Consider the following 57,671-nt stretch of genomic DNA (forward strand, 5'->3'; position numbering starts at 1 on the left):
GATTAGATCAACCACAGTTCCTTTGGTCAGATTGTCTACGGCAATAGATGTTCCTTTGTTAATTCGAATATACTGAACATGCATGGGATGATCTCCTTCACCCTTCAGATAGAGACCTATTTTAGGAGCTCCCACAAGTTCTACAGAACCAATGATGTTCCACATCATACCATCATCCGACCAATACGCCGTGTAATAGTTGTAATCTCGAATCAAACGTATCCACGGGTAGGTCTTTAACAAAGGCGTAGGCAAAGACATATCCAGAAACTCTTCAATCTCCATGTAATTATGTTCGTCTACCAAAACAATAATCCCACCATAACATCCCTCCGTATCGGGATGATAATTGTTTTTCACATCCATGACGAATTGCTTCATATCTGTCAGAGGCTTATAGAACATATACAGTGGATCTGGACCATGATTGAGCACCAGGCTGCCACTACCCGCTTCATAGCGAGTAGTATCGTTAGGGAGTACTTCCCATTTGGAATCCAGGCTGGCGGTTGCGAACGCATCCTCATATATCCTGCCTGACTCTTTTAATCTTGCAACACCCATACTGCTCCTCCTTTCTTTACGTGAATAACCAGATGCGTTTACCGATTACACACATCTTAGGCCGTGCTTTCCATACTTCCAGCAGGCATTTAATAAGCGCTTCAACACACTTGTCTCCTCCACCGCCTTCGCAGTAAGGAATGACATAGACGTCATCACAGATCCAGTTGGTCAGTTCCATCCAGTCCAGATTAGCGTATTCGTAACTACGCGTACCCACTTCCTGAAGCGAGGTGAACACCCATTTGAATTCATGTTTGCCCTTGGGCACTGGATGTGAAAAGGTATAGTATCCACCCTCTTGAGTGAATGTTTTGATCAGCTCATCGTCAATGAAAAAATCCAGCTGACAATCAAACGGCTCTGGTACCCACACCCATCGTTCGTAGGCTTTGAAGTCATGCACCCGGAAGGTGGTCAGATATCGTTTTCCTGTCCAGTCGCTGATCTGCCCCTTCTGATCTGTTGTAATCTCCACCTTATACTTGCTATAAGGCTTGGGAGCCAGATCATTCAGTTCGAAGCCACGGAAACCATCTCCGTAATACTTTTCATCCCATAACACTTTTCCGTCCTCACGGGTAATTTTCACGCGCATATTACTGTTATCGCAGCCGCCCATCCAGATCGGTTTGTTATTCCAAACTTCAAAGTGAGTCACCTCAGCCCAGGATGGATCAACTTTAATAATGTCATCAATATTAAGTTTACCTCCCCAGATCATGGCGCCATCTCCAGGACAATCTTGTACAAAACGAACTTGAACTTCATACTTCCGCTTCTCATCTGAGGTATTTTCAACTTCAATTGTAACCAATGTGTCATCTTGATTCGTCAGATCTCGGGAATGAAGAAATTTCCCTTCTTCGAAGGTTTCAATAACGATTTTCGTCCCAGAACACGCTCTGCTGTTATTTTTATATAGACGAATAACATCTAGCCAAGCATGACTCCCACCATCTGGTGTTGTAGTGTCTGGTGGATTCGATGGATCCTTGCCTGGGTGAGGGGAATTGCCTTCAGGGAACATGTTTCCACTTGCATCAATACAGTAGTTAGGCCATCTCTCGGAAAAACTACCTTCACTTAATGTAAATCCACCTGCATCAAGACCTGTCGCGTTGGTTGAGGTTTTATCTTTAATAAGTGTGTAAACCACTTTATATTTGTGCCCGGGTATTAATGAGGGAGGGCTGTTAATGAAATCGCTAACTTTTTGACCATTTTCAACGGATACTTTAATAGGATTAAATTTGTTTTTTTCGTCTGTTAAATCAAACCACTGCACATTCACATAAGTTGATCGATCCACCAAGACTGGATTTAGCAGTTTATTTTGATTCACACCATCAGGATCATCCGTGCGAACCACAAGATCTTTGATGGCTGCATAATAGTAATTACCTTCTTTTCCTCTTTCACGCCCATTATAAGTATCAGTAAGACCTATAATTAATGTATATTTTCCAGGTTTCTCAACTGTAATTGGAATAGAAAACTTTTCTGCTTTTTTCCATTTTGTTTCATCAATACTTTTGCTATTATATCCTTTTTGATCTCCAAAATTATCGTTACAATCAAGAATTGTTACCGCTTGACTTGCTTTATCTTTAGGATAATAAGCAACCCTAAGTCGCCCGGCTTGAATTGAATCTTGTAACAGGTAACACAAATATTTAAATTTAATATCAAATGATTCAACACAATAGAATTCAAAAGTTATCTTCTTGGTATCTGAGCCAAATAAACTATATTCAGGACTTTGAGGGTTGTTTCCAGAAACATCCAATGAGTAATAGTCCACTGTACCATTTGATTTGTTAATAGTTTCAGCACGATCATATTGAGCACTCTTATTATTTAGTTCTCTTTTCACAAAGACTCTTCTCTTTGTTACTGGATAGACTGTCAACAATTCAGAGTAATTGAAACTTCCAATCTTAGGGGCAGTAAACGTACGAACAATTGTCGAATTTTGCTTAGTAACACCCAATGCGTACGCTTGACCAGAGGATGAGTAAACTTCACCTCTATTGGTTGCATCAAACTTAGCAGCACGTGGCGAATGCCCTCCATATGATTTTTGCGCGTACTGGATGTTATTCGTTTTTGAATCTCCTGTATAACACTTCACTCCATATGGATCTTTCGTTGTATCGCCTTGCTGATCAGTTCCCGTACCTGGTCCAGTGGAATCTTCCACCCCCCCATCTCCGTTACCTGGTGTATATTTTTTACCGTCACGGTATCTCCATCGGAATTGATGATTCCCCGAAGGTAGAGGATACATACAATTGGTCCCTTCTCTGTCATTCGACTGACTGCCTGTCCATACAGAGACACCATCAATTTGTAGTTCCAATTTTTCTCCCGGATCAAATTGCCCTCCGTATTGCCAACAGATGTAACCAGAATTATCTAAATGAGCTTCAAAATCACATATAAAATCCTGATCATGCCCCTGTGCCCACATAACCCCATCACCGTTTACAATTTTTTTCCACACCCAGTTTCCAGAGAATCTTAATGCTTCATGATACTTGCCTTCCTCATTAAACAATTCTTCAAAAACGTTAAAATCTCTTGTTACCCCTTTGTCTGGATCGTATGACGAGTCCATCGCTGGATAGATACGCATATGCTCTTGAATGCTAAACTTAGCTCCAGGATTTAACTCTGCATTATATCTAATTGTATCACCAGATTTTTCTGTTCTAGCTCCTGCATCTGTTACATCCCATCCACGAGTCACATCAACATACGAGCCTAGATCAGTTACAGTTCGATATGTATTCCCAGTATTGTTCCCGTACGTGAATAATTTTTCTATGTTATCGATGAAAGGCTGCTCAGTGTAATAATCTCGAATATAGAATTGGATAATATTTAAACCTTCCTCTAGCGGAATTCGTATCTGCTCCCCCTGGCTATGCATCGTTGAATAGTATTCAAGCATGCCATTTACAGTCACCTCGAACGATTCCGTAGCTCGTAATTGATGAGAATAACTAAACAAAAACCAACCCTCATCTTGCAAGTTCACTTCGGTTTGAGCAATCATATCCCCTTCTATAGGTTCATCCAGTCTTAATACATTCCCTGATCTTACCCATGGCGGACTGCCCGACATCTGCCACTGATAACTCCCAATCCCTTGACCATGAAGCGATGGTTCCCAATAATCAATCTCGTACGTTGGACATATAACTTCAACTACACCTCTTAAATCTACAGTCGTCTCAGGACCTGCTATAATTTCGTATTCAATCTTGGCTTGATTAGCTGTTGTTTCTGAATATTCCTCATTGATATTCCACTCTACACCGTGTAAAGATTGAGCATGGCTACCATGCCTGCTTTCTCCATGCTGAGTTCTGGATTCAAAAATGTCATCAAAAAACAATTCATAATCTATAGTTGGATATGATTCTTTATCTACTCCCATGAAGTAAGCAAAAGAAACTGTACCGTCACATTCATTATCCAAATCCATTTTCATCGTTTTACTTCGATCTTCATCTGTAATGAACTGAGCTTGAAAATGGGCTTGTGCAATGCTTTTTGAAGACTTTACATACCAATCACTATCACTTCCCTCCCCATCCAGATCAATATCCAAAGGAGCAGGCGGCTTGCGTGTATCCACAATCTCAACGACCTCAACATCCTTGATATAAATGCCATTGTTCTGCCACACTTCAGGTCTCATTTTACGAATTAACCAGTCGAACTTGTACATCTGTCCTGGCTGCAACGTAAATGCAGCTTCCTGCCATCCGCTATTCTCGCTCCATTCACCTCCGACTTGCTGCCCATTAATATAGAACAGCATGCCATTACCGCGCTTGGCACTAGCCAGGTACTTGAACCTGATCTGTCCATAACGCTTCACACGCCAGTTAAACGTAATTTTGGATGAGTTGCCAATCTCCAGAAGTCCTAGGTCCAGTTTCAAGATCATCTCTGAACCAGATTGTTCATTTCGGCCTACGGAGTGGACAGCTGCCCATTCCTGATCCTCCGTTGAGGACACATATCTGAAGAAATCAGGGAATTTATTCGAGAATGGGACGTCTTTTTTCATCGAAAAGAGCGGAATCTCATATACGGTTGCATCAAAATGATTGAAGTAATTCCCACTAAAATGATGGTAGTAGGGTGCCGGACAGATCGGCAATGACACACCATGATGACTACCGCCAGGCTTCTGGGCGTTTTCAAGAATTTTGTAAATACAGTCTTTCACCATTTGCAGAACTCTCTGATATTGTGTTTTATCTGGAGGCTGCTGCTGTTCTACCCACCATTCAATCCTGCGGTACATATTCCACAGTGCTTCACGGCATCGCACACTCGCATACCAGGACTTATCCTTCAGATATTGCTCAATGATCTGATCAATACTGTTCTCCAGTGCATCCAATTGAACCGTCTGCCATCGTCCGATCTGACCGTACCCTGGATCACCCAGAATAGGATTATTTTCTTCGCCGTGCCGGTCCGTTTCACTCCTCGGTGCATTGGGACTCTGCGGTAAATACGCAGGGTTATTGGGGTTGCTGTAACTCTCGTCCGCAATCTTCGCTCTCATATTCGCGAACAATACACCTTTCTGTGATTTGGAGAACAAACCAAATGTATGACCCATACCAATCACCTCCCATTCTCTCTATACGACAAAAAGAGCACCGAGTTAATCGGTGCCCGTCAGATCATATTGCAATTTCGAATCTGTGTAGATCTGGATCTTATTTTGCATTACTGATACGGACAATGTATACCATTTATCCTTCTCCCACTTGAAAGGTTGCATCGGGGAACCCACTGCAGTTGGATTGCCAGCAACGATTTTATATAGCTGCATCGGCGTTCTCATATCCAGACTGTTATCGCTGTCTCCTCCGTGAACCATAAACATCCAATAATTATGTTCATCGAAGTATTTGAAAATAATTCCTGCGCCATCCCCATCCGTACTTGTATCTACCTTGAAATCAATGGAGAATTTATACGTCTCAGCCAGGAAATTATTACGATACCATCCACTGATGTCCTTCGTATCTTCCTTGGAATAAAACTTTCCAAGCAATTGATCCCGATCCCAATCGCCTTGACCGAATTTAGTCCAATCATCGGACTGAGACAACTCCAACGCATCCATATCCTTGGAATACGGATAGTACACATTAAACGGATCATTCGGATCATAATCCTCCGGCACACCCAACCCGCCTTCCCAGTCTTCAGGATCCATTCCTCGATCCAGCAGATCTTCCGAATAATCGAAGATAAGCCCCTGCGCCATGGTGTCCATCATTGGAATGTAAGCCTCGGCGGATTCCCGTTCAGCCACCGGGTGATCCGTCAGTGTGAAGCTCTCACGTGGTTCCATCTTGGCTTCGTGATACAGTTCCATAAGATGAGCTGTTCTCTCGGGAAGGAACGCGTGCAACTGTTCCAGATACTCTGCTCTTTTCTCAGGTCTTTCAGCGAAAATAAAACCTGTGATGACTTGAGAACAGCGTTCTTCAAATGAAGCCATGAGAGAATCAGGATTTTCAATTTCAGATAATCTGGCGTTTGCTGTTCCAGTGGGTAATTCTCTTTCTATGCTGGATTCACGTTCCTCAGTTATCCCTTTAAAATCATCTTTACTAAGATAACCCGGGTCTATTAACTTGCTGCCAAAACTCTCCCCGTCATTAACAACGTAGCTTGTGTACGGAAGACTACTTCCGTAACTTAACTCGTCACCTGAGAATGCAAACCTCTGGAGTGTGGTCCCGTATATCCCATCAAAATGCTCACCGGCTCGCTCACCCCCAACGCCACTTTCCATTTCATGTGAATGACCATATCGATCCATTTTCCCCGCTGCGAATTGCTCCCAATCCAGAGTCGTGCTTCTTAACAATTTCATTCCAGAATCCAATTGGTGGTTATACGCGTCATAAGAACTTCTGGAGCTCATGAAAGAGTTATCCTCAATATGAACGTCTCTCGTTTTAAGGTAAGAATATTCGCTTTGGATCAGGTCTATCTGTTTATATTGGAAGCCAACAAGTTCCATGTCCAAAATAGATTCATTAAATTCCTTGTTTCCGTAGAACATGTCCTGATCCAACAATCCATTTCGCAGCTTCACTACATCATTGATCGTCTCATGAGTATGAGCCCATCTCTCAGCTTTTCCTCCAAAAAGGTTTTCATGCAAGAATGCTGATCGATCCTTTTTATTTAACTCAAGCGTTTGGATCAAATCAGCTTCTTTACCGTTTTTAAGCGCATGAATTTGCTCATCCATAGTGGAATCTTTGGCATTTTTCAGACCGTACATGTTCTCTTCCAAATATCCATGTTGCGGTTTGTCGGCGAGCAGATTCTCTTCCATATTGCCGTACTGGGGTTTGTCCGCTGAGAGTACAATCTCTGTTGTTCCATACTTCAAGTTTGTTCCACCAACAATCTCAACTGGAACATCACCGTATTTCAGATTTGTTCCGCCAACAATCTCTACAGGTATATCTCCATAACTGAGCCCCGTGCCACCCACGGATTCCACTGGAACATCTGCATATTTCAGATTTGTACCGCCTAGTGGTAGCGTGAGGTCAAGGTAACCATTTTGCGGTTTATCCGCTATAAGTTGTTCTTCAAGATTAGCAAGCTTTTCAATCGTGCTATCCGTTGTCTCATGAAGGTAAGCGTCATGAGTATGCTTGTAACCAAGGATCATGTCATGATCCAGTGCCGAATCCTTTGTACTCTTTATCGAATCATAGATCAGTTCGACCAATTCGGTATCTCTGAACCCTTTACCACCGTAGCAACCCTCATCATGCAATTCACTTAAGCTTAACTTGACAACTTCACTCTCAATCTCATGGACGGATGCCTCTTTCAGGATTCTTGTGGAATGGTTATCTTCAAGCATGAGAGATAATCTGTTCATGTTATTCGAAATGATTTCAACGTTGAATTGCCCTTTACGCATGATGGAATGAGCCGTCAGCATATCGTCAAGATTCGCATATTTCATTATAGCAGTGGCAAGGGATATCTCATCTTGAACCGATCCATCTCGATCTACCCTAATCGCTTCAGAAGCATTATTTATCAAAGTGGATTCCCAAGCTTGCCGCGTCCCTGCGTTAAACTCAATATTCATCGCACTTTCTCTTGCCCACATAGAACCAAGCGTATATCCAATCTCAGCTACTCCATTTCGATATTTCGCGCTACTTATTGAATAATCGTCGCTGAGCAGTGCTGATCTCCATTCCATAGTTGCCAGTGAGTAATCGATATCAGTAGCTGCCTGACGTGGTTCAATCATGCCAATCGAATAGCTCTCATTCAAATACAACTGTCTAATCTTGGCTGTGCCTATGGAGTATTCACCACTGATTAAACCTTCTCTTGTTGGATTAGTAGAAATAGGTTGTTGATCAAACGAGTATCCCTCGCGAGTCTTTGTCGTACCAATAGCATACTCGCTGTTCAGAAGCATCTGGCGCAAGTTCGTACCACCCATGGTGTATTCATCGTCCATCATTCCATAGCGATCACGGGAAACCCCGCCCATATTAAATTCGGTATGAATTACGCTTTCACGGTTCATATTGGAACTCACGACATCATGGTCAAGAACCATTCCGTCCCGTTTGTATTTTGCGCCTATGCCGTACTCATCAAAGGCTTGTCCTCTGCGTTCAACTTGACTTCCTTCATACGCTGGGTCATCCGGAAATAGTGCCCCTCCAGGATTCAGGTAACCTAATGAATCTTCAAACTCAATAATCGCCGGTCTTGCATTAAAATCTGCGCCGTAAATGACTTCCGTAATTTCGCCATGCTGATCTTCCTTTATTTTCACTCCCTCGAAAATATCTGTCTCTAGAGTAGAATTACGTCTGTTCAGTTCAGCCGATCTAGATTCATCTTCAAGTACTGCCATGCTCAATTCTCTGGATGCTTCTGCAAGTTCTGTCCCTATATCACCTGGCTGAGATTCCTTCGCACCTTCGAAATTAAAGGAAATGATGCCTGATCTGGTTGCTTCTTTGTCAGCTGTTAAGATCCCACAATTAACTAACGCATCTATCCGCTCTCTAACCCCAGCCAAAAACGGTTCATCAAAATAAACCGAAGCGTCTGCATTATTCACAGCTTCCATCATCATCTCCAGAATGACAGCCGGGCTGTTCTCCAAGATCTCCCCAACAATAAATTCCTCATCCAGATACCCTGGGTACGCTTTATTCCCCAACCATCCTCCACCAACCAATTTATCCAAGAGCTCATCCCGAATCATGCTTGGTCGACTACGATCTCGAATGGATTGCCGGAGCGTTTCCAGATGTAGCTTTTTACGTTCTCTATGTAACAAAAGTGGTTTCTCAGTCAGATGTATATGCTTCTGTTCATCGTTCTTTCCATACGAATTTAGCTTTTCGAGCATGGTAGAACGTAATAATTCTTTGTCAGCCAATTGATCCTCCGACTCAGGTAACCACAAATCATGAGCTAATGCTCTATCTGCCGTTATTGAACCAGCCGCATAGCTTTCAAAGGCAGTTTCTCTTGCTGCACCTTCCTCGCTGTTCGGGATGTACAGATTCCTTTTTTCTGTTTTTGCAGTATGGAAGTTATTCTCAATATAGCTGTCTAACTTGCTTTCTCTTTCACCGAGTGATTGCTTGTTGAGTATTTCAAGAGCCTCTGCTATCACTCGTTTGCCTAGCCTGCTCTCCCTCTCCATATACCCCGGAGCCTTACTAATCCTTCTGCTCTCCTGCAAATCTCTAAAAACAAAACCGTGCTCCCTACTTTCACGATAACCCCGCTCTGCATGACGGTCTACCTCACTATGAACCACATAAATCCGTCGCGCCTTAGGACGCTCATGCTCAATATACATTTTCTCCAAATAAACTCTTTGTCCCGTAGTCAGATCACCTATGACGTTCATATCTTCTGCTTGATCCCGAACAGCCCAAGGAAACTGCCTTTCCACATCCGTAATAGTTCCTATATCTCTGGATGCCAAAATGATACCGGATGCTGTAGTTGCCGGATGTTTGTCTATTATTCTGTGAGCTTGGAGCGGATGCCATAGGGTATTACTAGCACGAAAGACTAACGCATTACGATGTTGGTCACGGCTGCTTTGAATTAGATCATCATGAAAGTACAGTTGCTCGTTGACTTCTCGCGTACTTCTCATATCGGTATGCAGAGCTGTGGGGTACTGACGATCCTTCAGTTTGGCAAGTACACTCTCATGAGTAGTCAATTCATTCTCAATAACCCGCCTAGCCTGATTCAGTTGTGAAAGAAACATCTTCTCTTCAATGTCTCTGACTGCTTGAACAATTCTGCCAGTAGTCATTCCAGTAAAGGTTGTTTCTCGCATAGCTGTCCCTAGTGTTTGCATGAGTGTCAATTGGGATGTGTTAGAGATTCTTTGAGCTAAAGGCAATGTCCGATCAAAATGCATATACTTTATTTCCTGAAAGCGACGAATATAAGCAGTCGACATATCCGATAGAATGGATAACTGCTGATGATCATCTACCCTTTTCCCCATCATGGCAGCTTGTTCGGCAAATGTTTCTTTATGACCATCTCGTAAACCTAGCAGATCCCGATATAGAAATTCCACATCTTGTTTGCTTACCTTCCTGGATTGAAGACTGCTCTCCAGTTCTGTACTTCTGAAGTGGTCCTGAATGGCTTCTAGCAAAAAATCATTTTGTGTCCGGCGTCCAATGATTTTCTCCACTTTCTCGAAAACCTCTGCCACATCCATATCCGGTTTGTCGTTTCGAACAGCGTGTATCCATTGCTTAATTTCCAGTTCAGAGCTGCTATCTTGCTCTGCACTATCTGCATAATCCGCAATCATCCCAAATTCACTAACCCTGAAACTGATTTTTCCTGGCTCCAACTTATCCAGATTCTTCACAAAATTACGAGTTAGACCCAAATTACGGACAATCTTTAACTCTTTATCGTTATCTACGCGCCAGCCCTCTGACATATTTTCATGAATGAATGAATCCTTTAATCCTTCGGGCCTGTGGCCTTCGTCTTGATGATCCATTTCCAAAGCTTCAATTAACGCAGATCGCTCCATTTCGAACGAAAATTCCATGACATCGCCTTGCTTGGTAGCTGAGCTCGATCCTTCCATGGAACTTCGCAAAAGTCCTTCTTTATCCTGTTTAGCATCACTTAGGACAATAAATCGTTCTTCTCCTTCCAGATCCTTGCGAATCGCTTCCACAAGTTGATGATTAAATCCATGTGAGATGGATCTTGCCATGTAGAAATCAAGCATCAGGACACTTGGATACCGGCTGTAAGGCATATATATAAATCGATAATCCTCAGGCCTGCTTCCTGTAGTTCCGACTGTAAACAGGTAACCGTACTGAGTTGTCGTGTAATCTATAACGGTGAAATCAAACTTGTTGATTACTTGATTCACGTCACTGCCCCCTTCCAACTAAAAAAAGGGAACCCCTGAGTGGAGTCTCAGAAAGTTCCCTCTCACTGAATCTATACGACTCAGCTTTGATTCAGTTTAACTTACGCCGTATAACGGACTTCCTTCAGAATAGCCACACCCATGCGTTGGTTAGCAGACAGATTCATGAAATTCTGTGCTGTATCGGTATCGAAGTAACGATACACCTCTTGGTCCCAAGACTTGCCTTCCACATCAATAATTAACTCATCCAGATGAAGGATATTATGCTTCGTAACCGCGATGCAGTTATCAAATTGACCACGGTAGCCCTCATAAGGATGAACCACGTAGATCGGAGACAAGTGATATTTGGACGTCCATTTAGATGCCTGGAAGCCCTGTGGTTCCAGTTCCAAACCGGTATCACCCAATTCAGGATCTTGATAAGCTTTACCTTTTGGTGGAGCTTGCGTGATAAAGGAAGGATAGTGCTGCTGGAATTCAATACCTGATTTGGTTTTCAACATCTGAAGTGTGTTGTTACCTGCAGAGGTATATTGACCGTAGTAATACGTTCCTGTTGTGGCAATCTGAGCGATATCCGGTTCTTCAATTACCGCTCCCGCAGTCAGCATTACGTTTCCGTCTACATCATTCAGGTTGTATTTGAACGGTTTCAATGCACCTGCATACAGGAAGGATTTTTTGTAATCAAGGAAGTTTACTGCTGGGTCGGCAACGAGAACCATCGCCAAACGATTGTTCATGACATTCACATACATGTATACAGGTTTTTCTTTATTTCGATCCGTTGGTGTATAGTTTTCTAGTGCCCATTGGTAGAGTACCGGATGTCCTGTCAACTTGAATGTTGGACGAGTAGTTACTGGTAGTGTAGTTGGTTCGCTACCTTCGAATCCTTCAAGCAACTGCACAGTCAACGTACTGTGCTCCTCATAGGTTGGAACTGGTGCAACAACACGTGGTACCAGAGCATGATTGATAAAACTTACATAGAAATGCTTAGTAATCGGTGTTGCTTGTGTTCCAATGGTCATGGTTCCACGAAGAATCAGTTCCTGAATTCGGTCGCTACTGTCCTTTTCCTCGTAAAATACTTCCCACAGATTTTGTTCCTGAGACTCGCCTGCAGTGGATTCAAATGGGAAACTCTTAAACCCTGTTACTTCCTCTTTCAGTTTTGTCAACACGTCCTGTGAAGTAGTGATTGTTTCTACATATTTAAAATTTGCCATTATGTAATCCTCCTTATTTTATCTCTTTCAAAAATGCAATCGTAATTACATCTGGGGATGGGGAATGTTTGAATAGATTCAACGGACTCTTGATACTGAAAAACTTGTAAACTTCTGTCCACGTACCCAACGCAGGTTTGGAAGGATCTTTCAGAATTTCTGTATCTACGATTAATTCATCGCGATTGACCAGGTTATGGTCGTATATCGCAACTACACCGTCCATATAACCCCGATATCCTTCTGCCTGATGAACAAGGTAGATTGGACTCGCATGATACTTTCCTGTCCAGAGAGATTTCTGGAAGCCATCCGCATCTACAATCAATTTAGCAAGGCCCGGGGGAAGTTTACCCACAGAAGGATAGTTCGGAAGATGCGAAATAAATGCCGGGTAATAGCGCTGGAACAAGACATTACTGCGTGTCTTCAACATGGACATGGAGTCCATGCCATTTGAAGTGTACTCACCATATTTGGCATAGATATCCGGATTAAGATCCGTGAGAATATCATTTTTCGTATAACCTGTCATATCTGTTCGCAGATCACCCATACCTACAGTGACACCGAAGTTTCCTCCATGATCGTAATCATTGAACGGAACGATCTTGCCTATGTATCCAAAACTACGGTAATAGCTATGAATATTCGGTGAAGGATCACCTTCCAAAACAAGAACTACTCGATCATTATTTACCGATAAAGTGTAAGCTACCAGGTAATCCGGTCTGCGTTTTTTGTTAGGCAACCACGAGGTTGTAGAATGTCTGCCGTGGAAAAAGCGAGCAGCCGGGCTTACGATCTCTGTCTTGCCGTCATAATCCAGCTTCCACTTCGTGGACGGTGGGATGAAAGGTTTAATGGCTAAAGAATCATTCCATGTCAAATACATATAATGTGCCTTCAATTGGTCAATGACTGTAGGTGCCTTCCCAATCGTTATGGTTTCAGGATCACAGATCCCATCATACGTTTCGCGCTGGCTTCCTTGAGCAACTTTTCCCTCGAAGCCTTCTCCATAGTAGATGTTAATGTAGTTCCAGTCATGAGCTGGCTGCTCAAGCATGACATAATAATCACGAACTTGAATTCCTGCGGGAACTGTAGGCGTTGCTTTCACTACTGTCTGAGCTGTTACATTGTTCAGTACATCCGCTGTATAAAATAGTTCATCAAACTTGTAAAGTTGCTTTACAGGTTCATAAAAAGTATCAACAATGTTTGCCCATATCCAGTAGGGACTGTATCCATAGTCATTGACTTTTCTAGAAAAATTATATTGATATTTTCCTTTGGGGGCTAATTTGATCGCATATGCCCAATCCGTCGGCATTTCTGTGACTATTTCAAACTGATTCCATTCATTTGACGATTTAGTCGATCCATCGAGATTTCCAATTACCTGATTTACCAAGTATGCTCTATACCCGTCAGGAACTGAATCATCCACAACAACAGTCACCAAACAACCAGGAATATCTACGTACTTTGTTTCATTGGTTTGACCATCTTGGTAAGTGAATTGAACTACCTGAATTTTACGTCCTGTTCTATAGTTACCGTAAGTAATTCCTATGTTTGCTCTGCCCGGTTGGGCCATGCCTTCAATGGTGTCATCGAAATAGGTTTGCCTTACTTCCCAAAGACAGCCATTAGCATCCAAGGCAGAATCGCCCGAATGACTTTTTGCCTCGGTCCAATCCGGAATTTTGTAAACTTCGTACTGATTCCCGTCAGAATGGGCGTACATCCCAATAATACCCTTGTTATAGCTTTTGCTGTAGGTTACCCATTCAGCTCCATCAGATTCATAGACCTTCTCCCAGCGATTGGCGTCAATCCCGCCCTCTACTCTGGGAATATCAGCACCTACAATTTCATCGGCCAGCGTATTGATTAATTTTTGTGCTTCCGACTCTCCGTCAATATAAGCGGCAAAGTTCGTCTGCGGTTTTTGCAGTGCCATCGTCACCCTCCTTATCTCAAAAATTTGATGTTGTACCAGACCGACTTGGCTTCAGCCACCGCGTTAAAAAAGTCAAACGTGATGGTCGTTCCCGCTGGAATGGGGTAGACAATCCCGAAACTGTTCCCCATGGAAACCGACTCGGGAAGTTCCTTCGCATAAATGGTGCGGCACACCTTTTCCGTCCCGATCGTCAGTTCCCAGTAATCGCCGACACAGTAGTGGCTCGCAGCAAACGCAATGCTCAGAAACTCCGTGTCATACGCCAAGGTGAATGTATCCGACTTGGTGGTCTTCGCCGCCGGAATGTCCAACATCTGTCCCCGAATGAACGGGATCGTCTTTTTACTGAAGTGTGGGTACGGCAGCTCGCGCACTTTGTCGATGACGCCACCCGCGATGTAAGATACATTAAATGCCATGGAACCACCTCCTACATGTTATATACGACTTACGCTCGTTCCAGTTAAGCGTCCTTCGTCATCATAATTTAGAGCAATATTGTAAGTGAACATCGACTCTCCAGATGCATCATATGTACGGGCCGTCACCTGCGTTAGCCTAAAATACTTATAATAATCATAATCCGGGTGAGAGTAGCCCACCCCGGAAGGAAAGTCTTCCTCATCCTCTGAGCCAAACTTCATCCAGATCGAAACCTTCCATGCCGATTCATACAAGAGGTCTGCTCCAGTCACCCGGTCAGGGTCCTGCATGTGCTCCCGATATAATGTAACGGAGGGCTCACCTTCGAGAGGAGAAATATTCGAATTGGAGATACTGTTATATTTGCGAAGTTCCCGGTGGATGAGATCCAGCACGGGAAAAACAATATTTTCATTTACAATGCCGGCCATTACACCATCACGCCCTTTCTTGCCCACATCATATCAATAACCTGTAACATGCCCCGGTCGACCGAATAACTGGTTTTAATACTTTTAATCGTATATACAGCTCGTGTGGTGGTCGTTTTATCCGTCACAACGACATTGTCGAGCAGATCAAGCGCAGGGTTGGCAGGTATGGATACCTGTAGTGTACGACACATGCGTTTCATGTCAAAAAAAGCTCGTTCTGCCACCTGTCTTTTGGCTTCAACCGTCTTCGCCCAAGGAACGGCCAGCACCATGGTTCGGATCTCTCCTTTGAGTTCAAGCAAAATCTCTTTGTCTACAAAACTGCTCTGACTGCTATTTGAGTCGATAACAACGATGTGACTTCTTCCTCTGGACCAATCCGTAGATTTGGTAATGGAGATCAGATTGTCATTCTCGGAAAACTCTGCTGCGACCGGTTTGTCATAATTCAGGCGCTCCAATCGGTATGTACCATAACGGTCACAGTAGCTTCGATACGGAAGCTCCGATATAACCTCCTGAACGGCTTCCGTAACTTTGCCTGACCATTGCTCAAACGTCCTGCCATACTCCTCAATAAATGGATTAAGCCATCCGTTCGGTGTCAGCACTGTACTTGCGTCCTTAACTTCAAACTCACCTTCCTGACCCGGTACGGGAACAATGACCCTGCCCGTCTTTTGATTCACCTCAATCAGATAGGTCTCGTCAATCACATAGTCAGGATAAGAGCGATCCTCACTGGTTGCCCTCCAACCGACCATACCTGCATGTTTAACCAGATCCAGTACAACGGTTGATTTGACCCAAGCCGGCTTTTCAAATTCTACAGGCTGAGCGGGTGTTGGTGTAACTGTCGGAGTGGAGGTTGCTGTAATGGTCCAGCTTGCCGGGTCTGCGAGCATCTCCTGATAATAGGTCCATACCTTGTCCACCCAATTCTCCCGATCCTGACTCCAGGTCATGGGGGCAATGTCTCCACCATTATGGAAATAAAGTACATCTGCCTTGGAAGTCACTTTTTTCCCTCTCGAAGCCAGTGCCTTGGACATCCGTTCTGCTCCGCGCTTCATTTGCTCCTGAATACCTCCGTATTTCTCAGTACACGGTCCCTCACTAGGACAGCCGTATCCAAGAATAAAGCTGCCGTTCTCATCTTTACCCTTACCTTGTGTTCCGAGAACGGTCTCATGCCTGCATATCGCAAGCAAAAACTTATGATCAGGCACACCATACGCTGCAGCTTGGGCCTGTGCGGCCTGAATGATGGATGATGTCCGGTCCGTGCCAACTGCTGCAGGCGGCACCGGATCTGGCACATTATCAATCTCATCTACTTCTGGATAGGCTTTTTTCTCGGAAATGACTTTCTCGATAATACGCTTGTACATATCTCGAGCCGTGATCTCCAACGTGGAGCCTTCGCCATTGATGTCCACCTTATCAATCAGTCCCGTAAATACCCGCATCATGTGCTGACCATATCCCATATATATGCGTATCGGTGTGTTTTCACTCAGAACCCCGATATGGAATCCGTTTGCGAAATACGACCATGGAGACGGTACGCCCCCAAGCTCAGGAAAATGAGCAGGATTATAATCGGGGGAGAAGAATCCTCTCGGATTGGAGATCGTCAGCCGTGCTTCCCGGGCTTCAGAATCAAACTGATCATCAATTTCGGCACTAATGATATTGGGAAGAACCTGTGTGTCCATATAAACAAAAGACCCGACCTGAATAACATCCGTCTCGACCCTTTTATTATTGACAAAATCTGTGTAGCTGTTCGTTTGATAATATCCTTTAGATGGATCGAGCCCTTCTTCACTCTTTTGATTCTTCAACGGAGCAGGCAACAACTCTTGAATGCGAATATAATCAATGGCGAATTTTTTATACTTCTTACTTGAAGCAGGAACAGACCCGGTTGGGACAGTGGAGTTTTGTTTGCCCCCATACGTCACCTTAATCTTGATACTCTTGGCTTTTGCAGGGATCACAATATTATTCAATTCCGTCAGTTTGGTCAGATCATATGCCCCGTTGAATTTATTGACATAGGCATATGTTTTACCATCAATCACCACGACGAAAGAATCCCCTTCCGCTTCACTGAAATTAGTCCCCATTCCAATACTAAGCAACCCTTGTGTGGGCATACTCAGTTTCGTCACGTTAATTTCGAATTCAGCTACGGCAGCTTTGCCTTCAAACGTATACAGCAACTTGCCTCCTGAATCAAACATAGTCCAGCCCGATTCAATCTTGGCATAATCCGAAAATTTCAATCCGGTTGTATAAACGTCTTTCTCATGCCAGTTTCGCTTGTCGAACTTCTCATTCAGTTTAATCTCTCCGGGATATCCCTCGACCTGAACCGGCTTTACATCAGTAAATGTTGTTGTGGCATTTCCGTGCATTTTACGCTTTCCGCTCAGATATAATCGGGGATCGACTGCCTTACCTCCCTCTCCAGTCTTAGACGTTGGACTAACCCCTTCCCAAATTTCAAAATGTAGATGTCTTCCTCTGCCAGCGGCACGTTCAGCAGCTGAAACCTTGTGACCATTGGTGTACACTCCCCCTGTGTTACCTAGAGTACCAATCACTGCTCCCTGAGCCACTTGATCATCCACCGAACAGAGAATGTCTTTCAGATGAAAGTACTTGGTGAGTAAACCACTGGCATGCCTGATCGTTACGGCATTCCCCGCACCCTTTGTTTTATTGCGAGCTGTATGTACGACCTTACCAGCCCAAGCAGCCAAAATCGGGGTTCCGATCTCATCCCACAAATCGATGCCTCTATGGCTTCGAGACCCCCCATCTCTGGCTGAACCAAATTTATCTGTAACTGTAATGCTATCAATCGTTTTACCCTTGACAGGAAAAAAAATCTCCTGAGCATTCGCTTGAGTCGAACCATTATATGTACCATTGCTCGACTCATCCACCCAAACGGATTCTGTACTGATGATGGGTACCTGCTCGGTTACGATATGCCTGAACTCTTCTGTCCGTCCCGGGATAAAGGCCAGCCGATCTACTTCGACACGGATATTGGGAAGCGCTCCTTCCCCCAGCTTCAGACGCTGGGACAGCACATTCATAACCTCATCCGAAATTGGAATCATATTGTAATCTCCCCCTTACTTGAATCGCTCGATGGTCCATTTCATGAATCGGTCCAGGAAAGCTGCGGCTTCAGCCCGTGTCATAGCGGAATTTCCAAGGAACCATATCTCTTCTTCGTCTGTGCCATTTACAGGTCTCCCCATTTCCGTAACTACTGCCGCACCATCCATCTTTTTCTTGATAGGAATGCCATTAATGAGTGGATCATTGTTCGCAAATGTTTCGTCCTCCATTTCTGAGACGGCTATTTTCCAAAAGGCATCCTTGGACTGTTCTACCCGCTCACCTTTGGTTTGATAATAAATGGCTGAATCTTTGCCAACGTCTGCAAACCTCTCGCTCACATCTTTGAGATAATAGAACGTCACTTCGTCGCCTTCTGAAAAAGGTTGATTAAATACAACCGTGTGGTTGTCAATTTCCGAATAAGCGGGGGTTTCTGGGACGTTATCTTTTTTTTCGTCTTTAAATTTCACTGTGACTTTAAGTTTCTTTTTACCTGCCGGATAATTGCCGTTAAGTCTAAAGACCCGTTGACCTTGAAATGCCGTAATAGGCTGATTAATCTCCGTCGTTGGTGCTTTCATGTCCGTAAATCTGGCATAGAACACCTTGCGCAACTTGTTAATCAGATGAAAGGCTTCTCCCCGCTGTATAATGGCATTAGGAAAAAAACAATTGTTGTAGGCTGGTTTGAGGGTTGTTGCTTTGATATTTTCACTCATGAACTTGTTATTCTTCGTCCAATAATTGAACTTGCAGGTGACACCGTTCAGATTAAAAGGAAGAAACACCGAGCCCCCAGGGCTGACACAATATACATCCGTTCGGTAACCAATCGCCTTTGTTGCAATTTTGGTTACCGCCTCTGCGTCTCCCATGGTGTCTGCCCATACCTCGGAAGGAATACTGAGTCTGCGAAGCGGTTGGCCTGCTGCATATAAATATTCCTGATGATTACGACTGAATGGATCGTAGAAATAGGTCGTCGCTGCGCTAAGTACAGCTCTGGGCAGATCTCCAGTCCAGGACACCGGTGGCCTTTTCCAAGCACTGTCCAGCAACGGTTCACCATAACTACAGAAGGACACCACCTGTCCTGCTTTTACACCGGTATACAACTCCACATCGGTTAATCCCTTACTATTGGTTTCAGCCGTTTGGTAGATGGTTTGAACACCATCAATAAACACATACAGTGGATTGTCATCTGTTGGTTTAATCAGCACAGGCAGACTGAATGAGGTTTGCCCCGCTTGCCCCTTGATTTCTTCATATACAAAAGGTTTGCCTTCCTCAAACTTGTTGTAGTTGATCCCAGCCACAAAGACTTCACCATCATCCAAAACCATATTCGTGGCTTCCATAACATCGTTATAGAACCAGTCCCCTTCGTTTACATCAACCCATTTTCGTATGATAAACACCTCCTATCTTTAGAATAGACAGAAAAGAGAGTAGGTCACCCTACTCTCGAATTGTTCGTTCCAGCAGACGCTTGGTACGCATCAGAAAAGTAACAAACTCTGCTCTGGTTATAAAGTTTTCCGGTCTGAAATATAGAATGGGTGTGCCATCCAATTGGGTTACAACCGTCAATCCCAAATCAGCCAAGCGTTCAATGGAATCTCTTGCCCAGTGGTCTTTACCTTCTGTCGTCTGTAAATCCTGAAACTGTATCGCACTTTTTCGATCATATCCATCTTTTTTGATCAGGGTCATGGTCAATTCGACCTTGTACCCCTTCTGATCCTTATCCATCGTATCCTGATGGTAGAAAATTGGGTCAACTTTGATGGACTCTACAACACCAACATAGATATTGCCCTTCTCATCATAAAATTTGTGTGTCCAGCCTACGTACATGACGTAGTCGTGATAGGATTGCTTATCTTTAAACAGGATGTTAATGATCGCCTTGTACGAAGACACACCCATCTGATGAAAATGTGAGGGAGCATTAATCATTTTAATTTCCCTTACTTGCGGATTGGGCGAAGGTGAAGAGTACGGATCAATAATTCTTCCGTTTACTGGCTCGAACTTCATGCCTGTATCTACATATAGCTTTCTTTTATACCGGTCATTAACTAAGCCAAACGGATTTTGTTGAGTCATATCAGAGTTCCTCCTTATCTACTATATCTAGGGATATGATTCGTTCCCATTCCCGCACCAACATTGCTGGCCATATAGTTCACCATACCCGGGTTGTTCTGCCGCAGTGTCTTGTCCAACGTAGATGTCAGTCTCTCCACATCTTTTGTGCTGCCTGTCATATTGTCGATGTTCACATGAACCGTGACATCACCCGAACCAACCATCACACTTTTATGTGTATTGTTCGTAGTCATGAAATCAAAGTAATCCATGACTTTTAGACCTGCTGGAATGTTGAAAGTGGATATCGGTTTATCCATTTTTTTACTAATTTCAGCCAAATTTTTGGCTTGTTCTACACCCAATGACTGAATCTGTTTAAAAATATCCATATATTCATTGGACCCTGGTTTAAATACACCGCTACTCAGTAGATTCCTCCACTCTTGCTTGATCGAACTTATCTGTGAGTTCATTTCGGATGCACGGGATTTGTTCAATGCAATTAATTCGGGTGCATCTTCCTTACCCCCATTAGCTGCAAGGAGATCATACATTCGTTTATCATAATCCAACTCCGTCAATTCAAACTGATCATTCATCTTGCGTCTAAGCTCATCAATTTGGCTGTTTTTGACACCATTCAGTTCAAGTTCTGACTGGGCCTTTTGCTGTTTCTTCTCATTAATCTCCAGGCCCAGTTCATCTTTATCCTTACCTTCAGCCATCTTGTCGTACGTCTTCTGTAAACTTGCAATGGCCTTATCGAAGAACTTGATATTCTCTTGCAAATATTTCTCCATTAGCGCACGCATCTGACCCGAATCTTCGCGAACACCACTAATCAACAGACGGGATCGAGTGACTTGGTAATTGGTTTCGTTATCACTTGTCGATTTGTTAAACTGCCGATTAATCTTGGCGATCATTTCATCAATACCATTGCTTTGCGGCTGAGGCTTATACCCATTCGCCATGGCCCCTACTCCGCCGGCAGCAGGTATGTATTGCATTTGGGGTGGAATGTATTGTATCTGCGGTTGTTGTTGATTCTTATCCCCAGGTGGCTTGCCTGACTCTTTATCCATTTGAATCTGGGCCTCTTTTTTCTCTTGCTCGTAGTTATACTCTTTGGCCAGTTTCTTCTCAACTGCATCTCCGCCGTCTTCGCTCCATACCGCCTTAAATCCCTTCCAGTAGTCCCCGAACTTATTATTGGTGGCATTGTTACCAAATAGGCTGCTGATTCCTCCCTTAACAACTGCATCCATTCCAAGGTTAAGGCCTTTCCACACTTTACCTACAACTGAAGACTGCTCCATATCTTTAAAATCCTTGGCCAGTTCCTCTTTATTTGATGCACGAATACTTTGCTTCTCCGCTTCTGACTTACCCATATTACTCAGCGGATCAACAAGACCGGACACTACATCCACAGCAGTCATGGCAGCCCCAAGATAAGGAACGGCTTTTAGGGGTTTCAGTATCGTCTTACCCAACTTGCCGAGCTTTGCCCATTTCCCTGGAATGTCTCCGTTTTTCTTACGCTCGATCGTGATATCACGCTGGGTAAGGATATCTCCAGGGGTTCCGTCAGGTTTATCCGGTCCTCTGAGTACTTTTCCATCCTTGTCACGAATAGGTGCATGACCGTTGAAAAATGCTTTTTTACTACCGACTTCCTTCATATCTTCGAATCTCTGTTTAATCCCTCGTCGCTTGGGTTTGTCCTTCTTCTTCTTGTCTGAGCCAAAATCCATAACTTCCTCAATCTTTGATGTAGCCATATCCTTAATTGCATCATTGATGAGATCTTGATGTCTCTCTAGAAAGGGTTTGTTTGCTGAATCTTCCTTGTCATCCTTAACAGGGGATTCACCACTTCCTGCTCCTGGAACAACTAGCAATCCTCCTGGACCACTCATCATACTCGCGAGCTGAACTTGTTCAAGTTCCTTCAGTTTGGATATGTATGCTGTAGCATCAATCATGCCCTGTCTAAAAGACGCATTTAACTCATTGACTTCGGTTCTCAGTTTAGAGAGAACATCATTCAACAGCGTTGACTGTTTACGCAGCTTCTGGATCTCGGATTCGTAGCGCTGAACATCGGTGGAACCGTATGTAAACTCAGCATTAAGGAAGTACAACTTGTTTCGTAGTTCAACTGCATCCAGGTCCATGTCATCCATCGCCATCATCAAAACTCTAGATCGATGTTCAAGTTGCATTATGGCTTTACTCGTGTCATCCAGTTCTCGGCCTAGAAACTCAAGACTTCGCTTCGTCTTCGCAATCTGAATATCGAGTGAATGCATCTCTTCTCGCAACAGAAGGAGTTCTCGACTATACGTTTTGACTCGCTTCTCTGCTTCGTCACGTACTTCTGCATGAATGAAAGAAGCCCCTGTATCTCCATCTTGTATAGCCTGATTGTACATTTCTTGTTGATGACCTCGGTTAGTCTGAGCCTGAAGTACATCATCTTGCTTGGCCACAGCCCTGCTCTGAATCTCTGTTCTGCGATGATTCAGAGTCTGTAGACGACTCTGCTGTCTATCCATTTCCTGCGCTACACCAGCACGTTGCACATCCGTGACTCGAAGTCGCTCGGGAACATCACTTCCCGTGTTTCTGAGTTTCCCCGGTTCTGATGTTGTAGCAGCATATCGTTTCTCATCGCCTTCATTCATCACTTCACCGAACTTATCCCACGCAACCTGAACTCCGACTTCATCCATAATTCGGTTAAGCAATTCCATATGATCAACAATACCACCCGTACGATCTCCAATTAACCGCATAACTGCGATCAGATAATCGCCCAGCTCTGCAAATTCCTCTTTCAATCCTTGCATCGCCTCATGTGTTGCAATCTGAAATGCGATCTCGATCTCTCGTTGTCGGAATTGAGGGTTGTCTCTACTACCTGTGCGCTGATGGATTGACGCGTTTGCATCCGTAGCCTTCACTTGTTCAGCAAGAAGATCGAATCTAACCCGATTTGATGTAAAAGTCTGCTGCGGAATCATATCTCCTTTGTCCTGAACCGCCAATGCAGCCTTGCTAATCCAGTTGGGTAATGCGTCCTCTTGTGCAAGCGTTCCATGAGAGTTACTGGCGATTGGAAGAGTTTCACGCATCATATCCATCAAGTCCTGAATGCCAATATTCAATATCGTTGCAGCCCTGATCATCATGTCTGTGACTTGGGACAGATCCAAACTACTGCTTCCCGAGGCCGAAGTAACAGCTTCCAGACTTGTTGCCGTCTGTTCCACATCCGTATTGCTTACTGCATTCAGCTTGGCTACTTCTTCTGCAAACGCGACAGCTTCAGATGCTTGATCATAATTACGAGAACCAATACGATAGGCAAGACCTACATCTTCCTGGTCCATACCATGTTGCAGTGCAATTCGTTGCAGATTTTTGACCGTTCCGGTTTGTGTGTATTGCCCGCTGTCATTCGTTGACCCAGATGATCTAACCTCGATATTCTGGTCGGCCCGGCTCATCTGTTGACCCATCTGCTGCGACGAGTCAAGGGATTTCTTGAGCATTGTTGACGAATACCCCTTGGTTTCACCTGCTGAAATATATTTCATCGTATTCAACACGGAGTCTAACAACTCCTGTGATCCAGCTGCAGACACATTCTTCAATTCCCTGAACGCTCCACGATAAAAAAGCTCCAGATCGTTAGTCAGCGTTTCAATCATCTGCGACTGCATATCACTTCTGATCGTCTCCACACGTCTAACCAGCGTGCTAACACCTGATAGGTAGCTCCCATTCAGCGCTGCCTTTTGTCCAGTTAATTGATCTCTATCCGTTAATATTTCTTGTGTTAAGGAGTGTTTGTCTCCTTGTTCTTCTGTTTCAGTCAATAGAATCACCGCCTTTATGCATAAATCCCGTTCTACCTTCATTTAGGCAAAACGGGATATCTCTCTCTTATCCTCCGAGCGCTTGTGCAAGCATACCTATATCATCTTCTGATATCTCCGTGTAATCCTCGTCATTGAAGGTTCTTTTACGTCTGACGGTCCCATCTTCTTCGACTTCCTCGCCCCCACCGCCACCGAACATGCGAAGAGGTGCTGTCATAAGTTCAATCTCAAATTGAATATATTTCTCGGCTGACTTGCACAGCTCCGCAACCTGAGGGAGTGTGTACTCCCAAATCTCCCACTTGTTCAGCCCACAGTGTTTATGGAGGGTGAAGAAGATCTCTCCCCAGTGAACGGGTTCTTGTGTTTCCGTATCACGGATTTCGGTTCCCTCCAAAGACTCCCCCTCGGTGCGTTCTACTTTTTTAAACCATTGAGTCCAATGAGCATATCAATGACTTTACGAGCTGTGTTCAGATCGAGGTACTCATCCAGATATTCTCGATTGATGATATACTCACCATGCTCATCTTTGGTCACGATATGTGGATAGTTTTTGAATGCCATTGCCAATACATCAAATAAATCCTGCTGCCGCTTTTCGTCCAGTTCATCATTCTCCGTCGGGATGAAGTTAAGAATAATAGCATCGATATTCACCGTCTTCAGCAATTTCATCAGACGACGGGCATCCTTCAGGTTACACGGCGGAATACGATATTTCCGTCGATCCCGCAGCGTAATAATCTCATCATCTTCAAAGAATGCTCGCTCAGCTGCTTCCACTTCCTCTGGCGTCACTCGTTTGTTCTCCGGATCATCCTTGATTCGTTGTGCCGCTTCCTCATTCAGCTTTTCCGCAAGCTCACGCTCAGCTTTTTCTTGTTCTGTTTCCATGAATTTAAAGACCTCCCCAGGACATTCTCCCCCATATAATAAAAAAACCGGCAAGGCAAGGCGCTGTGAAGGGGAGGACACAGTGCCGTATGATACCTTGCCAGGAGCAATCAACCTTATTTAGATATTAGATCTTGCTTGGTGCACTGAAGCGTTTGATACTGCCAATTTTTCCGTCAGCACGTTCCGGATCAAGAATCTGCAAGGAGATGGCAGATGCAGAAGCGGCAGCACGCTGGGCATTGATGCTGAATGTTCCTTTTGCACGGCACATGTACAGTTCAGTTTCAACACCTGCATACGAACCATCTTTTTGCTGGAACGTACCATGATGAATGACAGAGATCGGGAATGGGACTTCATCAACCAACAGATCAACCATGTCTACAATCTGATCTCGCTTGTAGTTCAACACAATCTCTTTACCGATATGGACCGCATTCAGGATGACTACACCATTCACTTCGTCGTAGAAGAACTCATTCGGTTCCACGGCCGTTCCCTTTAAAGTGAGTTGTTTCAACAACGTGTTGGAATCCTTGAGACGAACCGTAATGTCACCGTTACTTCCATAGATATCACTCGCATGCTTCGGTTTGGCTTCAGCAAATCCTGAATTGGATACGCCAGCAGCCACTGTAGACTGCTCATTCAGTATCCATACATAAGACTTCACTTGCTCTTGTACCGTTGAACCCATCATCAGCTGGATCGCATCCAGATCGAATTTGGCATCTGTTGCCGACACTTCAATCGATTTGGACTTCACCAGTACATCAATGGCGAACAGACCGTCACCACCAAAGATATCCTCAAGCTCCACGTTAAGGTCAATTTTCAGATCTTGCAGGGTACCCAGGGTAACTACCTCAATTTCGCCCATCGGATCTTTTGGGAGGCGTTTAGCCATAAACGTACCTACACCTTTGATAATCATTTTTTTAGCCATTGAATAGTCCACTCCTTAGGATAATTATGTAATTTTAGCTACGGAGACTTGGCTTGAGCCGGGATCAGGTTAAAAGACGTGATGATCGGGAGATCCCTCGTTTAACCCGTCTGGCTGTTTGTCGTCTCTGCTTTTTATAGTGTAGAACGCTATCTTCATTCCCTAACGATAATGTAAACGAAATATATTGAATTACGAATTGCCCTGTCATCCTTGCAAAAGGAATAGCCCTATATCTAATCAAAGAAAAGACCCCTACATCAGAGGGGCCGTTCTGTTTGGCAAAGCATCTATAATTTGCGCTACCTGTTCTGCACGTTCTTTGATCTCAAATTCATCGGCAGTAACCAGATGAACATGCGAGCAATATTTGCCATGCTCATAGATTCTCTCGGGAGTAATAAAGACAACGTCAGCAACAGCTTCCATCTTGTGCTTGTGCTTCTCATATTGATCCGGATCCGTCAACGAATCAAATACGACCAGATTAGGATATGCTGTCTCGACCGAACTTGCCAGCCGACTATCGTTCACCCAGTAGATCACGCGATCTCCCTGAAACAGCGGACGGACATTCTGGCCCACACGGGCTACGACAAAGTTTGGAAGCTCCGGATGAGGATACTCCAAGGCATCTACCTGATAGAATTCATCACTGGAGTTGATATATATTACATTGTAGCCTACTTCCGCGAGTGCTTTTAACAGCCGCTGTGGTCGACGCCCGAATCGTTCACTATGGAAATCGATCGCAGGCAGATATACAATCGTTGTATTCGTGTTTGGGGTGTATGTCGTAACATTGAACTCCATCGCATCAATCTCTATTTTTGGAGGCTCCATTGGCGGAGTCGTCGAATGACTACCAAACATTCGTTTAAATATCTTTTTCATGATTTCTGCCTCCCATCACCTGATTAATCATCCTCACGGCATTCATTGCCCTGCCATCCCAGCTATTAGACTTAGCCACTTTTACTCGAGCAGCAATTCTGGAAGCACTATTCTCACGAATGGCTTTCTCCAACATTACTCCGCAATTATGCTGATTCATAAAGTAAGTTACATCGCTGTATTTATGAACAATTTCCTCCATACGCGTCGTTAACACAGGCTTGCCCGCAGATAAATATTCGTAATACTTGATTGGATCGCAGCCACGGATCATCTCTGTCAGCTTGAATGGCACGATACAGACGTCGAATTGAGCAATGTAGGCTGGAAGCACTTTATAATCTTTGTGCGGAAGACAAGTCACATAGGGATGCACAATATTTTTTTGATAAAGGGCATTGTTTCCTATCAAAACGACACGATAACCTTTATCTGCAATAGTGGTAATCAGCGAATAATCTACCCACGATGCCATTGCCCCATGGAAACCCACCACCTTCTGCCCATCATGAACTTCGGGGAAGTCCGCCGGTTTCGGCAGATCCGCTCGCGCTTTCTCAAAATGATGAACATCTGCCCCATTGGGGCACATAAAGATTGGTTTGCCGTCATGTTTATGGGCTTCATACATCACCTTGGCAGTTGTAGCGATCAGATCTGCACGGTCAAAACATTTCGGGATGTAGGATTTCCACACAGCAAACTCATCAGCTGAATTATCGAGGTAATCAAATACGGTAAAATCAAACTTCCGCCCATCCGAATAATTATACTGGCCTGGATTCGAGAACCAGAGTACCTTCTTCCCTTTGACCAAGTGATCGTAGTTCACGCCTTTTTGCACAAGGAACAGATCCTCATTTAACTTTTCAATCGGGCGGCTCTGCTTTTTATACGTTTCTTCATTGATAAAGATAGCCCGTACACCTGGAATATTGGAGAAGGCGGTCATCAATTGCTGAGGACGTTGGAACAAGAGGTTCCAGTCAAGTGCAGGCGGGTAGACGATGGTCATTTCCATACTTTCCAAACCCGGATTTTCTCGTTGTTTTCTACGAAGCAGCCAATTGAGCAATCAACTCCACTCCTTCCGCATAGGCATGAATGGGGCGCAACCGAGTATCTACATACAGTTCAAACCCCAATCCTCGTGCTTGCTCACAGAATGGTGCATCTTCACCTGTTGGATGAGAACCATATCGAACGCCTGCTTCGATCACTTCACGCTTAATCAAATATACGGCACCTGTCAGATCTACCGGAAACAAACCCGCTTTGAATTCAGGTATATGTTTTCCGCCAATCATGGCATTATGAGCCTTCAACTTTGGATGATTCCGTATAAGCATGGAACATACATCCTTGTCATTATCTATTAACTGCCGTAGGCTACCCTCGGGAATGATGATATCCGTATCGATTGAGAACAGATAATCACAGTTCGATTTTAGAAACTCATCCAGAAGCATATTTCTCAACAACGCCAGGTTGTGATAGGAATATTGTCCACGTATATGTCCATATGTTCTCCCCAGATTGTGAGTCAGATAAGGAATGTGGTGACGATCAAGGATATCCTTCGTCTGATCTTCACTATCATTCAGGATGTACATATACTGCTTCTGCACAGCTTGTTGCTCAAGTGATTGAAAGTGCCTTTCCATAATCCAAGCCCGATTTCGCACAGGACTACCTATATATACCTTTTTCACAGTCTATCCCCTCTCCCTTTTTTACATAGTCTAGACTGTTCCTTTATAACCTTCGCGCGTTGAACAAAATGTAGTGATTCTTCAAAAGAAGAGAGAGAACGAAGCATTTTTCCTATTCTAGTACAGAAGGAGTTGATGAATATGTATACCAAAGAAACCATTATTCACAGATGGAAAGAAGGTGATATGCATGCTGGGGAGTGTAGATTTAATCCGCAACTGGTTCCAATTGGCCTCTGATGGAGAAGCCCATGCTTCTGTTCGATTTGGGGATGCTTCCAACACCATTCTGGCTCACGACACCGTTCTGACTATGGATTTCATCAAGTCTCATTACGGCTGGCTGAACGATCCTACCTATTGTGGGATAACCTTACCCAATGCAAGTGCAAGAGAAATTATCGTACACTGCCTGCGAAAAGCGGACTACGTCGGACATCTGATCCAGACAGATCACTGGTATTTCAAACCGTTATTTGATATGTGCCTTGCCTATTACAATGTGGAACCCAAAGAGACCTTCTATGCTTTTGAGAATAATTACATCGCCCGATTCAAGTTATTCTATGAAACATTCAAGAACATGCCTATTCTGATCTGTGGGGCCAAAGCCGAACAATATCGAGAAGTTCTGGAGCGGAGATACGGGTGGACAAGCATCGTGGGAACGGTGGACTGTCCCTCATGGTCTCATGTGAGCACAGCTTCCAAGCAAATGGAACATATCTATCAACAGACACCGTGGAAGCTTGCTCTGGTATGTGCAGGTGCTCCCGGCAAGGTACTGGCTATTAAGGCCAAAGAACTGCATACCGTTGGTGTTGACTTAGGTTCCGGAGCAGATGTTGCCATTCAAGCCGACAACGAAAATCTGAACGCCTGGGATTACAACGGATTCCCTGATTATTGGGAAGGCAGACCCAAAAAATGACCCTATCCGGGTCTTTTTTATTGGATAAAACGGTGATTCCAATCCGATTTTATTGACTTAGTGGCTGTTGATAAATTAAACTATCTGCCTTATTATTGTTAAGATAACTCCTAATCTAACCTGGTTTAAACTTGCATGAAGAGGAGCTCTGCTAAGATATTCGAACCGTTGGAGGGAAATGTAATGGCGTACTCGCAGTCAAAGACTGAAATAGTAGCAACTCATTTAAGAACAAGATTTATGGAAGGTAATGTGGAAGGACATGAGATCGTTGTTGCCTTGATCAGTATGGTCAAAGCTGAAAAGATTAATCTAGATGAGGTTGCACCTATTCTCTCTACAGTCTTTTTTGAACAACCACAAGGTATTCTGTTGGCACTCGAAAAAGCTAGCACGCTGATTGATGATGAATTAATTGATTCCATTCTCCACGAAGTAAACAAAAAAGCTTAATCTTACATACAAGGGGAGAGCTTACCATCAGATTTTAATTACATCAACCCATTATTCTCTCCACACTTTTAGATTAAATAGATTAACTACTGAGAAATTGGGCTTTCTCGTTATTTTATGTCCTCCTCCGCTTATTCTAGTAGTATTACGAAGGAGGGGACACCGATCGAGACAGTGAATAAGGCCATTTTATTTTTAGCAGTTATTGAAACTTTACTTGAAGCGCTACACCATACTGAAGTAGATCAGACAGAACTTGTGGATTCGCTTGTTATGTTAGGTTTTGATCCCATTGAGATGTTGTACGAAACGAATACGATTAGATCTTTCCAAAAGATATGCAGGGCTTTTGCAGAACTCCATCTTACTGATGAGGCCCTAGACAAGTTCTCAAAAGAATAATTACATAAGCAGAACCTCACATTACATTCAACGTGGGGTTCTGCTTTTATTTATATTTATGAATTCTGAAGCCATTTTGATCAAATCAACTTAATCTTCTCCATCCTGCTTCGTATAGGTCATCTAGGGACCATGGACCTCTTCATCGCCCCTATTGACTCTGACTTAATATACGAAAGGATGGTTGTATGAGCTCACCCGCAACAACACATGTGATTAAAACAAATCAACTCGCGGTTATTGGAATCGTCGATGAATCCTCGATTCAGATCCAGTATGAACTTGAGTATCCTGATCATATCGTGATTATACAAGATTTTTATTTTCTGAAAGATCAAGCACACTTTAACTCATGGTTAATCGGCAGGCATCCTTAGCTCCTAATCCACATGGATCTCACGGTTAGGACTTTTTGCGTCTGCGCTCATCAATCAAGACCTTCAGTAACAGCAACTCTCCATACGTTAACTTCTTTTTGCGTACCTTCTCTACCCAGGCCCAATCATCGATTACTTTGTCGTTATAGGCATCTCCAATGTACTGATTAAGTTCATTCCAGGCCCATTGTGCGTAATCCAAAACGGTATTCATGTCATCATCCTCCGTGACTGCTATTGGTTGTAGTGGGTTTAATTTTGTATGTACTGCTTGCTTGAATCTTTCATATTCGCTTGGTTGTTTAATCCATGGGAGTGGGCATTCCTTCCATCCAACCACTTCTTTATGTGTAAAGAAGACAGGTGGGAAGCCTCGTTCCTTGATCAGGTATACCGCAAGATCTACAACGTTATTGAATGTATCTTCATGGATACTGCCATCCTTTTCTATGCACATCTCAATGCCCACTGTACTATTGTTCGGATATGTCCCAAGATTGGCTAGAGCTTCCTTCGTGTATGTTGCGCTCCCGCAATGGTAGGCCAATTCATCATCCGGCAGACTGTTATATATCGAAGTTCGATCTACCGAGTAATGTGCACTTGCATAGCGGCCTTTAACTGCTTTGTTGGAATCTTGCTGTGCCAAGCTCGCAAAGTATTTGCTAATATTCTTGGCGGGCGCTCCTGGAGAAGCTGTATAATGCATCACAATTCCACGTTTCCCTTTTAATTTCAATCCGACTCGGCTGTATTTATTAACCGGGATGTAATCTTTGGTGATTTGTATCATGACATCTTCCCCTCGTCTTCAACTTGATCTTCATTGCCTCGAAGCTTAAAGAGAGCTGAGGTGATAAACTTTGGTACAGGCAGGCCCAATTTCCCCAGGTTCTCCAATATACTGATTCCTTCTGTACCGATAATGAACATTAACATCGCATCTCTCATAAAATCATTGGAGTTGCCTGCAACCATATCCAGTTGATGTGCAATAATGACAAAAACAAATGTCAATGACTTACGAGCAAGCCCCCACCATCCAACCCTGCTGGATAACTCCTTCCTATACCATGCAGACATTACGCCTGTGATGTAATCCAGCCCCACAAAGATGGTCACTGCAATAAACAGGTGATCAATCCCTCCTACCAAATACACGACTGCCGATAGCAGCCAGCCAAACAAAACCATAAAAACGGTGTCTCTGTGCATTAACGTTCCCCTTCCATAACCTATTTCATGTCTAGGTTAGGCGGATCATAGACATAAGTCTCATGCAATACAAAAACCTTCAAAAAACCACTCACCATTCACCAAACAAACAGCAAAAATCCCTCACGCTTGGATGCGGGAGGGATCATGACCAACTTATTCAGCTATAGGTTGAAGGATCTGGTGTAACCGGTACATCTGTTGTATTCGTTGGTGTTGTATTACGTTGGAACATGCCTTGAATTCGATCAAGAACATACGGCGTAGAGTCAATGAGTTTCTCAAACAGATGTGTGGAGTTATCAAGTGGCACAATGTGTACCCCCTGTTTACCTACCACCAGGAACGCAATAGGACGTATGGATACACCGCCGCCGCTACCGCCACCAAATGGAGAAGCCACTTTTGCTGAACTGGCATGTTCAGTAGAAGTCCCCGTGGCACCACTTTTGCCATTACTTTCTCCATTGACGTGAAAATCACTACCACCGGCAGCAAATCCGAATCCCACCTTACTGATTGGCAGAATCACGGTACCATCCGGTGTTTCTACTGCATCGCCAACAATTGTATTGACATCCACCATGGCCTTGATATTCTCCATAGCGGTTTCCATTAAGCCTTGAATTGGATGATCTGACATTTTAATTCCCTCCAGTTTCAATGTAAGCTAGGTTTGATCTAACCATATCATCCCCAAACTTGAAGGGACTTATGTAAATAAGCAATTTAAGTACACTCCCTGAACTCCAACCTCATACTCCCAAAAACAGACCGACTAAGATGGACATCTACAGTGCTGTCCCACTAAGTTTTTTCTTTTGCTTTCGCTTCTCCTTACGCTTACGGCGTTGTTCTTGAAGAAGCTTGAGCCACATCTGCCATCCGCCTTCGACTTGGAGCACACGGGTTAGCAGTGTAAATCCAGCGATCAAAAGAGCTGTAATCCGAATCTTTACTCTGCAATCGAGCTCTGTTCTGAACTCCATTTCGTCTGACCACACCGGCATCACCTGAAGCACGGGTGTCTCATCGAACCGAATCTGATAGGTGAGAAAACCAACAATAATGGACTTGATACTCCACACCCAGCCCGTCAGCACCGCGGTGTATGCTGCATCGCCAACGCCAATGTGGGTAGACCAGGACAGTTGAGTCATATGCACATGCATGAGTGTTTGCTTGAGCCACAGCTTGAGTGCATCAGTCGCTCTTAGCATAACCTTTACATCTTTGGCCCACTTTTTGACTTTACGTTTGTTCACCCGCTCACTACCCTGGGCTTCCCCTCTGGAATGATTCATGGACTGTTCAGTTTTGACCAGAAAACCTTCCTTCATATTGCGAAAAACAATACTTGGGATCTCATAGTTAATCCGCACAATTCCATAAAGAACACGAACATTAATATTGGCGTAATCATCACTTTTATGCTTACTGAATGTAAAATGTACATGAACATTTGAGATGAGGACTGCGGCAATCAGCAATGCGAACAATAAACCGATTCCTCCAAGCCAAATCCACACAGGCCTTACCTCCAAGCCCTCAATTCTTTTCTCGTCTAGTATGGCACTCTGGATAGGAAAAAATTCACGTCTGACCTAAAAATCCCATTTCAGATTTATTTGGAACCGGTCCGTAACCTTTTATATAGACAAATTTGGACTTAAGATTAGTTACACTGGTCCTCCGATGACAGAATAACCTTCCGATTGCTGTTATCCCCAGATTTTTTTGATTCCCTTCTCTAAAGGGTAAATCCGGGGATAAGCGTATGCTTCCGATGCAGCTTTCTTTCAGAAAGCTTTTAGGCGAACACTCCGTTTCTTCAGATTATTTCTGTCCTCTCCGTTATGTGTAAAATCTTTAGTTCAATCTATCTAAAACAATGCACAAATAACCGACTCCACTGCTGGGTGTCGGTTATCATGAATTTGCAAATTAGAATGATGAATCCGTATTATCGTCTTCGTTGTCTATTTGACTCCCATCATCTGTCGGATCAGCGCTTTCCGGTTCCAATTGTTGCAAATCCAGTTTGTTGAACAACAGTTGTGTCTCTTCCTCCAGGTTTTCCGAATCTTCAAACAACCCTGGTTCCGGAAGGTCTTTGATTGAAGCTAGTCCGAAATAATCCAGAAATGACTTGGTCGTTCCGTACAAAATGGGGCGTCCAATTGCCTCCGCTCGTCCCACTTCAATGATTAGATCCTTATTCACAAGTGTATGAATAGCCCGCTCCGATTTTACACCGCGAATCTCCTCAATCTCAACCCGGGTAATCGGCTGCCTGTACGCCACGATGGCCAATGTCTCCAGAGCCGCCTGGGATAAGGAAGTCCGTGCTGGAGAGTACGCCAGTTTCTCAAAATACACAGCATGCTCAGGCAAGGTACCCAGCTGAACTACGCCAGCAATCTTGAGAATCTGTACACCTCGACCCTGCTGTGAAAATTCACGAATCATCTCCTCAATCGCGTCCGTTACAAGCTCCACTCGCTGGTCGACGATCTCGGCAATTTGTTTGATACTTAGACCCTCTTCTCCGGACAAAAACAGCAGGCCTTCAATAATCGATTTCAATTTCGGAAAATCCATGATTCTTTGTTTCCCCTCTCCACTCCATAACGATATCCTCAAACAACCGTTCCTGATAACAGACAATCTGCTTCATCTTCATCAGTTCCAGCACCGCCAGAAAAGTGACAACAATCTCATGGCGATAGATATGCTCATCCATCAATTTGGAGAATAACAGTCTGCCTCCCGGCCCCATACTTTCCAAAGCGCCGATGACATCCCGTATCCGGTCCTTAACCGAAATCTCATCCCGTTTGATACGGGTTACGGTTGTACGCTTCTCAGCCTTGCGTAGCGCCTTCTGAAATGCTGCAATCAGGTCAGAGGTATGTAATCCCTCAACCGGGTTCGAAGGAGCTTCTACAGGCATATAAGGGCGCAGATCCTCGGGCTCTTTGGAAAATATAAGGCTGCGTTCCCACTCACGTTCATGAAGATGTCGCGCAATTCCCTTGTACTTGCGATATTCTATCAGACGTGCAATGAGCTCTGCACGTGGATCATAATCTTCTTCTTCCATAAAATCATAATCCTCGAAGTCTTCAATTACCGGTGGTTTGGGCAGTAGAAGTTTGCTCTTGATCGACAGCAGTGTAGCAGCCATGACCAGAAATTCACTTGTAATATCCAGTTCCAGTTCCTGCATCGAATGCAGATACGCCATGTATTGATCGGTAATATCGCTGATGGGAATATCCTGGATATGAATTTCAGCCTTGTCAATCAGGTGAAGCAGCAGATCCAAAGGCCCTTCAAAAGTCTCCAGTTTGTATGTAACTACCGTCACTAGACGAATCCTCCCGCCAGAAAAATACAAAACCCTGCCAAGCCGTCCGAATTCGGTCTCCCGTCTTCGTCTGCGCATAGCAGGGCACTACTATTAAATAAGCACTATTTTAGCTGTTTCGTCAAGTTTGCCATCTCAATTGCCGCCGTAGCTGCATCCCAACCTTTGTTACCCGCCTTGGTTCCGGCACGTTCAATCGCTTGTTCAATATTTTCTGTCGTAACCAATCCGAAGATCGTAGGCACGCCAGTTTTCAGGTTAATTGCTGCTACCCCTTTAGCCATCTCGTTGCACACATAATCGTAATGTGTAGTTGATCCACGGATAACGGTTCCCAGGGTAATCACTGCATCATACTTGCCGCTCTCTGCCATTTTCTGCGCAATCAAAGGGATTTCGAACGCTCCTGGAACCCAGGCTACATCCACTTCATCATCCTGCACACCGTGACGTTTGAATGCATCGAGCGCTGCGCTAAGCAATTTACTGGTGATAAATTCGTTGAAACGTCCAACGACAACTCCATATCTGGATCCTTCTGATACTAAATGTCCTTCGAAAAATTGTGGCATTCAAGTCATCTCCCTAACGGTATAATGTAATGTAAGTAACGGAAATTCCTAAGTAATCAATTCCATAAATTACATGGTGAACGTTGATCATCTAAAACGCATTTACTGTTCGTTCTGCTCGATATCATCAAACTTGAGAAGATGCCCCAGCTTGGCTTGCTTCGTATGAAGATACACCGTATTGTCCTCGTTCTCTTTCATTTGGATCGCAACACGCTCTACGACTTCAAGTCCATATCCTTCAAGACCTTTAATTTTACGAGGATTATTGGTTAGCAGTCTGATCTGACGAACCCCAAGGTCTTTCAGAATTTGGGCGCCAATTCCATAATCACGCAAGTCGGCAGCAAATCCCAGCTTCAGGTTTGCATCCACCGTATCCAGACCTTCCTCTTGCAGCTTGTAGGCTTTGAGTTTGTTGATGAGTCCAATGCCTCGACCTTCCTGTCTCATGTAAAGCAGTACGCCGTTGCCTTCTTCATTGATCTGTTTGAGTGCCGCATCAAACTGAGGACCACAGTCACAACGATGGGAATGGAATACATCGCCTGTCAGACATTCAGAGTGTACCCGCACAAGTACAGGTTTGGAACCATCAATCTCACCTTTAACCAGAGCCACATGTTCCTTGTTGTCTACAGCATTTGTATAGGCCACTGCTTGAAACTCGCCAAAGTCTGTTGGCATACGTACAGCCACTTCACGTTGAACCAGCTGTTCTTTTTCATTACGGTAACGAATCATGTCCTGAATACTGATCAGCTTCAGATCATGTTTGCGGGCAATCTCCTGCAGATCCGGAAGTCTGGCCATTGTGCCATCTTCCTTAATCACTTCACAGATAACGCCTGCGGGATACGAACCACACATAATGGCCAAATCTACTGCCGCTTCTGTGTGGCCCGCACGACGAAGTACACCGCCGTCTTTTGCAATCAGCGGGAACATGTGACCAGGCTTACGGAAGTCTCCGGCTTTCGCCTCAGGATCGATCAGACCTTTCACAGTAATAGAGCGTTCATGTGCCGAGATACCGGTTGTGGTATCTTTGTGGTCCACAGAGACCGTGAAAGCAGTTCCGTGGAAATCCGTATTTTGTTGAACCATTGGTTTCAAGTTAAGTTCATCCGCACGTTGTTGTGTAATCGGAACACAGACCAGACCTCTACCTTCAGTAATCATGAAATTAATGACTTCAGGTGTCGCCTTTTCAGCCAAAGCGATAAAATCGCCTTCATTCTCCCGATCTTCATCATCCACAACAATGACGGGTTTGCCACGCATGAGATCATATATGGCTGCTTCTATCGTGTCCAAAATGGATTGTTCTGACATTGTCCCACCTCCAGTTTATTTCTTTCTCTATTTATGCAAATCCGTGATTGGCGAGAAAATCTTCACTGATACTGCGCGGCTTGCCAGCACCCGTCTCTCGATGTCCTCTCCCATACTGGAGCAGATGATCCACATATTTGCCCAAAATATCGCATTCGATATTAATGGTATCCCCTGTCTTTTTCACATTTAGTACAGTTTCACCAATGGTATGCGGGATAATGGAAACCGTGAATGCGGTATCCGATGTATGGACAACGGTCAAGCTAATGCCATCCAGTGTAACCGATCCTTTGGGGATCAGGTATTTGAACAACTGGTGATCATCCGGCTTGATCTCAAACACAATCGCATTCTGATCACGTGTTATACTGCCAATCACTCCAGTACCATCGACATGGCCCTGAACGATATGTCCGCCAAAACGGCCACCGGATTGCATGGCCCGCTCCAGATTAACTTTACTGCCGGATTGCAGCTGACTGAGATTGGTATGGCGATACGTTTCAGGCATGACATCGGCGGTAAAGCCGCCACCTTCCAACGTTGTCGCAGTTAAACATACTCCGTTCACTGCTACACTATCACCTATCTTCAGATCGTCCATGATGGCGGAAGCTCCGATATTCAGGACCATCGCTTCGCCTTTCCGACCAATACGCCGGATCTGACCAACTTCTTCCACCAAACCGGTAAACATGCTGCCGCCTCCCTTGTTTAATTTATTTATTCAGGCCACACCGGAATACCGCCAATGCTGATATTATCTCCAACTTGTTCGATCTCCAACTGATTCAATTGAATTGCCTGATTCATACGTTCCACACCCTCGAAGCGGAAACTGCCAGGTGTATCATAACCGCCTACAATCTTAGGAGCGATAAACATGAGCAGTCGATCGACCAAACGTGCCTCCAGCATCGCTCCATTCAGAGTGCCTCCGCCTTCAAGCAAAATCGAACCAATCTCACGCTCACCCAACTTGCTAAGTCCGTTTAACAGATCCACACGTGGTCCAGGACCACAGCGGATAATTTCAACACCGTAGGCTTCCAAACGTTCAGCAGCTTCAGGACTGGCTTCGTCTGTTGTCAATACCCATGTCGGAGCAAGACCATCCTTAACCATTTTGGAACCTACTGGAAGACGCAACTTGGAATCCACCACGATTCGTACCGGGCTGATGCCTTCCACTTGCAAGCGGGTTGTAAGCTCCGGATTATCTGCGATCACCGTGTCGACACCAACCATAATGCCTTGGTGACGATGACGAAGGGCATGCACAATCTCACGAGCGGACTCGTTGGAGATCCACTTACTGTCTCCGCTGCGAGTGGCAATTTTCCCATCCAAAGTCGTAGCCGTTTTCAGTGTCACGAAAGGAAGGCCTGTTGTAATAAATTTAATGAATTTTTCATTCATGCGTCTTCCACGCTCACGCAGTACGCCAACTTCAACTTCAATGCCTTGTTGACGAAGCATGCTTATGCCTCTGCCGGATACTTGCGGATTTGGATCTTCACAACATACCACAACACGTTTTACCTTTTCATGAATCAGGCGTTCACTGCAAGGTGGCGTCTTGCCATAATGACTGCAGGGCTCAAGTGTAACGTATACCGTACTGCCTTCTGCATCGCTGCCCGCCATGTTCAGTGCATGTACCTCCGCATGACCGGTTCCACGTTTCAGATGGCTCCCAAGGCCTACAATACGCCCCTCTTTCACAACCACACATCCAACAACCGGATTAATTCCCGTCTGTCCCTGTGCTCGTTCCGCCATATCTAGTGCCAGTGCCATATAAAATTCATCATTGATCATTTCCAAATCCGTTCACCCCGCGGTTTAAAGTCTTGTTTATTAAAAAATCCCCGTCGAACAACCGTTCGATGGGGATGATGAGAGACAAATGTCAACAACAGGAGTGAAATGGATACAGCACGCCAACACTTTGCCCAAAACTTCATTTCGGGCAAGTGAAAATAGACACATACCTTAATGAACATCAATTACAGGTAAAGAGCTTTATCGTGTGGCATATGTATGGAACTGTCCGGCCTAACCGGATCTTCCCTGCACAGTGCAAGACAAACACATCGTGACTGTACAGCCAAACTCCTGCTGAATGCAAACCTGTTAGGTCTGCACCTCTCCTTCTCCCATCCAGACTATACTGTCGGTTCTGGAATTACACCAGATCAGCCATCTGCCACAGGCAGACAGGTCACGGACTTTGCATCAAGTGCTGGACATGTGTCCTTACACTCTCTGCATCACCGCCGGTAGGGAATTGCACCCTGCCCTGAAGGATTGCTTTCGTTATTAATTGGATGTTAGCACTTTAATGCCAAAAAATCAATTGTTTTTTGTTCCTTTTTGTCACATACTAACTTTTAATAAGCTAAGATACAGCAAAAAAAACCGCATCTCACTAAGAGACACGATTTTTTAGTTTTTAGATTTTAGATTTTAGTTTACATCCTTCTCAGTTCCATCACAGCATTCTACATATCAGGAAAACACCAACGCACCATATGCTTCAAATCTTTGGCATTGTGAAAGGGCAAGCGGTCAGGTTCTGGCAGCGGCGAACTGGGAAGCGGAATACCTCTCGCAACTCTTCTGACCCAACTTGTGGAATCGATCGCGATAGCCGAGCATTGCCAGCGTCCAGTCGTCCTCGGTCGAAACGTTCTCTGCAAATCGGTTTTTCCCGGCATGTCAGGAAAGACACCATCGAGATATTCAACGATAACGCGTTTGTCTCTGACTTCATGACAGTATACCGTCACCCATACACCTTCCCTGACCCGAACAGCATACACATCTCCAGCTTCTGCCTCCCCTGTGCCTGCATCAGGAGATTTCTTTGGCACTTTCCCTCGAACACTTCTCATCTTCTCCAATGCTCCCAGGATCGTTTCCTTTACAGATGGACTCTCTTCAGGCTTATCCGCAAGAGATATATTACTCAGATCAAAATCATGGAATATCTTGTTCAGGTTGTTCTCATTAATTCCGACAGATGAGTCCCACCACGCCAGAGGCGCCTGTACCTCAACCCGCACATTGGGGCGCGCGTCACGCTGTATGTAAGTCGTGTATTCTGTGATCATTCCGGGATGTTCCGGCGTATCCAGTATGCCAATCAGAGCTAATGTCTCAAGCAAGTCCCGATAGGCATATTCCTTTTGTGTAGGCAAAAGACGTTCCTTCTTGAGTGCTATTGCTGCTTTGCTGTAGCGTGTTTTTGGAGGTAATTGGCGCAGCACCGTTAACACCGCACGGAGTGTCCAGTGGTCGTAATCATTAGGTATTGGAAGCTCCTGCGCGGAAGCTAGCTCTCGAAGTGCCAGTACATGTCCAAAGGGATCACCATCCAAAGGTGTTCCATTGGTCATGCGCCAATACCATTGCAACGTCGAGTCGGTTGCTTGATCTACGCTTAATCCGCAGATCTGACAAGTACTCGAAGATGGATGTGGCGTGTGTTCATGGCTTGGCATACCGCTTGCAATAAGCTTGCCCGTAATCAGCGAGCGCCAGATCATGGGTGCTGACCACATCGATGCAACAAAGGCCTGTGCTGCTTCATTTATCGTCCATTGATTTGCAAGTTGTTTCAGCTCAGTGATCGTTTCATCATGCCCCGGACGTACAAACCGGTTCGGTTCATGCCCCGCTGTCTCAAGCGCTTCTAAATCCGGTGTGGATATACTCTGAGAAACATCATGTCGGGATGCCTGTAGTTTTTCGTCCCATCGTGTGGGTCCGCTATAGACTTGTTTTAACAAACGTAATTGATCCACTGTATTCAAAGGTTCTTCATCCTCCCTTGTCGCTTCGTCTAACGACAGAATAACCCCATGCCAGAACTTTCGCCAGATCCATTATGCTCATTTTGCACTATTTCATGATGAAAATAAAAAAAGTGCTTCTATAAAAAGAAGCACTCCGAGTTTAAATCAAGTAAGTCAACGTTACAAAGCTTATTAAGCTTCTACAACTTCAACAGTCTCCATTTTGTCTTTACCTTCCAAAGCGTCCACGAACTCCATACCTTTGGTTACTTTACCAAATACAGTATGTTGTCCATCCAAATGTGGTTGTGGTTGGTAGCAGATGTAGAACTGGCTTCCACCTGTGTTACGGCCAGCATGTGCCATAGCCAGTGTTCCACGCTCATGTTTGTTCGGGTTGATTTCACAGTTGATTGTGTAACCTGGGCCACCTGCACCAGTACCGTTAGGGCATCCGCCTTGAGCTACGAAGCCCGGGATAACGCGGTGGAATGTAAGACCATTGTAGAAACCGGAGTTAGCCAGTTTCTCAAAGTTTGCTACTGTGTTGGGAGCTTCTTGATCGAACAGATCGATCAGAACTTCTCCGCCGTTTGCCAATTTAATTTTCGCTTGTTTCGCCATATGTAAATGACTCCTTTCGTATTGACCATCGTTAATGGTGCCAAAACGCATGACCCTGGGTCAAGCATTACAGCACTTTTCTTAGTGTACACCGAAAATGACTGGATCGCAAAAAAAACGGCAACTTTTTTCACAATTTAGTCCGAATACGTAAAAAGCAGACGAAAAAGGAAGTTCCCTTTTCATCTGCTTCAACTATAGAATCTCTATATCCTGAATAATGCAGAAACGCATTATCTTTGACGAATTAGCGAGTTACTGGCTGTTTGCCAATACGCGCTGGTACCAGGTCATTCTGGATGATATCCTGATACGTCTCACGGCGTACCACGACATCTCCTTGACCGTCTTTGACAAACACAACAGCTGGGCGACGAATCCGGTTGTAGTTGCTCGCCATGGAGTAGTTATACGCACCTGTGCAAGCTACAGCGAGCAGATCACCACTTTCCACTTTTGGCAGGTCCAGATCCCAGATCAGCATATCGCCACTCTCACAACATTTACCCGCAACGGATACCGTTTCCTGAGCAGCCTCATTCGCACGATTAGCAAGCACAGCTTCGTACTTGGATTCATACAAAGCAGGACGAGGGTTATCGGTCATACCACCGTCAACAGCAACGTATTTACGCACGCCCGGAATGTCTTTGCTTGTTCCAACGGTATACAGCGTTGTTCCCGCTTCACCCACGATGCTACGGCCTGGTTCAACCCAGATCTCAGGTACGGCATAGCCAATTTGGGCAAAATGATTTTTAACTGCGTCTGTAATAGCCTTCACGTATTGCGCAACTTCAAGCGGTGTATCTCCGTCGATATAACGGATTCCGAATCCACCACCAAGGTTAACCACTTTGAAAGCAACGTTAAGACGTTCATATACGCTTGCTGCAAATTCAGCAACACGTTGAACAGCCATCTGGAAGCCTTCAACTTCGAAGATCTGGGAACCGATGTGGGAATGCACACCGAGCAATACCAGGTTAGACTGCTTGGAAGCCAGTTCAATCGCTTCAAATGCTGTACCATTGCCGATATCGAATCCAAATTTGGAATCCGTTTGACCAGTGGAAATATATTCATGCGTATGGGCCTCAACACCAGGCGTCACACGAAGCAAAATGTTTACTTTACGATTTTTGTCCGCAGCTACAGCCTGCAACAGATGCAATTCATTGAAGTTATCAACAACAAAGCATCCAATCTCTGCATCAAGAGCCATTTCGATTTCTTCCAGCGTTTTGTTGTTACCATGGAAATGAATGCGCTCAGCCGGGAATCCTGCTTGCAGTGCAGTGAACAGTTCACCATCAGATACAACATCCAGGGAAAGTCCTTCTTCAGCTGCAAGTGCACACATCGCCATTACACAGAATGCTTTACTTGCATATGCAACCTGGAAACCCAAGCCGGAAGCGCGGAATGCTTCCATGTACTCTCTGCAACGCTCGCGAACCAATTGCTCGTCCACAACATACAGGGGAGTTCCAAATTGTTCTTTCAGATCTGTTGCATCCACTCCGCCAATCTCCAGATGCCCTTGCGCATTTATTTTACTTGTACCATGTAAATACATAATCTGCATTCCTCACTTTTTTGTATACTGGAACAGTTGCTATTCCAATGATTTTACACCAGTATATCAAATTAGGCGGCGAGATGAATGGATTTTTCGGAAGATCATTTGTGTTTTTTACTTTTTCGCAGTTCACCGTCCGGATCATCGGACATTTTGGTGTTGTCACGGGTTTTGTTGAATGATGGACGTTTTTTATTTTCCAGTAAAGGTAGCCGGAATAAAAAGTTGCCCAAGGCCTTTGCATTAAACGGTATAAAAGGCCATAGATACGAAGAATTATACGACCGGTGAACGGTGAGTGCCAATATGAGCAATGTACAGCCAACAACCAATCCCGGAACTTTGAATATCGCTACTGCTATGAGTAAAAACAGTCTGACTAACCTGTTGGCAAGTCCCAACTCGTAACTTGGTGTGGCAAACATTCCAATGGCTGCAATGGCCATATAGAGTACAACCTCATTAACAAAGTATCCCGTTTTCACGGCGATATCTCCAACGAGAATGGCCGCGATTAAACCCATGGCCGATGCCAGAGGTGTAGGCGTATGAACTGCAGCCATCCGCAATAGATCGACACCAAGCTCTATGAGAAGAAACTGCAAAATCAGAGGCAACTTCACATTTTCCTGTGGACCAATGAAGTCCAGCCCCATCGGTTTGAGCGAAGGTTCTATTACCATGAGAAGCCATAGGGGCAGCAAAAACAGCGATATGAGAATCCCTGCAAAACGAACCCATCGTAAATACGTCCCCATCAATGCCGTCTGTCTATTTTCCTCTGCATGTTCACACAGGTCGAAGAACGTCGTTGGCAAAATCATTACACTGGGAGAAGTATCAACGAAAATGACGACTCTGCCCTCCAGCAGATGGGATGCTGTTACATCCGGCCGCTCCGAATATCGAACGAGCGGGAATGGATTCCATCCCTTGTTGATAATCGCTTCCTCCAGCTGTTTATCTGCGGCGGGAATACCATCGATATCCACCCGCTGAATTTTCTCACGGACTGAGTCCACCTGCACTTTATCCACAATATCGTCAATGTATACCACGCAGACATCGGTTTGTGTTCTCCGCCCCACCTGCATGATCTCAAACTTAAGTCCAGGGTCGCGTATTCTGCGGCGCACCAAGGTTACGTTAGTCAGGAGGGTTTCCGTAAAGCCATCTCTGGAACCTCGGACTACCCTTTCCAATGAAGGTTCTTCTGGTGAACGAACCGGGTAACTCCGGGTATCCATTACTAGGACCGAGCGATCCCCTTCAACGAACAATGCACTCATACCTGTAAGAACCTTGTTAATGACCGCACTCATCTTCTCGACTTTTTCCACCTGTATATGGGGAATGTAACAGTCGAAATAAGATTTTAGTGCGTGCTCGGATACCTGATCAGGCGTGAGATAGGTTAACCTTTTTAATACTTCCAGTAGGATCTCATCCTTGGCAAAACCCGTCAAAAGAAGCAATCCCACATGTTTGCCACCCAGCACCATCTCTCTCATATCCACATCAAAGGATTCCCCAAGTCCGAGAACTTGCTTGAGCGTATTTTTGTTTTCACTCATCCGAGGGGAAATATCATCATTTTCCTGCCAATACTGTACGGATTCCTCAATACTGTCGGACATCTCATTTTGTTTTTTCTTATTGTACGCTTTCTCCTCTTCTTCCTTCTGAATCTCATATGCAGACTTGTGCAGCATCTCTTCCGTTATACCTTCACTATGTTCCTGGCCTGTGTGCTCCGTTCGTTCATCCATCTTCCATCCTCCTATGGCCACCAGTTACCGTTGATATATAAAGAAATCAAACAGGGAACCTGTCATTTTACCCAAAATCATAGCGAGCAGTAATCCAAACAAATAAGGTTTCATGCCTAATCGTTTAGCTAGCACGGGCAGTACATTAAGCACCTCGGTGAGTGCTGCGGCGAGCAGACCGATGAACACACCACAGAACAACCCTACGATCGGGCTAAGCAGCAGCACCCCATGCATTTTCCAATGCCAGAAGTCCGCCACCGTTCCGAGCAGTGAACCACCGATTAGCGCCCCTTCGTACCAGTGAGTCTTGTCATACGTTTGCGTAAGTTGAGCCAACCTGGGAATCATATCGAGCACCAGAATAAGCGCAATTACGCCGCTTCCTACGGCAATTCCTCCCGCAATACCCAATACAATGCTGATTGCTCCATTAAGAACGCTCATCCGCATTCATCTCCCTGCGTTCCTGCTCATGCATCCGTTCGCTTTCCTCGATGACCACATATTGATCTACATTTTGCTGGTATAGGAACATCTCCACTTCCAGCGGGGTAGGCTCCTCATTCCACTTTTTCTTGAACAAGTGATTAAAAAATACTGCCATTCCGAATCCAATGCCAATCGAATATGCCACTTGGAACAGGTAGGGATGTTCGTCCCGATGCCCAGTGAGCATCTCCACAATTCGAATCTGAACTTCCTGCATGTTCACATCGGCATGAAAATTCATTATGGTTAAGGCTGATCCGAAGAAAAGCAGTAGCCACACCAAAATAAACAGAGACTTGGAAGGTTGACCATTTCCCGCGATGACTTCAACCAACGTATGACCTGATCCCATCAGTTCAACACTGACCTCCGGCAAGATGTGCCGAATTCGGGGAATAATCTGTAATATATCAATGAGGATCAGATTGCCATCCTCCGGTCCAGGACGTAAAAGTTCAAGCTCCAGTAGCCTGCTCTCCTGATTTTCAGAAGTGGTCAGTACATGTGCAATGTCTCCAAGCTTGACTGCCCTGCCCCTCTGGATGCGAATGCGGCTGCGCAGTCGAACGTAGACCATTGGAGTGGGCGTCTGAGACATCCATAACACTCCTTTGCTGCGTAATTTAGGTTAGTATTTGAAGAATGTGCAAATTTATTACAAACGGGTTGGAAAAAGATCGGGAGGTGGGTGCGGGCGCTGCGGGATAGATCGGTCATTGATCGCTGTTGCTCGGGGGAGGATACACGCAGACACTCCGACGGCAGACCAACCTTCTGATCGCTGTTGTCTCCAAATTCTTCTGATTGATTTCTAAGTGTTAGAAATTTGGAGACAAAGGCGAACGCTTCGCTTCTTCAGGTCTAATCTGCCGCCTGCGTTGCTTGTGTATCATTAGGCAAGCCCTCACGCTTCGCTCCTTTTGACCGATCCCATCCCTCCGCTGCCCATCGTCCTCCCGTTTCCAAATGGTTGAAATAAATATGCTGGGGAGGTGCATGGAGGAATTGAAAGAGGAGCTTTGCGGTTATTTTGTTCAATACAATGACGCTAATGGTAGTGATAGATTGCTAAGTAACTATTTTTAAGGAGGAAAATTCATGAAGTATATCATACTGGTTTTTATGATAGCTATTATTGCAGGATGTGGTGAAAAAATTGACGCAGACCAGATGACGAGTACTAGCGATATTTTAGCAAATGAAATGATTCAAACTGATCCAACTGCAGATCTCTTTTTACTCAAAGATCGAGTGTATGTAAGAAAAGAGGAAATCAAAAATATCGACCAATTCGGTGAAAAGTTAGGGACAATTAAATACAGATATATAGAAGAGGAAAAATTTAAGGATTTGATGTCTACGCAACTTCCCGTGGGTACAGAAATTTATCAATTCAAAAATGAAAAATCGATAGATCAGGTGATTGTTAAGGAAAATGAAAAACTAATAATCTACCAATCATTAGCTGAAGGATAATCATAATCCATTGGATGCACAGCCTAACAACAAATAACCTCCCTCGCCATAATGCGCGATAGAAGGTTGTTAGTTGTCGTATATTGGTGCATAACCGCCAATATTGTTGTTGCAATCCCCGAATCACTGCGCGATCTGGTCGCGGATGGATTGCAGTATTTTTTTCTCCAGACGGGATACCTGCACCTGAGATATACCCAGCCTGCTGGCAACCTCGGACTGCGTCTGATCCCGGTAATACCGGAGATAGACGATTAAACGCTCCCGCTCGCTGAGACCACCGATGGCTTCGTTCAGCGCCAGTTTGTCAAACCAACGTTCCTGAGACTCGTCGGCAATCTGGTCCATTAATGTAATGGGATCACCGTCATTCTCAAATACCGTCTCATGGATAGAGGTCGGCGGTTTGTTGGCTTCCTGGGCAAATACGACTTCCTCCGGGGTTACTCCCAACTCTGCGGCAACTTCCTTAATCGTTGGCAGTCGATCCAGGTGTTTGGACAGTTCGTCCCTTTTTTTGCGGACTTTATTCGCCATCTCTTTCAGTGAACGACTGACCTTCAGGGTACCATCATCTCGCAGGAATCGCTGGATTTCTCCGATGATCATCGGTACCGCGTAGGTTGAGAACTTCACGTCATAACTGAGATCAAATTTGTCTACTGACTTGAGCAGACCGATACAACCAATCTGGAACAGATCTTCCGGATCATATCCCCTGTTCATAAAACGCTGTACGACGGACCAGACGAGTCTGATGTTGCAGTTCACCAGCGTATCCCGCGAAACATGGTCACCCGACTGACTGAGCGCAATCAGCCGTTTGACCTCGGCATCGTCCAAATAGGTCTGTGAAGATGGTTTCACTTCAGCATCCATAAGAACACCAACCCCTAATTATACAATGCTTTCTTGGATTCAATCCTTTTTTTCATCTTGATGGAGGTGCCTCTGCCGGGCTCACTGCTGACTTCGAATTCATCCATAAAGTTTTCCATAATGGTGAAGCCCATGCCCGACCGCTCAAGTTCGGGTTTGGACGTATATAACGGCTGCTTGGCTAGTTCAAGATCTTCGATACCTTCACCGCGGTCTTCCACAATAATCGTGATCATGTCTTCCCGAATCTCGGCCTGGATAGAGACAACACCTTCAGAGTTGTTGTTGTATCCATGGATGATGCTGTTGGTCACGGCTTCCGAAATGACCGTCTTCAGGTCACTGAGCTCGTCCATTGTTGGATCAAGCTGGGAGATAAATGCAGCAACGGTTACCCGTGCAAACGATTCATTCTCTGACTTGGCCGCGAATTGCAGATTCATGAAATTTGTCCCTGTTCCTTCATTCATGAGACGACCTCCAGACCTGAGAGAGCAGTTCCCTCATTTTCATATATCGGCATTATCTTGAACAGACCCGACATTTCCAGCAAACGGTACACCGGCGAATTGACGTCACAGACCACCATCTTGCCGCCTTTGTTCTTAATGAGCTTGTATCTTCCCAAAATGACACCCAGGCCCGAACTATCCATAAATTGCAGATCTTTCAGACTGAGTACCAGATGCTCGCTTTGTCTCCGCTGGATGGCTTCATCCATTTGCATCCGTACCATGTCAGCTGTATGGTGATCCAGCTCCCCGGATAATCGTACAATCAGAATCCCGCGATGGTGTTCCATTTCCACATGCAAGTTCACGTTTGCCCACTCTCCTCCCTGTCTTGAACAAGGATTTCTACGTATCCAAAGGCTTTTCCTGCCCCCCGACAAAACTAGAAGAAAACCCCTATTTAACTACAAAATATGTTCGAAGGATGCGAACAACTCGCGTAATTCGCCTTTTAATCAAACAGGTTGGACGTAGTCCGTTTAAACAGCTTCCACCAGCCAGCTTTATTCACGTCCTGTGGAGCCTGAATGTCGAATTCCTTAATGACGTCATTGCCCTGGTACACCACCAGTTTACCTATACTTTGTCCAGCCTTGATCGGAGCTTTCAATTCTTTGGCAACCAGCAATTCATGCCGGATGTCATTGGATTTCGCTCCTTTGCGCATCAGCACACTATAATTTTGCGTGGCATTCAGAGGCAATTCGGCAACTTCACCTTTTTCGATCTTCAGACTGCCCAGCAGATCCCCTGCCTTGTAGAGAGCCTTCATCGTATATTGACTAAAGGCATAATCAAACATCGATGACACTTCGCTATTTCGTGTTTTGGTATTTGGTTCACCAAGTACCACGGAAACGACACGCAGTCCCTCCTTGGACGCTGTTGCGGACAAGCAGAACTTCGCTTCGGATGTATAACCTGTTTTCAAACCATCTGCCCCTTCATAAAAACGAACCAGCTTGTTCGTGTTCACCAGCCAGAATGGCTTTTCCGAGTCTTTGCGAAGATAATCCTGATAGGCACCGGTGTACTTCGTAATCCCGGAATGCTTCAGCAGTTCACGACTCATGACGGCAATGTCGTGGGCTGACGAATAATGATTATCCACCGGCAGACCGTTACAGTTGGCAAAATGAGTATCCTTCATGCCAAGCTCCTTCGCACGCTCATTCATCAGCTGTACAAAGGATTCCTCCGAACCAGCAATCTTCTCAGCCATAGCCACTGAGGCATCATTGCCCGAAGCCATCGCGATCCCTTTTAACATGTCATCAACGGTCATCTCTTCCCCAGGCTCCAGAAAGATCTGCGAACCGCCCATGGAAGCTGCATATTCGCTCGTTCTTACTTTATCTGTCAGCTTCAGCTTGCCGGAGTCGATCGCTTCGATTGTAAGCAGCATGGTCATAATTTTTGTAATGCTCGCCGGAGGCAGCTGATCATGACTGTTTTTCTCATATATGACGGTTCCTGTGTCCGCATCCATTAGGATCGCAGAGCGTGCCGACGGGGCAAGATCCGTCCCTCCCGCTGCCTTCGGTGTTTCTTCAGCCAATGCCGTTGATGCCATAAGGGACAGCAGGATACAAAGGGTCATGAACGATGCCATTATTCTTTTCTTCACAAGGTTACCTCCTCAAATGACTTGCTTACTGCATGTTCCATGCATGTACTGCTAATCATTGTCGGCCCGTTTCCAGTAAATTATTCCATGTAAAGCATGATTTCCCGAACTTTTATTGAAAATGTGATCAAAGCGAAAAAAACGCACTTTACTCAACGCATGAGTAAGCGGACGTTCAACACAACAAAAAAAGGTTACCCCCGATGATTTCTCATTCGAAGAGGTAACCTTCTCTACTCAACTCTTGCTTACATTTGTGGAATAACAGCCAATACCAGCGCCAGGAACGACTCACGAACACGCTCCGTCGTTTCCATCACCTCATCATGTGACAGCGGCTGGTCCAGAATTCCGGCAGCCATGTTACTGATACAGGAAATACCTAGCACTTCTAGACCTGCATGGCGTGCCACGATCACTTCAGATACAGTGGACATGCCCACTGCGTCTGCGCCCAATGTACGCAGCATTTTGATCTCTGCTGGTGTCTCGTAGTTCGGACCAAGCATACCTGCGTATACCCCTTCACGTACGTTAAAACCTTGTGAAGCCGCCGTATCCTTCGCCAGCGCACGCAAACGGCGGCTATAGGCTTCGGACAGATCAGGGAAACGCACGCCCAGGGCAGCGTCATTGGGTCCGATCAGTGGATTTTTGCCTGTAAGATTCAAGTGATCAGAGATCAGCATCAAATCTCCAGCTTCATACGACGTGTTCACGCCGCCCGCTGCATTGGTTACAAACAAGCTGCTTACACCCAGTTCTTTCATTACTCGTACCGGGAAAGCTGTCAATTCCGGACCATATCCTTCGTACATGTGGAAGCGGCCTTTCATCATCACGACTGGACGGCCTTTAATGGTGCCGACCAATAGCTCACCTTCATGCCCTTCTACTGTGGACACCGGAAAATGTGGAATATCCTGATAAGCGATGCTTACGCCATCTTCAATCAGTTCTGCCAGTACGCCAAGACCCGAACCTAAAATCAAACCGACTTCCGGCTTGATGGAGCTTTTGCTTTGAATATAAGAGGCTGCTTCCGAAATCATTTGTTGGTTTAATGCTGTCATGCGATGTATGTTCCTCCTTGAGTTGAAACGATCCGTCTATAGACGCATTTTGCAAAATCTATTCAATCCGAATTTATGCAAACTGCTTATGTATAACGGCGTTTGGATGTATTCAATTTATTTTATCCTAAATTGTCGCGATGTTCCGCATTTATTTGTGAATGCCATGCGTCAAAATCTATTTTGCCCTCGGGTGATGGGTTTCATAGATTTCTTTCATGGTTTTGCGACCATGGTTGCCATATTGTTGCCCCGGCTGCTCTACGTGCCCCAGCATGTCCTGAACCGCACGTGTGTCCGCCCCATTGGCAATCAGGTGTGCCGCAAAGGAATGACGCAGTGTATGCGGTGTAATTTCATCCGAGATTCCTGCATCCACTGCCGCTTTTTTGAGCAGCTTCCAGAAGCCCTGCCGGGTTAAACGTCTGCCAGATACATTCACGAACAGTGCCTGCTCGTCCGAATCGGTTTTGAGCAATTTGTTGCGGAATTCCTCCACATATACACTTGCCCAATGTGCAGCGGGTGCACCGATGGGAAGAATGCGTTCTTTGCCCGCTCCACCGCATCGTATAAAACGCATGCCTGGCTGTACATCCCGAATGTCCAGCGCAATCAGTTCCGAGACCCGAATACCTGTAGCATATAACAGTTCAAGCATCGCTCGATCTCTCACACCCTGCGGTGAACGAATATCAGGCGCTGTCAGCAGTTGTTCGATCTCCTGTATACTTAATACCTGTGGTGGCGACTTGTCCGCCTTGGGAGCTTCCACATCAAACGTAGGGTCCTGTATAATCTCCCCCCGGCGCATCAAAAAGTGAAAGTAGGAGCGCAGAGATACGATGCTGCGGGCAATGGTTGCGTTAGCACGTCCTGCCTGTTTGAGCTGACCTGCAAACAGGACGACATGCGTGCGTCTGACCTGATCGGCTTTGCGTATGCCAAATTCCTTATCTGCAAATTCAATGAACTTGTCCACGTCTCGGAGATACGATTCAAGTGTGCTGCTCGACATCCCTTTATCATCTTCCAAGTATAAGGCATAGGCGTGTATCGTCTGTTTCATGTACAACGCTCCTCAACTGACAGATCTGCCGCTCTGGCAGACTGCTCCCGTATTTGCATCCCTGACTGTTCGAAGCTACTCCCCGTACCAATAGAACAAACGGAGACGCTCTGCCATCGTAGGACGTCCTTCTCCATTACCCGGCCAATCCGTTTCCTGAAATACTTTGATTGCATTGCCAGTCGGCATCTGATACTGGTCCACAGGTGAGATCCAGCCATTGAACAGATCCAGAACATGATAGAACAGATAGACTAGTGCAGCAAAAAATATAATAAATCGAATAAAACGGAGCCCTCTCCGCACTGATATAATCATGGGTATATCCCCCTTCTGATTCAAATCCGGTAACGTCCTTGAATCAGGGTATGTCCATAAACACAAGTTTATGCCATTCGGGGTAAACTCCAGATCACGTCCGGTGCCAAAAAAGCTCTCCCGTCAAAACCGCCGGTGAGAGCTTGAAGATATGCTATGTTATTCTTCATCTTTGGGTTTCTGTTCATTTTTAGCTTTGCAACGATAACAAATTCCATGAAAATCCAGTCGGTGATCTACTACCGAAAAGTTGAATTCCCGCTCCAAACGCTCTTCAAGCGGTCCAAGCCAGTCTTCACGTATTTCATCCATACTTCCGCATTGAACACAGATTAAGTGATGATGGTGATGCTTGGATGTATCTCCGCGCAGATCATAACGCGCTACACCGTCGCCGAAGTTGATTTTCTCTACAACATGCAGCTCACTCAGCAGTTCGAGGGTACGGTACACGGTTGCCAGACCGATTTCGGGAGCCTTTTCTTTAACGAGCATGAATACGTCTTCTGCGCTCAGATGATCTTCTTCATTCTCAAGAAGTACTCTTACGGTGGCTTCCCGCTGGGGCGTTAATTTATATCCTTGGGACTGTAGTTGCTGCTTAATTTTATCAATCCGTGCTTCCATTTTCTCCCTCCCCCTAGGAAATCACTGCACACTGCAACTTAACCCACTCTTTTCATTATAGGGGGAGTGCGTAATTAAAGTCAACATTTTACACTATGCATTGCACGTTATGCCGGTAGTAGCATTGGCGTGACCCAGCGCATCATCGCAGGTGTAACCCATGTTTCGAAAGACGCCACGCCGAGCAGCATTGCAGCCATAACCAAAGTTAACACTATATATGAAGCAAACGGCCTTTGTCGACCGGGTGTTCGCTGCATCAAAACACGATTGCGAATGATGTATAGCGAGAATGTCATCGCCGCCACACTGCAGATCAGAAGGATTGGAATGACAAATAGATTATGTGGTGCCACGGAAACCAGTGCAAACAGCAGCCCTTTCCAAGAATACTGTCCAACCAGGTAACCCACAGTGAATCCAATGAGCACACCTTTCAGAAAATCCAGAACCAGTATACCAGGCAGTCCAACGACGGATAAACCCAGAATAAAGATTAGACCTACCCATTTTAGATGAAGCATGGCGATGTCCCAATAGGCCCCGGTCTCTGTCATCTGTGCACTGTGCTGCACGGTCATGAAGAAATTACCGAGATAACCCTCCAGATCCTGGCGTTGATCAAGAGACAATGCATTCACCATAAGCGCGCCAAAAATGACGCCGACCAGAAACAAGACAGCCACGAATACATATAACGAAGTCTGACCTTTAAATGTAAAGTAGGATGAGCGCATACAGGTACGAGTCCCCTTTCCGGTATCATGCTGCAAGGATTCTCAGTTACATCCTTATAGTCATTCTTATGAACCGGAATGCACCTGTATGACTTCTTGTCCAGATTGGTTCCCTGTATGGTGAAAGCTATATGAGTTGAACCTCGGAATATAACTACAGCATATTTACACGAGTCACTCCGTGGCTCTTTCCTGAACAGCAACTTTACCATACGTTCCTCCACCTCCGGAGGACAATTCCAGTTGCCCATTCCGCGCAGCCACGATCAAGCCAGCCAGCACAGGTCCAACAACCGCAGCAAGTTCTTCCTCATGCGTACGATGAAGCACATTCATTTCTGTACCAAAATGGTCCAGTAACTGGCGCAATTTTGCTTTGCCAAGTCCCGGAATGAACTCCAGTGGTACCTGATAATGATAGGCGGGTCTGTTTGCAGGAACATGAGGAATCTCCCGATCAGAGATGGCCAGAATGCGATCCAATACCCCTTGAACAAGCTTCAGACTGCCACAGTGAGGGCAACGCTCTGCCGACATCGCTTGCTCATCCATGATACTGCCACACGCTGCACAGTAGGTACGGTGATACTTGCCCAGCCTTGGATTCAGTCCATAATTGGCAGCAATGCTCCTGCCATCTTCTCCTTGAAGTGCCATACGGAATTCATCAAAAGAAGGGGCAGCAATTAGTAATTCGTTATACTCCCGTCCAATCTTACCAAGTGAATGAGCATCCGAATTGGTCAGGAACGGTACACGGTCCAACTCTTGAATATAACTGGCCATGGATGAGTCTGAGCTTAACCCCAGCTCTACCGCATCCACAAGACGGGTATCCAGCACATCGCCCATACGGGGGGCTGTACTGCCATAGATGCCTTTATGCGGTGTAAATACATGTGCAGGCACAATTAGTCCACCACGTGCCTTAATCTCGGCCTGCATCTCTAGAGCGGGCACGTATACCCGCTGAGAACTGAGATTCACATTTTTCATATAACGTTTCATCCAGTCCGTGAAGGACTTCATCGTTTTCAGATCACGGAAGTATGCGAGCATATGGAACTCGCGCATTTCAGGCTCGCGCAGCTCAATCTCTGTACCCAGCAGAATGGTGGTGTCCTGGTAGGCAATACCGCCCCCCTCAATCTCGGACATCGTACCGTTCTCCAGCAATTGCTCGATATCCATCTGTACAACCGGCGAATGACAATCAATCACACCCAGCAAATGAATTCCTTTGCGATCCGATGCTTCCCGGGCAATGTTCTCAAATGTCAGATCGCGACTGCCACTGATTTTTACGGCCTCGCCGCGAGAGGTTCGTCCGATGTGAATATGCAGGTCTGTATAACAAGGCTCCCACATCGTGGACGTTTTCAGTTGGTCATTCATCCCTAGAACCGTCCTGTCGTTCGGTAGAGGTCCCACGCATACACAGCCATCATCGTTTTGGCATCACTAATCCGGTTATCGTCCATGAGTGCGTAGGCTTCCTCCAGTGTGATCTCGGATACTTCAAGGAATTCATCTTCGTCCAGTTCCATATCTCCGGCTTCCAACTCTTCAGCGATGTATAGATGAATGATCTCATCTGCGAACCCTGGTGAGGTGTAGAACGAACGCAGATGACGCAGCGACTTGGCCACATATCCCGTCTCTTCTCGCAATTCACGTGCGGCAGCCACTTCCGGCTCTTCTCCAGGGTCCAGTTTCCCCGCAGGAATCTCCACTTCGGTGCGCCCCATTGCTTGACGATACTGATCCACTACAAGCATGCGATCCCCATTCAGAGCGAGTACAGCTACTGCTCCAGGGTGCCGGATTATCTCACGTGTAGCCGTCTCACCGTTCGGCAGTTTAACCGTATCGACCTGTAGTGAAATCACTTTCCCCTCGAAGATGGGCTTGGTGGATACGGTCACTTCATCTAGTTTTGGATTGGCAGGTTGCGCCACGTGGATGGATTGAGCAGATTGGTTTGATTTCATTCGTTCTTCAACTCCATATCATTGGATTATATATTCGGTTAATGTATAAATCTCTGATTTTGGGCATATGGTGAGCGTATAGAACTCTCACAGCAAATATAAACAATTCAGGGGGAATTTTGATGAACAGTTATTTGACGCCTAAATCCGTACACGTGGTAGGACAAGCCCGGCAAGTACAGCTCATCCTTAAGCAATGGTTGCACGAGTGGGGACCAGATGCCAAATTAAGTGATCTGCTCGCTGGACGCAAATCAATGGGGCATTAATCTATTTAGCCATAGACACATGTTTCATCCGATATTAACGAGTCTTCTCCCTTGAAATATAACATGAATTTACAAAAAGTCCGAATCCGTACAGACCGGGTTCGGACTTTTGTCTAAAAACATGTGAGGTAACATGTGCAGTATCTTATTTCTTGCCAGCTGCCGTTTCCTGAATAATTGCCACCACCACTTGGGACAACTTCACAATGTCTTCGGCACGAATACGTTCTTTGGTTGTATGAATATCCTCATACCCTACCGCCAGATTCGCGGTTGGAATACCAAATCCGTTAAAGATGTTGGCATCACTGCCCCCACCAGAAGCGAACGTACGAGTCTCGAGACCCATACTGCGGATGGCGCGTTGTGCAAGCTGCACAACTTCGTGCTCATCATGGAAACCAAATGCCGGATAAAGGATTTCACTTCTGAATTCAGCCGTTGCACCGTATTTGCGACATGTTGTTTCGAGCGCATCACGCATCTGTGCTACCTGCAATTCCACTTTCTCTTGCACAATACTGCGAGCTTCCGCTTCAATCTGTACAAAGTCACATACCACGTTGAGTGCTGATCCACCCTGGAATTTACCAATGTTTGCTGTTGTCTCATCATCAATTCGTCCAAGCTTCATCGCTGCAATGGCTTTGGCAGCAACCTGAATGGCGCTGATCCCGTCTTCCGGGTTCACGCCCGCATGTGCGGACTTCCCATAGATGCTCATTTGGATTTCGGCTCTGGCCGGTGCAGCTACACAGATCGTCCCTACAGCTCCGTTGGAATCCAACGCATAGCCGAATTCGGCATCGATATCCTTCGGATTCATGGCACGTGCGCCCACCAGGCCAGACTCTTCGCCCACCGTAATGACGAATTGAATTTTACCATGTGGAATCTTGTTCTCCTGAATCACACGAATCGCTTCGAACAGTGCCGCAATCCCTGCCTTGTCATCTGCTCCCAGGATCGTTGTTCCATCACTGCGAATCCAGCCATCTTCACCCAGTTCAGGTTTAATGCTCTGTCCCGGCGTTACGGTGTCCATATGACATGTGAAAAAGATCGGTGCAACACCATCTGTTCCTTCGGCCTCCCAGGTAATGACAAGATTTCCCGCACCATGTCCGATTTGTTCCATGGTGTCGTCCTCATAGACATGAAGGCCGAGATCTGCAAACTGCTCTTTAAGCACCTTGGAGATGTTCTGTTCATTTTTCGTTTCACTATCAATCTGAACCAGTTCCATGAACTGATCGATAACACGTTGTTGTTTAATCATAGGACTTTCCTCCCTCTCGTGGATACGGTACAATACAATTACTATGGCTTACTTTATGTTGAAAGGAGTTCTCTCGTCATGCAAAAAAAGAAATGGTTCAAAATCATCATCTATCTCATGCTGATCGCCATGATCGGGTCCACCCTTTTCATCGCTCTCGAACCGTTGCTGTTCGGATAGCCA

52 protein-coding genes and 1 riboswitch (1 of these 53 only partly in view) are annotated in these 57,671 nt (G+C 45.2%); of the genes, 7 read left to right on the forward strand and 45 right to left on the reverse strand.

Translation table 11 applies throughout. The annotated features are described in order from the left end of the window. The 17 genes from MKX40_RS19725 to MKX40_RS19805 all read right to left on the reverse strand — a co-directional run. Positions 1-564: the 5' end (the start) of a hypothetical protein gene (locus MKX40_RS19725; protein WP_339235320.1), read on the reverse strand. The gene continues 570 nt to the left of window position 1, outside the view; the window shows 564 of its 1,134 coding nt (coding positions 1-564); the start codon lies at positions 562-564; its stop codon lies beyond the left edge, outside the window. A 16-nt stretch (positions 565-580) separates the two neighbouring features. Beyond that, complete coding sequence (locus tag MKX40_RS19730; protein WP_339235322.1) at positions 581-5,212, reverse strand: hypothetical protein; 4,632 nt, start codon at positions 5,210-5,212, stop codon at positions 581-583. Between the two features lie 45 nt (positions 5,213-5,257). Continuing rightward, positions 5,258-11,056, reverse strand: coding sequence for a hypothetical protein (locus MKX40_RS19735; RefSeq protein WP_339235324.1), 5,799 nt, complete (start codon positions 11,054-11,056; stop codon positions 5,258-5,260). 101 nt (positions 11,057-11,157) lie between these two features. Continuing rightward, entirely contained in the window at positions 11,158-12,294 is a 1,137-nt protein-coding gene (locus tag MKX40_RS19740; RefSeq protein ID WP_339235326.1) for a hypothetical protein, read from the reverse strand. Positions 12,295-12,307: 13 nt separating this feature from the next. After that, positions 12,308-14,263, reverse strand: a complete 1,956-nt coding sequence (locus MKX40_RS19745) for a hypothetical protein (RefSeq protein WP_339235328.1) — start codon at positions 14,261-14,263, stop codon at positions 12,308-12,310. Between the two features lie 11 nt (positions 14,264-14,274). After that, entirely contained in the window at positions 14,275-14,685 is a 411-nt protein-coding gene (locus MKX40_RS19750; protein ID WP_076331348.1) for a hypothetical protein, read from the reverse strand. Positions 14,686-14,703: 18 nt separating this feature from the next. Beyond that, complete coding sequence (locus MKX40_RS19755; protein WP_339235330.1) at positions 14,704-15,120, reverse strand: hypothetical protein; 417 nt, start codon at positions 15,118-15,120, stop codon at positions 14,704-14,706. After that, positions 15,120-18,260 carry a M23 family metallopeptidase gene (locus MKX40_RS19760; RefSeq protein ID WP_339235334.1) on the reverse strand — a complete coding sequence of 1,047 codons (3,141 nt, stop codon included), beginning with the start codon at positions 18,258-18,260 and terminating at the stop codon, positions 15,120-15,122. Before MKX40_RS19760 ends, MKX40_RS19755 begins: the two co-directional genes overlap by 1 nt. Positions 18,261-18,275: 15 nt before the next feature. Beyond that, positions 18,276-19,613 (reverse strand): hypothetical protein, encoded by a 1,338-nt coding sequence (locus MKX40_RS19765; RefSeq protein WP_339235337.1) that lies wholly within the window; start codon positions 19,611-19,613, stop codon positions 18,276-18,278. A gap of 115 nt (positions 19,614-19,728) precedes the next feature. Further along, positions 19,729-20,379, reverse strand: a complete 651-nt coding sequence (locus MKX40_RS19770) for an S-layer homology domain-containing protein (protein WP_282320884.1) — start codon at positions 20,377-20,379, stop codon at positions 19,729-19,731. Positions 20,380-20,393: 14 nt separating this feature from the next. Then, positions 20,394-24,251 (reverse strand): hypothetical protein, encoded by a 3,858-nt coding sequence (locus MKX40_RS19775; RefSeq protein WP_339235339.1) that lies wholly within the window; start codon positions 24,249-24,251, stop codon positions 20,394-20,396. 67 nt (positions 24,252-24,318) lie between these two features. Further along, positions 24,319-24,651: a hypothetical protein gene (locus MKX40_RS19780; protein ID WP_240768054.1), complete on the reverse strand. Its 333-nt coding sequence runs from the start codon at positions 24,649-24,651 to the stop codon at positions 24,319-24,321. A gap of 20 nt (positions 24,652-24,671) precedes the next feature. Further along, positions 24,672-25,151, reverse strand: a complete 480-nt coding sequence (locus MKX40_RS19785; RefSeq protein ID WP_339235341.1) for a hypothetical protein — start codon at positions 25,149-25,151, stop codon at positions 24,672-24,674. A 127-nt stretch (positions 25,152-25,278) separates the two neighbouring features. After that, positions 25,279-26,100, reverse strand: coding sequence for a hypothetical protein (locus MKX40_RS19790; protein ID WP_339235343.1), 822 nt, complete (start codon positions 26,098-26,100; stop codon positions 25,279-25,281). Between the two features lie 255 nt (positions 26,101-26,355). After that, a complete protein-coding gene (locus MKX40_RS19795; RefSeq protein ID WP_339235345.1) occupies positions 26,356-26,994 on the reverse strand; it encodes a hypothetical protein in 639 nt (212 codons plus the stop codon). Then, positions 26,978-28,069 (reverse strand): glycosyltransferase, encoded by a 1,092-nt coding sequence (locus tag MKX40_RS19800; protein WP_339235347.1) that lies wholly within the window; start codon positions 28,067-28,069, stop codon positions 26,978-26,980. The genes MKX40_RS19795 and MKX40_RS19800 overlap by 17 nt, the downstream gene beginning before the upstream one ends. Next, positions 28,047-28,706: a hypothetical protein gene (locus tag MKX40_RS19805; protein WP_339235350.1), complete on the reverse strand. Its 660-nt coding sequence runs from the start codon at positions 28,704-28,706 to the stop codon at positions 28,047-28,049. Before MKX40_RS19805 ends, MKX40_RS19800 begins: the two co-directional genes overlap by 23 nt. A gap of 190 nt (positions 28,707-28,896) precedes the next feature. On the opposite strand from MKX40_RS19805, the gene MKX40_RS19810 reads away from it, so the two are divergent. From MKX40_RS19810 to MKX40_RS19825, 4 genes are all read left to right on the forward strand, one after another. Next, on the forward strand, positions 28,897-29,637 hold the full coding sequence (locus MKX40_RS19810) for a GT-D fold domain-containing glycosyltransferase (RefSeq protein ID WP_339235352.1): 741 nt from the start codon (positions 28,897-28,899) through the stop codon (positions 29,635-29,637). A 183-nt stretch (positions 29,638-29,820) separates the two neighbouring features. Further along, entirely contained in the window at positions 29,821-30,090 is a 270-nt protein-coding gene (locus MKX40_RS19815; RefSeq protein WP_339235354.1) for a hypothetical protein, read from the forward strand. A gap of 174 nt (positions 30,091-30,264) precedes the next feature. Next, the gene (locus MKX40_RS19820; protein WP_339235357.1) at positions 30,265-30,492 is read left to right on the forward strand and encodes a hypothetical protein; all 228 of its coding nucleotides are present in this window, start codon (positions 30,265-30,267) and stop codon (positions 30,490-30,492) included. Positions 30,493-30,680: 188 nt separating this feature from the next. Next, on the forward strand, positions 30,681-30,869 hold the full coding sequence (locus tag MKX40_RS19825) for a hypothetical protein (RefSeq protein ID WP_339235359.1): 189 nt from the start codon (positions 30,681-30,683) through the stop codon (positions 30,867-30,869). A gap of 25 nt (positions 30,870-30,894) precedes the next feature. On the opposite strand, the gene MKX40_RS19830 is transcribed toward MKX40_RS19825, so the two are convergent. The 16 genes from MKX40_RS19830 to MKX40_RS19905 form a co-directional block, all read right to left on the reverse strand. Beyond that, positions 30,895-31,662: an N-acetylmuramoyl-L-alanine amidase gene (locus MKX40_RS19830; protein ID WP_339235362.1), complete on the reverse strand. Its 768-nt coding sequence runs from the start codon at positions 31,660-31,662 to the stop codon at positions 30,895-30,897. Continuing rightward, positions 31,659-32,084, reverse strand: a complete 426-nt coding sequence (locus MKX40_RS19835) for a phage holin family protein (protein WP_339235365.1) — start codon at positions 32,082-32,084, stop codon at positions 31,659-31,661. The genes MKX40_RS19830 and MKX40_RS19835 overlap by 4 nt, the downstream gene beginning before the upstream one ends. Positions 32,085-32,244: 160 nt before the next feature. Next, a complete protein-coding gene (ytfJ, locus tag MKX40_RS19840) occupies positions 32,245-32,727 on the reverse strand; it encodes a GerW family sporulation protein (RefSeq protein ID WP_307534717.1) in 483 nt (160 codons plus the stop codon). Between the two features lie 148 nt (positions 32,728-32,875). After that, complete coding sequence (locus MKX40_RS19845) at positions 32,876-33,613, reverse strand: DUF2953 domain-containing protein (protein ID WP_339235369.1); 738 nt, start codon at positions 33,611-33,613, stop codon at positions 32,876-32,878. 415 nt (positions 33,614-34,028) lie between these two features. Further along, the gene (gene scpB, locus MKX40_RS19850; protein ID WP_339235372.1) at positions 34,029-34,685 is read right to left on the reverse strand and encodes an SMC-Scp complex subunit ScpB; all 657 of its coding nucleotides are present in this window, start codon (positions 34,683-34,685) and stop codon (positions 34,029-34,031) included. After that, positions 34,654-35,454, reverse strand: a complete 801-nt coding sequence (locus MKX40_RS19855) for a segregation/condensation protein A (RefSeq protein ID WP_339235375.1) — start codon at positions 35,452-35,454, stop codon at positions 34,654-34,656. Before MKX40_RS19855 ends, scpB begins: the two co-directional genes overlap by 32 nt. A gap of 104 nt (positions 35,455-35,558) precedes the next feature. Further along, complete coding sequence (gene ribE / locus MKX40_RS19860) at positions 35,559-36,026, reverse strand: 6,7-dimethyl-8-ribityllumazine synthase (protein WP_017687651.1); 468 nt, start codon at positions 36,024-36,026, stop codon at positions 35,559-35,561. Between the two features lie 102 nt (positions 36,027-36,128). Then, positions 36,129-37,361, reverse strand: a complete 1,233-nt coding sequence (locus MKX40_RS19865) for a bifunctional 3,4-dihydroxy-2-butanone-4-phosphate synthase/GTP cyclohydrolase II (protein ID WP_339235378.1) — start codon at positions 37,359-37,361, stop codon at positions 36,129-36,131. Positions 37,362-37,392: 31 nt separating this feature from the next. After that, positions 37,393-38,061 (reverse strand): riboflavin synthase, encoded by a 669-nt coding sequence (gene ribE / locus MKX40_RS19870; RefSeq protein WP_150364570.1) that lies wholly within the window; start codon positions 38,059-38,061, stop codon positions 37,393-37,395. Positions 38,062-38,087: 26 nt separating this feature from the next. Then, positions 38,088-39,191 carry a bifunctional diaminohydroxyphosphoribosylaminopyrimidine deaminase/5-amino-6-(5-phosphoribosylamino)uracil reductase RibD gene (ribD, locus tag MKX40_RS19875; protein ID WP_339235382.1) on the reverse strand — a complete coding sequence of 368 codons (1,104 nt, stop codon included), beginning with the start codon at positions 39,189-39,191 and terminating at the stop codon, positions 38,088-38,090. Positions 39,192-39,511: 320 nt separating this feature from the next. Beyond that, positions 39,512-39,678: riboswitch (FMN riboswitch) on the reverse strand. A 190-nt stretch (positions 39,679-39,868) separates the two neighbouring features. Then, positions 39,869-41,173, reverse strand: coding sequence for a hypothetical protein (locus MKX40_RS19880; protein ID WP_339243133.1), 1,305 nt, complete (start codon positions 41,171-41,173; stop codon positions 39,869-39,871). A gap of 183 nt (positions 41,174-41,356) precedes the next feature. Beyond that, entirely contained in the window at positions 41,357-41,788 is a 432-nt protein-coding gene (locus MKX40_RS19885) for a peptidylprolyl isomerase (protein WP_253438709.1), read from the reverse strand. Positions 41,789-42,035: 247 nt separating this feature from the next. Next, the gene (gene lysA, locus MKX40_RS19890; RefSeq protein ID WP_145148860.1) at positions 42,036-43,367 is read right to left on the reverse strand and encodes a diaminopimelate decarboxylase; all 1,332 of its coding nucleotides are present in this window, start codon (positions 43,365-43,367) and stop codon (positions 42,036-42,038) included. A 104-nt stretch (positions 43,368-43,471) separates the two neighbouring features. Then, entirely contained in the window at positions 43,472-45,139 is a 1,668-nt protein-coding gene (locus MKX40_RS19895; RefSeq protein WP_339235387.1) for a spore germination protein, read from the reverse strand. Positions 45,140-45,163: 24 nt separating this feature from the next. Beyond that, positions 45,164-45,592 carry a stage V sporulation protein AB gene (locus MKX40_RS19900; protein WP_339235389.1) on the reverse strand — a complete coding sequence of 143 codons (429 nt, stop codon included), beginning with the start codon at positions 45,590-45,592 and terminating at the stop codon, positions 45,164-45,166. Beyond that, positions 45,573-46,229, reverse strand: coding sequence for a stage V sporulation protein AA (locus tag MKX40_RS19905; RefSeq protein WP_339235392.1), 657 nt, complete (start codon positions 46,227-46,229; stop codon positions 45,573-45,575). Before MKX40_RS19905 ends, MKX40_RS19900 begins: the two co-directional genes overlap by 20 nt. A gap of 500 nt (positions 46,230-46,729) precedes the next feature. On the opposite strand from MKX40_RS19905, the gene MKX40_RS19910 reads away from it, so the two are divergent. Further along, positions 46,730-47,107 (forward strand): hypothetical protein, encoded by a 378-nt coding sequence (locus MKX40_RS19910; protein WP_339235394.1) that lies wholly within the window; start codon positions 46,730-46,732, stop codon positions 47,105-47,107. 123 nt (positions 47,108-47,230) lie between these two features. On the opposite strand, the gene sigF is transcribed toward MKX40_RS19910, so the two are convergent. From sigF to MKX40_RS19965, 11 genes are all read right to left on the reverse strand, one after another. After that, positions 47,231-47,986, reverse strand: coding sequence for an RNA polymerase sporulation sigma factor SigF (gene sigF, locus MKX40_RS19915; RefSeq protein ID WP_036607856.1), 756 nt, complete (start codon positions 47,984-47,986; stop codon positions 47,231-47,233). A 14-nt stretch (positions 47,987-48,000) separates the two neighbouring features. Beyond that, a complete protein-coding gene (spoIIAB, locus tag MKX40_RS19920; protein ID WP_036672324.1) occupies positions 48,001-48,456 on the reverse strand; it encodes an anti-sigma F factor in 456 nt (151 codons plus the stop codon). Further along, positions 48,453-48,806 (reverse strand): anti-sigma F factor antagonist, encoded by a 354-nt coding sequence (spoIIAA, locus tag MKX40_RS19925; RefSeq protein WP_017687636.1) that lies wholly within the window; start codon positions 48,804-48,806, stop codon positions 48,453-48,455. The genes spoIIAB and spoIIAA overlap by 4 nt, the downstream gene beginning before the upstream one ends. A gap of 143 nt (positions 48,807-48,949) precedes the next feature. Next, the gene (locus tag MKX40_RS19930) at positions 48,950-50,071 is read right to left on the reverse strand and encodes a D-alanyl-D-alanine carboxypeptidase family protein (protein WP_339243135.1); all 1,122 of its coding nucleotides are present in this window, start codon (positions 50,069-50,071) and stop codon (positions 48,950-48,952) included. A 302-nt stretch (positions 50,072-50,373) separates the two neighbouring features. After that, positions 50,374-51,198 carry a purine-nucleoside phosphorylase gene (locus MKX40_RS19935; RefSeq protein ID WP_339235396.1) on the reverse strand — a complete coding sequence of 275 codons (825 nt, stop codon included), beginning with the start codon at positions 51,196-51,198 and terminating at the stop codon, positions 50,374-50,376. 178 nt (positions 51,199-51,376) lie between these two features. Further along, on the reverse strand, positions 51,377-52,267 hold the full coding sequence (locus MKX40_RS19940; protein ID WP_339235398.1) for a tyrosine recombinase: 891 nt from the start codon (positions 52,265-52,267) through the stop codon (positions 51,377-51,379). Positions 52,268-52,342: 75 nt separating this feature from the next. After that, the gene (locus tag MKX40_RS19945; RefSeq protein ID WP_017687632.1) at positions 52,343-52,585 is read right to left on the reverse strand and encodes a DUF4227 family protein; all 243 of its coding nucleotides are present in this window, start codon (positions 52,583-52,585) and stop codon (positions 52,343-52,345) included. Positions 52,586-52,744: 159 nt separating this feature from the next. Next, positions 52,745-53,212 (reverse strand): Fur family transcriptional regulator, encoded by a 468-nt coding sequence (locus MKX40_RS19950; protein ID WP_090922447.1) that lies wholly within the window; start codon positions 53,210-53,212, stop codon positions 52,745-52,747. A gap of 107 nt (positions 53,213-53,319) precedes the next feature. Continuing rightward, on the reverse strand, positions 53,320-53,949 hold the full coding sequence (gene spoIIM / locus MKX40_RS19955; RefSeq protein WP_339235400.1) for a stage II sporulation protein M: 630 nt from the start codon (positions 53,947-53,949) through the stop codon (positions 53,320-53,322). A 174-nt stretch (positions 53,950-54,123) separates the two neighbouring features. Next, positions 54,124-55,344, reverse strand: a complete 1,221-nt coding sequence (locus MKX40_RS19960; RefSeq protein ID WP_339235403.1) for an endonuclease Q family protein — start codon at positions 55,342-55,344, stop codon at positions 54,124-54,126. A gap of 2 nt (positions 55,345-55,346) precedes the next feature. After that, a complete protein-coding gene (locus MKX40_RS19965) occupies positions 55,347-55,940 on the reverse strand; it encodes an NUDIX hydrolase (protein WP_339235406.1) in 594 nt (197 codons plus the stop codon). Between the two features lie 122 nt (positions 55,941-56,062). Between MKX40_RS19965 and mciZ the strand changes: the two genes are divergently transcribed. Beyond that, positions 56,063-56,209 (forward strand): Z-ring formation inhibitor MciZ, encoded by a 147-nt coding sequence (gene mciZ, locus MKX40_RS19970; RefSeq protein ID WP_253438738.1) that lies wholly within the window; start codon positions 56,063-56,065, stop codon positions 56,207-56,209. Positions 56,210-56,354: 145 nt separating this feature from the next. Here mciZ and MKX40_RS19975 read toward each other — a convergent pair whose 3' ends face one another. Continuing rightward, positions 56,355-57,488 carry a M20/M25/M40 family metallo-hydrolase gene (locus MKX40_RS19975; RefSeq protein ID WP_339235410.1) on the reverse strand — a complete coding sequence of 378 codons (1,134 nt, stop codon included), beginning with the start codon at positions 57,486-57,488 and terminating at the stop codon, positions 56,355-56,357. Positions 57,489-57,566: 78 nt separating this feature from the next. Between MKX40_RS19975 and prli42 the strand changes: the two genes are divergently transcribed. Beyond that, entirely contained in the window at positions 57,567-57,668 is a 102-nt protein-coding gene (prli42, locus tag MKX40_RS19980) for a stressosome-associated protein Prli42 (protein ID WP_017687624.1), read from the forward strand. The last annotated feature ends 3 nt before the right edge of the window (positions 57,669-57,671 follow it).

The sequence above is a fragment of the Paenibacillus sp. FSL R5-0517 genome, assembly GCF_037974355.1.
Classification (GTDB): Bacteria; Bacillota; Bacilli; order Paenibacillales; family Paenibacillaceae; genus Paenibacillus.

Coding starts and splice junctions, on each gene's coding strand:
- spoIIAB (WP_036672324.1), bottom strand. CDS start 48,456: ATGAATGAAGGAACAGGGACAAATTTCATGAATCTGCAATTCGCGGCC.
- MKX40_RS19770 (WP_282320884.1), bottom strand. CDS start 20,379: ATGACTCAACAAAATCCGTTTGGCTTAGTTAATGACCGGTATAAAAGA.
- sigF (WP_036607856.1), bottom strand. CDS start 47,986: ATGGATGCTGAAGTGAAACCATCTTCACAGACCTATTTGGACGATGCC.
- MKX40_RS19940 (WP_339235398.1), bottom strand. CDS start 52,267: ATGAAACAGACGATACACGCCTATGCCTTATACTTGGAAGATGATAAA.
- prli42 (WP_017687624.1), top strand. CDS start 57,567: ATGCAAAAAAAGAAATGGTTCAAAATCATCATCTATCTCATGCTGATC.
- MKX40_RS19945 (WP_017687632.1), bottom strand. CDS start 52,585: ATGATTATATCAGTGCGGAGAGGGCTCCGTTTTATTCGATTTATTATA.
- MKX40_RS19810 (WP_339235352.1), top strand. CDS start 28,897: ATGCTGGGGAGTGTAGATTTAATCCGCAACTGGTTCCAATTGGCCTCT.
- ribE (WP_017687651.1), bottom strand. CDS start 36,026: ATGCCACAATTTTTCGAAGGACATTTAGTATCAGAAGGATCCAGATAT.
- MKX40_RS19975 (WP_339235410.1), bottom strand. CDS start 57,488: ATGATTAAACAACAACGTGTTATCGATCAGTTCATGGAACTGGTTCAG.
- MKX40_RS19950 (WP_090922447.1), bottom strand. CDS start 53,212: ATGGAAGCACGGATTGATAAAATTAAGCAGCAACTACAGTCCCAAGGA.
- ribE (WP_150364570.1), bottom strand. CDS start 38,061: ATGTTTACCGGTTTGGTGGAAGAAGTTGGTCAGATCCGGCGTATTGGT.
- MKX40_RS19960 (WP_339235403.1), bottom strand. CDS start 55,344: ATGAATGACCAACTGAAAACGTCCACGATGTGGGAGCCTTGTTATACA.
- MKX40_RS19895 (WP_339235387.1), bottom strand. CDS start 45,139: ATGGATGAACGAACGGAGCACACAGGCCAGGAACATAGTGAAGGTATA.
- MKX40_RS19830 (WP_339235362.1), bottom strand. CDS start 31,662: ATGATACAAATCACCAAAGATTACATCCCGGTTAATAAATACAGCCGA.
- MKX40_RS19885 (WP_253438709.1), bottom strand. CDS start 41,788: ATGGCGAAACAAGCGAAAATTAAATTGGCAAACGGCGGAGAAGTTCTG.
- MKX40_RS19835 (WP_339235365.1), bottom strand. CDS start 32,084: ATGCACAGAGACACCGTTTTTATGGTTTTGTTTGGCTGGCTGCTATCG.
- MKX40_RS19730 (WP_339235322.1), bottom strand. CDS start 5,212: ATGGGTCATACATTTGGTTTGTTCTCCAAATCACAGAAAGGTGTATTG.
- mciZ (WP_253438738.1), top strand. CDS start 56,063: ATGAACAGTTATTTGACGCCTAAATCCGTACACGTGGTAGGACAAGCC.
- MKX40_RS19935 (WP_339235396.1), bottom strand. CDS start 51,198: ATGACAGCATTAAACCAACAAATGATTTCGGAAGCAGCCTCTTATATT.
- MKX40_RS19745 (WP_339235328.1), bottom strand. CDS start 14,263: ATGGCACTGCAAAAACCGCAGACGAACTTTGCCGCTTATATTGACGGA.
- MKX40_RS19790 (WP_339235343.1), bottom strand. CDS start 26,100: ATGGCTAAAAAAATGATTATCAAAGGTGTAGGTACGTTTATGGCTAAA.
- MKX40_RS19815 (WP_339235354.1), top strand. CDS start 29,821: ATGGCGTACTCGCAGTCAAAGACTGAAATAGTAGCAACTCATTTAAGA.
- MKX40_RS19750 (WP_076331348.1), bottom strand. CDS start 14,685: ATGGCATTTAATGTATCTTACATCGCGGGTGGCGTCATCGACAAAGTG.
- MKX40_RS19765 (WP_339235337.1), bottom strand. CDS start 19,613: ATGGTTTTGGATGATGGTGAAGTCTTTGTGGCTGGGATCAACTACAAC.
- MKX40_RS19930 (WP_339243135.1), bottom strand. CDS start 50,071: ATGGCATCAACGGCATTGGCTGAAGAAACACCGAAGGCAGCGGGAGGG.
- MKX40_RS19900 (WP_339235389.1), bottom strand. CDS start 45,592: ATGCGGATGAGCGTTCTTAATGGAGCAATCAGCATTGTATTGGGTATT.
- MKX40_RS19755 (WP_339235330.1), bottom strand. CDS start 15,120: ATGGCCGGCATTGTAAATGAAAATATTGTTTTTCCCGTGCTGGATCTC.
- lysA (WP_145148860.1), bottom strand. CDS start 43,367: ATGTATTTACATGGTACAAGTAAAATAAATGCGCAAGGGCATCTGGAG.
- scpB (WP_339235372.1), bottom strand. CDS start 34,685: ATGGATTTTCCGAAATTGAAATCGATTATTGAAGGCCTGCTGTTTTTG.
- MKX40_RS19965 (WP_339235406.1), bottom strand. CDS start 55,940: ATGAAATCAAACCAATCTGCTCAATCCATCCACGTGGCGCAACCTGCC.
- MKX40_RS19785 (WP_339235341.1), bottom strand. CDS start 25,151: ATGGAAACAGAACAAGAAAAAGCTGAGCGTGAGCTTGCGGAAAAGCTG.
- MKX40_RS19760 (WP_339235334.1), bottom strand. CDS start 18,260: ATGATTCCAATTTCGGATGAGGTTATGAATGTGCTGTCCCAGCGTCTG.
- MKX40_RS19825 (WP_339235359.1), top strand. CDS start 30,681: ATGAGCTCACCCGCAACAACACATGTGATTAAAACAAATCAACTCGCG.
- ytfJ (WP_307534717.1), bottom strand. CDS start 32,727: ATGTCAGATCATCCAATTCAAGGCTTAATGGAAACCGCTATGGAGAAT.
- MKX40_RS19865 (WP_339235378.1), bottom strand. CDS start 37,361: ATGTCAGAACAATCCATTTTGGACACGATAGAAGCAGCCATATATGAT.
- MKX40_RS19795 (WP_339235345.1), bottom strand. CDS start 26,994: ATGAAAAAGATATTTAAACGAATGTTTGGTAGTCATTCGACGACTCCG.
- MKX40_RS19740 (WP_339235326.1), bottom strand. CDS start 12,294: ATGGCAAATTTTAAATATGTAGAAACAATCACTACTTCACAGGACGTG.
- MKX40_RS19910 (WP_339235394.1), top strand. CDS start 46,730: ATGAAGTATATCATACTGGTTTTTATGATAGCTATTATTGCAGGATGT.
- MKX40_RS19905 (WP_339235392.1), bottom strand. CDS start 46,229: ATGTCTCAGACGCCCACTCCAATGGTCTACGTTCGACTGCGCAGCCGC.
- spoIIM (WP_339235400.1), bottom strand. CDS start 53,949: ATGCGCTCATCCTACTTTACATTTAAAGGTCAGACTTCGTTATATGTA.